The organism is Patescibacteria group bacterium, from assembly GCA_041671645.1.
Classification (GTDB): Bacteria; Patescibacteriota; UBA1384; order XYA2-FULL-43-10; family 1-14-0-10-43-13; genus JBAZBD01.
This window is the reverse complement of sequence record JBAZBD010000002.1, coordinates 1-44,459: the sequence shown is the minus strand read 5'-3', so window position 1 is coordinate 44,459 and position 44,459 is coordinate 1. Positions and strand designations below refer to the sequence as shown.

Genomic DNA, 44,459 nt, shown 5'->3' with positions numbered 1-44,459 from the left:
CGCTGACTTTGTCGACAGCTAGGCTCGAAGGGTCAGTGGCACCTCCAGGCCCACCAAGACTCATCGAAGCGACATCGACATGATCAGAGGTATCCCCATCACCATTTGGGTCTGCTGATCTTTCGATAGCTTGTATCACGGCTGAACTATAACCACTGCCATTTTGATCAAGAACTTTGTAGGCGATGATGCTTGCGTCGGGAGCGACACCGTTCAGGAGACCCTTGCCGGCAGCGGTTGCTGCCACATGTGTGCCGTGACCCTGGTCATCCATTGGGTCGTTGTCATTACTTACAAAGTCGTAGCCACCGATGACTTTACAGTTTGCGCCAAGGCAACCGCCCAGATCAGCATGAGAATAGTCAACGCCAGTATCGATGATGGCGATACGCATGCCCTTGCCTGTGATTTGTGTGCCGTCTGTGACCACACCCCAAGTCTTGTCAGCCTGAATTTGCCCGACTGATGTATCTAGCGAGGAGCTAATCTTTGCATCCTCGATAACGCTTTCTACTCGACTATCTGCCTGGATTTTTTCTAAAGCCTTTTGGTTTACGGTCGCGGCGACGCTGTTAACGATAGAGAGATTTTTTGTAACATCGCCGTCTCCTCCGATCAGACTGTCTATCTGTGTTGCTGTAGTTTTGGTCTGATCAATGGCAGTTTTGTTCTCTGCTACTGAGTTTGTTGAAGCATAGCTAGTCTTATCCTCTTTTAGCTTGATGATGACTCGGACATCTTCGCCATTTTCGGCAAGGCTCGAAACGCTTGAGGATATCTTCTGTGCTTCATTTGCTTGGTTGTTGTTTGTATCGACTAGCCGAACGGCCAATTTTTTGTCGATATAGGTGACCATATTCTTGGGCGATGGGAAGATAGTGGTCCCGCCTGATCCGATAGTTATTTCGTTACCATTTATACCTGAAATTTTGTTGTCGCCAAGATTTGTTGGATTATCTATACCAGATAACATCACTAGCTTGCCATCGTCTATCTTGTCAAATCCCGCAGCTGTCATGAAAGAAGCTTTGCTCTCATTTATTGCCATCATCGAAACGTCGGCCTTGAATCTTGGCACCAAAAAATAGACCAGGGCCGCTACAGCAATTAGACTACCGATCCATAGCAACCTTATCAGAGTTTTTTTGTTCATGTCCCCTCGAGTAAATTACTATTTGAAATTATTATTGCATCCAACAATAATTAAATCAATCCATTCGCTTCGGAAGACTTTGATGAAGACATCGGAGGACACTTCGACTCGGCCGATAGATTTCAATTTTTTCTTGGCCTTTTTGACGAAGTTTCACTATGGTAAACTAGTAGCAATATGTCAAAAGAATTCATAGATCATAATAGCATTGGAGAGGCCATCCTGCCGGAGGGCGAGGAGGCGAAAGTTTTGGGCAATCCCCAGCCAGAAGAGGCGCCCGAACCTGTAATCAAAAAACAAGATTTACCAAATATTACCGCTGACAAGCTAGAGCGAAACTGGCATATGATTTTGGAGATTATTCACAGAGAAGCCTCAAACAACTCAAATGTCCGTCATATTTTGATTGAATATGCCGACAAGCCACTCTCTCAAGATCTTCCTAGAGAACTCTTGGGGAAATTGGTTATAGAGAGCCAAAGAACGGCAAGGATTACAGATAGATATAACGAGAACAAGAAATTCATTGATCTCCCCTCCGTACCAGAGCATAGGATAGGCGACCAATTTTACGGTTCAGGCACAGATGATCTCATGGAAACGATCAGCCAAGAAGAGACCACCTCCCCGGAGGAGGAAGAGAACCGAATCAACAATGTTCGGCATAAGATCAAACATGGCTTTTACCATGATAAGATTACAGGACCGGAGGCAACATCCGCAATTAGCCATTACAAATTTGCCCGTGATCTCAAATTACTCGCCCTAGAAGCAGAACTTTTAGAGAACAAGGATAAAATCCCCGAAGGAGATGACGAGTTTATCCTGCCTAGCGGAATTAAAATCTTAGCCAATACAGCTGACGGAGGTCGTGTTCCTAGCGAGTTATTCGACCCTCGAGTTTGGGAAAAACGAACGCCAACATCTTACAGGAACAGGACCTTTCTTCTCGAAGCGGGTGGAAAAAAATATATATTGAAAGAGAAAAGAACCGGCCGTCACGACTTAAAAGCATCCGCTGGCGCAATGTCAGCGGAGCAAGAATATGAGATTTCCAAAGATCTGGTTAGCGCTTGCAGTAAAACGCACCACGACCACTTAGGGCTACGCTGGGAGCGCCCAATCTGCTCTGTCAGCTTTCCTGATGGTTTCCAGTTTGTTGTGTATGAACATGCTGGAGATCTTCTGGATGGAGAAACAGCGAAATTCATTCTGCAACAGCAAATTATAACGAATAAAGAGCAATTTGGGCCAGAGTTTGAAAAAATAAGGGCAGAAGCCAAGGACACGCTTACCGATCCTGCGGTAAATGAAATGGTCGCATTCTCTGCCCCCGAAGAAACTTTCGGAGCCAAATTGAAACGCTGGTTCGGCAAAAAGAAAGAGAAAGAGCTCACTTTTGAACAATACTCTCTGATTAAATCAAGCTTGCTAGAAAACTTCGCTTCTAAATATCTGAAACGGGTGGTTAGTAGCCAAGGATATCTGGCTGCTGATGGCCTTCAGCACGCGTTTCAGGTCGAGAACACTGACCAACTTCGTCTGGTCGCTATCGGCTTCGACACTGAACATTTTAAGCATGAAGCCCAGGATAATGATGACATGAGCAAATATTCGGACGAACTCGAACGTCAATTGTGTTTTATCCCCGGAGAGAAAACTCCCCTTATGATTGCCGCGACTCATTTGATGCTCACCCCAGTCTTCAACGGATTGAAGTCTAGCCTGAAAAGTCACGAAGAGGTCGAGGATAAAAAGTATCAAACGAAGTAAAACTGCAGGATTGTACTTACTCGCTTCTCAACACCTTAATAAAGACGTCTGACGGCACTTCGACTCGGCCGATAGATTTGAGTTTCTTCTTACCCTTTTTCTGTTTGTCCAGAAGCTTATTCTTGCGAGTGACGTCACCGCCGTAGAGACCGACAGTAACATCTTTGCGGAATGGGGATAGTCGTTCGGAGGCGATTATTTTGGCCCCGATAGCGGCTTGGATCTTGATCTCGAAATTCTGTCTTGGAATCAGTTCCTTCAGGCGTTCAACGATTCGGCGACCCTCAGCGTATGATTTTGATTTGTGTGTGATGAAGGAGAGGGCATCGACTTTTTCTAAGTTGATCATGATCTCGAGTTTTTCAAGTTCTGAAGCTCGGTATTCGATCATTTCATAGTTCATAGAAGCATAACCTTTGGAGACGCTCATCAGCTGATCATAAAGGTCGATGATCACTTCAGCCAGTGGCACTTCGTAGCGGACTATAGCTCGGCTCTCGTCTAAATATTCGAGATTTATAAAGTTCGCTCTTTTCTTCTGGATTACGTCCATGCAACCGCCAACATAGTCCTTGGGGGTGAAAACTTCGAGGCTAACCCATGGCTCCTTCACCTCTCTAAATTGTCCCGGCTCGGGCAAGTCCCCTGGTTTTTCGATATTTAGCTCTTCTCCAGTGTTTAGAATAATTTTGTAGCGCACCGATGGGCTGGAGATCACAAGGGATAGGTTGTACTCCCGCTCAAGCCTCTCTCTGACGATATCAAGGTGCAAAAGGCCCAGGAAGCCACAACGGAAACCAAAGCCCAACGCATCCGATCGCTCGGGCTCGTAAGAAAGCGAAGCATCGTTCAATTTTAGCTTCTCAATTGCCTCTTTTAGATCTGGATAATCGTCTCCCTCAGTGCAATAAACTGAGGCAAATACAGACGGGAGAACTTCGCGATAACCAGGTAGGGGAGAATCAGTTGGATTATTTTTCAGTGTAATAGTATCGCCAATCTTGGCCTCTGCCACGGTGCGAAAACCGGTCACAATGTAGCCAATTTCTCCAGTGAAGAGGGGAGAGCGGGGGACAAATTTCGGCTTGAAACAGCCGGCTTCTATCACCTCTCCCTCACTTTTGGTCTCCATCAGGAAAAATTTGTCGCCTTTCTTGATCTGGCCATCCATAACGCGAAGATAGGAGACTACTCCTCGATAGGAGTCATAAATAGAATCAAAGATTAGGGCCTTGAGAGGTTTGCTGTCTTCTCCGCTTGGGGCCGGGACCAATTCGGCTACTTTGTCGAGAATTGCTTCGACGCCCTGGCCGGTCTTGCCAGAAGCGATCAGGATATCTTCTTTTTTGCATCCCAAAATCTTGATGATTTCTTCTGATACCTCCTCAGGCCTTGCGGCAGGAAGATCAATTTTGTTCAGTACCGGGATAATGGTCAGATTATTTTCAATTGCAGAATATAGTACAGATAATGTCTGAGCTTCGACTCCCTGGCTAGCGTCAACAAGCAGGACTGCGCCCTCGACAGCGGCCAATGAGCGAGAAACTTCGTAGGAAAAATCAACGTGGCCTGGAGTGTCAATCAAATTCAACTCAAAACCCTTCCAGTTCATACGAACTGGGGCGAGCTTGATCGTGATTCCGCGTTCACGCTCTAGGTCCATCTGGTCCAGGAGCTGCTCCTTCATGTCCCTCTTCTGGATCGTGCCAGTCATCTCAAGCATTCGGTCTGCCAGAGTCGACTTACCATGATCAACATGGGCGATGATGCAGAAGTTGCGGATATTTGATTGGATAATTTTGTTTTCCATGCCAAAAAATCATAACAGAATTGAGCTCAAAAAGCTATCTTTTAGAGAGACTTAAGAAGTTTCAACTGGTCCGCCCAGGGCATTGTGTCTTGTGGGGTTTCCAGGATGCCAAATTTGTCCTCTAGTTTTGGGTGGTTTAACAAATATTTGAATGTCTCAAGCCCAATCTCGCCTTCGCCGATGTCGGCATGACGGTCACGCTTCGAATTAAATGCAGTCTTTGAATCATTTAAGTGAAAGCCAACCAGACTTTCAATGCCAATATGTTTATCGACATTTTCAATAAAATTATCAATTTCTTTTTCGTCTTTCAGATTGTATCCGGATTCAAAGGCATGGGCGGTATCGAACAAGACTTTGACTCTGGTTGAATTGACTGAATCTTTGATCTCGGCAATTTCATCGATTGTATCGCCAATAATATTTCCAGCCCCAGCCGCGTTTTCAATAATGAAATGGGATTCTTCTGGAGTTTCGGCCAAGATTTGTTTGATGGCGGCAGTGATTTTGGGAAGTAAAGTTTTGAAATCTCCCCCTTTGGTCGAGCCCAGATGAGTGTTCGCTCCAAGCGCACCCAGAGAGTATGATTTTTTCATATCATCAATCAGACTCTTGATCGACTGCTCGTAATAAAATGGATTTTCTGAAGCAAAATTGACCAAATAAATACTATGGATAATTACTGGCGAGATCTTGGCTTCACGATTTAATTCTAAATACCGCTTGATTTCGTCTTCGGGGATTGGCACCGGATTCCACCTCTGAGGTGGGTTGGCAAAGATTTGCATGCATTCGCAACCAATCTCCTTGGCTCGAACAATCGAGTCAGAAAATGGTTTTGCAGATGATATATGCGCGCCTAGTTTCATTGCACTCCTTGGGTAAGATTATTTTATCTTCGATAATTCGCCGCTGATAACAATTGGTTTGCAATCTTTTAATTCATCGCTATAGGACATTTCTGGGATTGGATTTAACAAAAAAATCTTCTTGTCCAAAACATAGGCGAAGCCCATCTCCATCAGAACACTGCCCCCAATATAGTTTGGAATATCCTTTTTGTCGTAGTTCAAGACTAATATTGCATCGCAATCGTTTATCAGCCCATAATACCTCTTGATCATATCAACTTGGTCACGATATTGCTCGCGATATTTGATATCGCCTTCTTTGTCTTTGTCGGCAATATATTGATCCAAAGAAATCTTTTTGTCTCTGATCAGTTTGGTAACAAAAGGAATATCGACTGTGTGGCCTTCTTTTTCGAGTTTCTCGGTAATACCGATTATCTCTTTTGAGAAAACTACGCTTGCGCAAATTACAATTTTCATAAGTCTCCTAGAAATGTTTAAATTTTACCGCCAAATTTTCTAAATCCAGTATAGCATATTGGCCGTATTCGAAGGCGGCGAGCTTGATAATCTTGGTGCTACCAAGATAAGCGCAACCCCATTGATGATGGACGTGACCGCAAATGTGGACGAGGGGGGAGTCTGAAAGCTTTTTGGCGGTGGGGGAGTTACAATCTTCGTGACGGTAATTGTGTACTCCTGGCGGTGGAACATGAGAGACAAATATCGAGCCGCCGATTAGTTGCTTGTCGATTAATTTCTCGCCAGCATACTGGCCAGCCCAAGAAGCAGGGGAACCGCCAACTCCAGTAAATTTCCTGCCTCCCTCCTCGGCCACTCTCCCCTCAAGCGAGGGGTATTTGGCTGACAATTTGTAATATGCACGACCAAAATCGTTGTTGCCCGGCACCCAGAAGAAGGGTTTGCCTATTTTGTCGATAACATCTATAAACGTCTCCATAAACCCAACTGGTTCCCCCATATTAACGGTGTCACCAGCGCAGATAACAAAATCAATCTCTTTGTTTCCCGCCAGAAACTTCAAGAGATTGCTGAGTTGCTTGTAATTAACATGTAGATCAGAGAATAAAAATGCCTTCATAGGTTCACTTCTTGGTGCCTTCGACAAGAATATAGCCCGTCATCGTGCGCACCTCTGTGACTGTTAGGCCCTCCGGAACAGCAACATCTCGAAGAGCGAGATTGATCTGGCTAGTCAACGGATCGGCTATCCGAGGAGGAGCGACGACACCGGCCGCTTTGATTTCTTTGATTTTGAATTTTAATTTCCCAGCGTCAGCTTCAGGGATAGCTAGGACCTCAACATTGATACCGAAAAATCCGCCGCTAGATTTGCCCGTGATAATAACGCCCTCTGGCTTGATTTTGATATCAGGCTTCTTGAGATCGATAAACCTGTCTCCGAGTTTGATCGTTTCCTTGAGCTGTTCCTCGTTGATCTTGATCTCAAAGTTTTTCGAAATACTCGTGTTGGCTTCGCCTGTCAGGTAATCGGCCAAGTTGAAATTTACGACTGGTTTTTTCAATTTATAGATTTCGACCATAGGGGAAAATCCAGAGAAACGGAGATAGAAAATGAAGGAGAGGAAAATCAGAAATATGAAAGACAAAAAGACAAATACGCCCTTGATAGTGACGCTCTCATGGGGCTTAAGTTGATTGCCGATTTTACCCGACCTTAGTCTCTCCATTTATCCTCCGTGTGAATGCCCACTTCATTTCTTCAAGTTTGAAAATATAGCTCAGCCCCAAAAAGACAATGACTCCGATCCCAGCCGAGACTCCAGCTTGGATCAAAACTCCGACAAAGCGCGTCATGTCGACATAATTGGCCAGGAAATGGGCAGAGGTCCAGATCGTCAAACCCATGACCAGGGAAATTATTGTGACGTTGAAATAGGAACCGAGCAGATTTCGATCCAACACTTTCTTGTAGCTCTTTTGAAGATAATAGAATAAGACAATCGCATTGAAGAAATTGCCGATTGAAAATGTCAGGGCGAGACCAGCAAGGCCGTAGCTCTTCGAAAGTGGCCAGGCCAAGATCACACTCACGATCATAGTGGCGATGGAGATGAACATTGGGGTCCGAGTATTCTTGAGAGCGTAGAAAGCCTTGGACAGCATTGGGATCAGCCCTTGGGCCAAGATCGAAATAGAGAGGAAACCCAAAGTTAAAGCAGTGGTCCTAGTATCTTCCCATGTAAACTTGCCCGATCCCAAGATCAATCGTACGATTTGGGCGCGAAGCAAGACAAAGATGACAGTTGATGGGATCAGGACATAGCCGATCGCCCGAAGCGATCGATTGAGGTAAAAGTAAAATTCCTCCGGCTTGTTCTCCGAAATCTTGGCGGCCAAGGTTGGGAAGACGGCAGTCGAAAAAGTAGTACCGAGAACGGCGACTGGCATAGTCACAATATTGTTGGCCAGATTGAAAGCGGCGACCGAACCTGCCACAAGGGCGGAGGCAATTCTAGTAAAGAAAAGAAGTAGCACTTGAGTTGACCCCATGCTGATGGTCCTGGGCACCATGAGACGGATAATCCGCTTGATCGGGGGAGCGGTAAAGGAAATGATCGGTCGGTATCGATACCCGAGTTGATAGGCAGAGATAAATTGGATCAGGAAATGTAAAAATGATCCAACAATCACCATGGCCACGACGCCGATCAGACCAAACCGAGGCGCTAGATAGATTGCTCCAGCGATGATTGAAACATTATAAACAAGTGGCGCTACACCATAGGCGGCAAAGCGTTTCATCGCGTTGAGCATTCCGCCAGTGATGTAGGAAAGTGAGAAGAAAATTGGAAGCAACATCAACATCCGAGAATATTTGACTGTCTCTGCCATTCTAGAGGCGTCAAAATCAGCTACCAAATAGATAGCCCAAGGCATAATAAAGAAGAAGATAACTCCCAGGATTAGCATCGTCAGAATAGCCAAATTGATCAGATAGTTGGCAACCTTGAAGCCCTCTTCTTTCTTCTTCATACCCAAGAAATCTGAAAATATTGGGATAAAAGCGGAGGTGATCGCTCCCAGGATTAGGACGTTAAAAATGAAGTCTGGGATTCGAAAAGCGGCATAATAAATGTCGAGGTCAGAGGTCGAAATATTCTTGGTCAAAAATCGGTCTCGGAACAGTCCGAGGACGTTACTTAAAGTATAAGTAATAATCAGGATAATGCTGGCTCCACGGATTGAATTCTCCTTGGAGAAGAAAGCGGCGATTCTCTTCATCGATTAGCTCCGTTATTTTGTCTTGGACGCAGTCTTGACCTCAGGAAAATATTTCTGGAATTCTTCTTCGTTGATGGTCTCTTCCTTGAGCAAACCTTCGGCAATATTTTCGATAATCTTCTTGTGAGTTTTGACAAGTTGATCGGCTCTCTCCTGGCCCTGTTTGATCAGTCGAGAAACTTCCTCATCGATAGTTTTGGCAATATCTTCGCTGTAGTTGCGGTGCTCAGTGTACTCTTTGCCGAGAAATGGCATTTCGTCGCGGTGACCATAAACTTGAGGGCCAAGCTTGTCGCTCATACCGAAGTCAGTCACCATCTTGCGAGCGATTTCTGTCGCTTTCTTCATATCATTGGAGGCGCCAGTTGTGACGCTATCCTTGCCAAAGAATTCTTCTTCGGCGACTCTTCCGCCCATGAGAGTGGCAATTTCGTCAAGAAAATGAGCTCTGTTTTCGAGCCGTCTCTCTTCTAGCGGCATGTTCCAGGTGAAGCCCAATGCCATTCTGCGGGATATGATTGAGATCTTGTGGACTGGATCAGCGTTTGGCAGAAGATGGCTGACAAGGGCATGGCCAGCTTCGTGGACGGCAGTAATGCGGCGTTCCTTGTCCGACAGGACACGAGTTTTCTTCTCTGGCCCCATCATTACCTTCTCGATCGATTCAGCCAGATCCTTCTGTGTAATAGTCTTCTGATTGTTGCGAGCAGCTAGGATAGCGGCTTCGTTGGCCAAATTCCGAAGATCAGCGCCAGAAAATCCAGGTGTCGAAGCGGCAATTTTTTCTAGATTTGTGCCCGTTTCAACCGGTTTGCTCTTGGTATGAACGCCTAGAATAGCAAAGCGTTCCTTGCGATCTGGAAGATCGACATAGACCTGACGATCGAAACGACCGGGGCGGAGAAGAGCAGGGTCCAGGACATCAGGTCGGTTGGTGGCCGCGATGATGATGACATTGTCAGTGGACTCAAAACCGTCCATCTCAACCAATATCTGATTTAACGTTTGTTCTCGTTCGTCATGTGAACCGCCAAGGCCAGAACCACGCTGTCGGCCAATTGCATCTAGCTCATCGATGAATATGATGGCAGGAGCGTTTCGTTTGGCTTTTAGGAAAAGATCGCGGACGCGAGAAGCACCGACACCGACAAACATTTCGACAAATTCTGAAGCTGAGATTGAGAAAAATGGTACACCGGCTTCACCAGCGACGGCCTTGGCCATCAGGGTTTTACCTGTGCCAGGAGAGCCGACCAGCAATACTCCGCGTGGGATTTCTGCACCAAGATCACGGTATTTCTTCGGATTTTTCAAAAAGTCTACTACCTCAAATAACTCCTGTTTGGCTTCGTCAGCACCTGCCACGTCAGAGAAAGTAACCTTTTGCTTGCCGGTGAAAAGCTTGGCCGGAGATTTGCCAAAGTTCATTGCCTTAGTATTGGCGCCCTGGGCTGATCTCATCATAAAGAAAATAAATGCGCCAATTAGAAGAATCGGCACTATGGTGTAGAGAGCCGAAAGCCAAGCGACCGAGCCAGTCGTATCGCTCACTTTGATTTCGACTTTGTCTGGAGTGATGCCGTAATCTTTGAGAGTAGCGGAAGCTTCCTTCGAAGCTTTGACCTTCTGGCCATTTTTCAGCGTAGCGGTGACCAAATTGTCTTTGACCCCGACAGAGGAAATCTCGCCTTTAGCTACTTGGTCGGCGATAGCCGAGATCGACGAATCCTTGACTACTTCACGCTTGGAGTAGAGGAAACTGCCAAATAAATAGAGGGCGGCGAATATAATAATCACTGCCATTAGTGAGCGGTTGTAGGTGGTCTTCATTATCGAACTCCATTAATCTAATTTTGATAAGACAATTTTACCAGCTTCCAGCTCGATCTGCAACGAGTGGGGGAGAATCTTCTTTTTACGGCCTTCGCCTTTGTCAATTAAATCGAGTACTTCACCAATTTGTTTGTAAGAAATGTCGTTTAGACCCGACACTTTTTCGATCGCCAGACGAAGAGTCATAGTTCTCATCGCCTCGTCCAATTCCAACCACTTTGACCGAACAATAGTAATGGAATTATCTGATCTTTTCTGGCTAATAATCGATAGGGCCTCGGTTGCTTTGGCCTCTAAATATGAATAATCACTCTTTGCCGATTGGCTAAGCGAAAGCAAGCTTTCCAAAATATTGGGATTAATTGATTCCAAATGGGGGAGAGTCTCCAACCTGATACGATTCCTTAGGAATTTTTTGTCAAAATTCGTTTGATCGAGGCAGAAACCAATATTATGCGACGAGATGTAGGCTTCGATCTCTTTTCTTTTGACGAAGAGCAGGGGACGGATGAATTTGCCGCGCGAGATGGGGATAGAGGAGAGCCCTCTCAAACCTGAGCCGCGCACGATACGCTGAAGCGTAGTTTCAGCCAAATCATTTAAATTGTGGGCGAGTGCGATTTTGTCTCCTCTACCCTCTTCCAAAATATTTTTGAAAAAAGCGTACCTAGCTTCTCTCGCCTCGTCTTCATTTTTATATTTATTTTTTTCCGGGGAAGTGCCGAGCAAGAGCTCAATCCCCCGTTCCTGACAAAATTTTTGGACAAATTGTTGATCTTTTTCGCTTGCCTCTCCCCTAAGACGATGGTTGTAGTGGCAAGCCAAAATATCAATTTTTAATTTGTTTTTTAATCCGAGCAGAATATTTAGTAGCGCCGTCGAGTCCGGTCCCCCACTAACTGCCACGACAATTTTTTCGTTCGGGAAAATGAGACTATTTTCGGAAATTGTCCTCTCGACTCTGGCGGTTATAGATTTTTGGGAATGTTTAATCATAAAATTATTCAAAAAAACGAGCCCTTCCGCTCGAATCTTATCACAACTAAAAAAAATTTATAATTGTATATATGGTAGCAGGGGAGAGATTTGAACTCTCGACCCCAGGCTTATGAGTCCTGTGCTCTAACCAACTGAGCTACCCTGCCATAAACAAAAATTTTCAATTATCAATTTTCAATTATCAATTAAATGAGAACTGGAAAGTAGTAATTGAAAAAATATTTTGGTAGCGGGGGTTGGATTTGAACCAACGACCTCATGGTTATGAGCCATGCGAGCTACCAGGCTGCTCCACCCCGCATCAAACGAGATTAACAATACCAAATTTTCAATGTTTATTCAAGTCAAGGCCGATATATTAGCCAAAGAAATATTCCCACCAGAGGATATAGTTTGGCTTCTCAACTCCCACGTCCGTGAGTCCAGAGTCAGCCGCCTTCTCTTCTTCCTTATCAATCGGCAGGATGAGAACGCTCTCGCCAGCCGCCTTGTAGCCAAGTTTCTCTCTCGCTTCCCTATCCTTGAATGTGGCAGTGTGATAATAAGCTATCTGATTTTTCAAGCTGATGATCTCAGCCTCCATGTTTGTCAGTTTTTGCTCCTCAGCCTCAATATCTTTGTTCGAATAATAATTCGAGGTCATTGATTTTGTCACCACGAAAAGAAGGTAGATGATAAATACAAACAAGACCAAACTTCCCATAGACATTGGGATCAATCGCTCAACAAAAATTTTTAGTTTTTTCAACACTACCCTGCCCTCGATTATTTATGTCTAACAATCCTATTATAACGAAAAATCCTCCGCTTAAAAAGCAGAGGATTTCTTCGTATAGCCAGCTTAGTCTACCAACGTTTCTTTTTGTTGGTTGGCTTTTTGGCCTTTGAGGACGTTTTTTTTGAAACTTGGGTCTTTTCTCTAACTTGAACCTTGGCAACTTTTTCCATTTCTTCTTTGCCAGAAAACCAGTAGAAGTAGCCTCCTGTGGCGGCACCGGCCAGAAGGATCAAAGCGAACAAGACGATCCATGGAGTCCAATTGGTGCTAGGTGACTCCTCGCTAGTTTCGTCTCCCTTGATGATGCCGTCATCATCGCTTGGAGTCTGGACAGCTGGCTTGGTCTCGGCAGGAGCTGGAGCGGCAATTGCGAATTGAGGCGCGACTGAAATCTTTGGAGTGGTTTCCTCAGTCACAATCGTTTGTGTAACCGCAGTCTGAGCCACGACAATTTTCGGGGTTTCTATCGTCTTTGAGACTCCATTGACTGATTCGGTCTGACCAATTTTTGCGGTGACCAATACTGAATATTTCTGATTATCCAAAACCTTATAATCACGAGAATACGTAATCAACGCATCAGTCGCTGTCCCCGTCACTGTCTCCTGGGTAAGGTTATTGACCTTGACCAGATACTGATCAGCTCCAGTCCCCTTCCACTCAACATGAATGTAATAATTACCATCAGATTTCAGTGTGCTAACTGCGGTAAAAATTGGATTCGAAACGGTTGTCTCAGAGTAGGTCACGAATTTAGTGAAATGTTTTGTCCAGATAATCAGGTCTGTGCCAAATGCGATTTTGCACTCGCCATTTCCGACAATATTTGTCGGAGCGCTGGAACTATCGCAAATAGTAGTTATAGGAACAAAGCCGTCGGTGCCGACAAAACCGATAAGCTTGTCACTGCTATTTTTGATCGTAAGTTTAATGGGATTTGAGAAAATCAGGCTCTTGCTCTCGGCGCCAAATTCGATAGCAGAGAGGTTGCTCGGAATATTGCCCGGCGTTGATATAGCCACATCTTTTGATTCCGCCGTTTTGCCAGTCAAAACTGTGCCGTCCCAACTTGTCGGGCCGTTGATCTTAGTACCTGATGGAATTTCCACCGATACTTCAATCCCATTGGAAGTAGTAATCTCTGTTGTTAATTTTGTGTCTACTGTTATTTCTGAACCAGTAGCAGTAACAGTAGGAGAAATTTTTAAGGTAGTAAGGCCCTCATCTGTATACCAGGGAGCATATCTCACGAGGCCTGGCCCGACAATAACGCCTAAGGCTTCTGGACCTCCGACCCCCCAATAGTTTGCTACGGCGTCGACTGCCTCAGAAGAAACATTGTGAATCGCCCTAGAGTCGCCAAGAATGACGCTATTTTTGATCGAATGTTTGGCGCCACCGTCAATGTATATAGTAGGGGCAAAATCATCAATCATCTTCAAATTATTAATGAGAACAGTGCCATCCTTGATCCAGAAAATTGGGTTGGTCGAGCCGTCTACATTCAATACCGGCATCTGGCCCTGTTCACCTGTGATTGTGTAAGCCTTATCCACGCTCGAAACAAGGCACTCAGAGTAGTCACCCTTGCCAACTGTAATTGTCCCCTCATTTGAGATCGTATCTATAGCCGTTTGGATACTTCCCTTTGGTGTGACGCTGATCAGATCTGCACTCAATTTGCTGATGGTTAGTTTCTGATCCAGCACAATTTGGTGAACCGTGTGATAGTTGCCATCAATAGAAATCGTCTCAGGGAATCCGCCAAGTACAATATTCTTGGCGCTGAAATCACCGGTACCCAATTTCATTGAACCAGTCGCAGATAGTAGAACGAAAGCTGAGTTTGGGTCAGCTGAGGAGTTCACTGTGACACTTGACCATGAAACATTCTTTGATTGGATGTCTTTATCCAATGTCAAGCTGCTGAGCACGATCGGGTTTGCCGCAGAAAAAATTAGTGATTTAGAGATTGTAAGACTGTCTGTCGGATAACTAGCGCTTAGCAGATTAATTGTTCCATCTGTTTTCGCTAATGCTACACCTTCGCTTACCTTGGCTGGCGAGCTGACGTTAACTATAGCCGTACCCAAGGTTGAAGATGAAAAACCCGTTGATTTTAAATCAATCGAACTCACCGACACAGAGCTTGAGCCGATACTTTTGACCGTCAGTGATTTGTCAATTGTCAAAGCCTCGGCATAGATTCCAGGGATCGCCGACAAGATATCGCTGGCGCTAGCAGAAGTAAGAGCAGACTGAATTGCAGAATAGGCCAAACCGGTGTTGGTATTCTTGATAACGCTAGAAGAGTTCTCTGGATTTGGGACTGCCTGAAGAAAAAAATCTGTAGAATTATCGCCTGTGTCTCTGCCGTTGCCCTGTGATTCGTCATGAGCCGCACCAGATTTACGTTCAATCGACTGGTTTGCCCCAGGATTTACCGCGGCCAATCCCTCAAAATTGTTTGCTAGACCGATACCAACTTTGTCAACTATTGTGTCACCCGCATCTGAATACAGAATCACAGCGTTATCGCTAGCGATACTATTGGAGGTTGTGTATATCTGGTCGGGTGAAATAGCACCAGTATAGTCATTGTGCGCGATCAAATAATGGCCCATGGCTGGTACCATCCCGTTCAGATCAGTTACAAGATTACTCTCGGCGCCAGAAGCAGTCTGTTTAGATAGCCTCCACTTAGCCATAACGATACCTTCATTGGTCGGATTGTAAATCTCGACAAACTCGTCGGTAGTACGTCCAGTTCCGCTGGTGGTTTTCACTTCCGATATCACAAGGTAATTCGCAATCGAATCAGCAGCTTCAAAGGCCCCTGCCTTCTGAACCGTCAGGAGGTCTAAGACTAGCCAGGATGGCACAACCAAGACCGTTGCGACCATATAAACTAGAAATTTTTTAAAAAAGTTTTTCATAAATCCACTCCAAAGTTACCTAAATATTAAAAAGTTGCTTCCCTTCAAAAGAGTAAAAAGAAATAGTTCGTTTACTGAAAAATTCCCTGCACCCCTCTGGCAAGAATAAATTAATCCACTTGTTGAGATAGCCCAAACCAATGCTTAGGCCCAAAACGTTTGAAAATTCAGCTTAATTGGCCCATAGCGTCATACTTTTTCATACTTTTCGCCATAAACCGCTTCTTTCTCTTACGTGATAATAAGTATATAGCAAGCTCGCGAAGAGTCAATCACGCTAATATCTTGAGTTCTAGACGTACAAAATCATACTTATCCACAATAAGAAAAACGACTGCCTCCTAGCAGTCGTTTTAATTTATTTAGAATATATTTTGGAAAGCCGAGACAATGTCATCGAAGGCTTGTACAATTACTGACTTGTGGCGACCAAACATTTGGGTCACCATTTTGGTCTCATGAGACCCCGTTTCGGTAATATATGCGCCTTTGACTACGCCGACGCCAAGGTCTTGGAAATCAGGGTTTAGGATATTGGCTCTGTGGGAAGAAGATTTCATCCAAGCGTTGACAACACCTTCTGATGTTTCGAAGTCCATGGCCAGATTCTCACCGGCCGACAGGTAATTGTAATCATACGACAGTATAAAATCCCAAGGCGTGAGGCCGAAGGCGTAGTGATCAAAATAATTTCGATTGATCATATCAGTCGATTTTGCAGCGGCGGCATTTGCAAGATTTTGATTTTCTCTGAGTGGAATAAGGCCCCTATCTATTCTCTCCTTGTTCACTAAAAGTAAAACATTTTGCGAAGTAATGTCAGAAGCAAAGACAAACTGCGGAAAAACGGCAAGTGTCAAGACAATTGTCGGAAGGATGTACTTAAATTTTTGGTGTGATTTTTTCATACTCATTTTGGAAATTATATGAGTATATCATACTACAGCACGATTTGTCAAGTCTTTTTTTAAAAATATTGTCTTTCAATAATTAAATTACTAAATAAGTCTTTGATATCGGAGAATAAAAAATCCCTTGTAAAAGGGAGTATTGATTGATATATTGAGTACGGCTCTTGAGAAGAGCAGCAGCTAGAATTTATGGGCTTGTAGCTCAGTGGTTAGAGCAGTCGGCTTCATTTAATAAATTAGCTAAATCCAATGTTGGGTTGTGCAATTCAGCATGACAATTCTGGCAGACTAGTATACATTTCTTGGCTTCGGATAGTACTTCGGACAGTTTTCTGTTCGAAAGTGATCTCATATCTAATTTGAATCTTTTTTCAAATTGAGAATGATGGAATGTTAGGACGGCCAGATTTCGGCTATAACCGCAAATAGAACAACGCCCCCCAAATGCTTTGATCAAATCAAGCTTTCGGGCAAGGCCACGCTTCTTTTGCGACGGATAGCTCTGTAATAGTTTACTTTTGCAAATGGCAGAACAGAATTTTGTTTGTCTGCCCTTCAGCAGTTTTTTGCAAACTATGCAGTTAGTGATTTCGTTCATAACCGAATTATACATTGGATACGCATATTTTTAAAGGGGCTGCCCATCGGGAAACTGGTGGGTGATAATCTGTCAAATTCGGGGAAACCTTCTTAACCGATGGCAATCCCGAGCCAAGCCTTCCGATAACTCGGGAGGAAGGTGTAGAGACTGGACGGCAGATACCCTCAAAAAGGGTAAAGGGACAGTCCAAACCATAAACTCGAAAGAGGCGGCGAAAGCCGTGTTGGCACGCATAACCGATTGGTCGCAGGTTCGAACCCTGCCGGGCCCACCACAAAAAAGATCATGCAGAGGCATGACCTTTTTTGTTTAACATCTACAATAATTCCCCATTCCATGTTGCTAGATCGTTGAAAGATCAGTATAATTAATACATTATAAGTAACAACTATTTTACAATGGACTCAAGAAAAAAATTGCTCATTTCTGCGCTAGTCGTCTTAGGCGTTTTGTTGGCCGCTAGTGCATCTCTATTTTTCTATCAGCGGGCCTACGCAGAGCGGATTTACCCAAATGTTTTCTTCGGAGAGATCAATTTGTCTGGTAAGACCAGAAAACAAGCTGAGGTAATCCTAAAGAGCAACTTTAGCAAGATCACAAATCAGGAAATCAAGTTCGTCGCCAATACCAAAGAGATCAAGGCAACTTATCTCGACACCGGCCTTAGCCTCGACTTTATAGAAATTGCGAGGCAAGGATATCAGGTCGGGAGAGAGGGTAATTTTGTCCGCAACCTTTTTCGTTCAGTCAAGGTTGTCTACTCCCCTTACAAAATCTCTGGGGTGCCTTATGTCGATGATGTCAAATTCCAGAAATTTGTCGAGGTTAGTATCAACCAGCTAAATTCTGACCCGGTTGACGCCTCGATTAAAGTCGAAAATGGTGAGATCAAACTCGTCGAGAGCGCAAATGGCCAAAAAGTGAAGATAGACACATTGAAAGATGTCCTTATCACAAACGCCCTTGCGCAAGCTCCTGACATTGTGCTCGAGACTGTCCCTGCTAGCCCAACAATTTCTACTCTTGATTACTCGGCCGCGAAAAGTAGTGCTGAAGCATATTTAGCCAAAACGATTACCTTCACCTATAACGACCTTTCATACTCTCCGACCAAAACTCAAATCGGCCATTGGCTTGAATTTTACTCAGACAACGGCGCATACAAAGTTCGACTCAACGAAAGCAATGTGAAAGCCTATCTCATCAATATCGCAGGTAATTTTGAAGTCAAAAAAGTCGACAAGCAAGTTGATGCACTCTCTGGCGGTGTAATACGGGAAGGAAAGGCGGGCATTACTCTAAACAAGGATCAGGCGGTGACCGATTTAAAAAATCAATTGATCAACAATAAGGCTATAGTCGCGATGGCCGTTACCACTCAGGATCCAGCAGAGGTCAAAATTTACCCTGCCGAGGGAATCATCCCAGGAAAGTTTGAGGGAAAATATGTTGATGTCAATCTCTCAACTCAAAAGCTTTGTCAGATTGAGACAAACACTGTCGTCTCTTGCCACACCATTTCCTCCGGCAAAGCTTCGATGCCTACACCAGAAGGCACATTTCATATCGGTAGCAAAGATCCAAAGCGCTGGTCAAACACATACGGTCTTTGGATGCCTTTCTGGCAAGAATTCAAAGACGGTGTATACGGCTTGCATGAACTGCCCGAATGGCCCAACGGGTACAAAGAAGGCCAGGATCACCTCGGTATCCCAGTCTCCCATGGCTGTGTCCGCCTGGGTATCGGTGAGGCAGAACAGGTCTTCAACTGGACCGAGATAGGCACACCAGTTTATATCCATAGATGATCTACATAGAAAAAGAGCCGGTCATGCCGGCTCTTTTTCGTATCTCTAAATAATTTTGACTATTCGATTTCGATAGCATTGACTGGACACTCGCCAGCAGCCTTCTCAACCAGTTTCTCAATTTCTTCGGTGATTTCACCCTTGTAGACGAATTCGGATATTCCAGACTCAAGGCTGAATAATTCCAAACCCTTTTCTTCATCATTTACTGTCAAGCAACTCCCACAACTAATGCAAGCGTCGCTAACCGTAACCTTTTTTTCGTCAGCCATTTTGTCCTTCCATATTAAATAACTCTTCGGAAATTATAACAAAGTAATACGCGTTCACCAACCCTAGATATCTACACCCCAAGAGCCTTGCCAGCCTTGACCCGGTCCTAAAGTGATAAGGCCCATCTCAGGGTGGTTCAAGGCAAAACCGGTGCAAGTCTGTGGCTCGATCGCAATCGCCTTTCTGGTGTGAGGTTCGGCCAAGGTATCGGCGGAATAAATTTGGAGATATGGGAAGTCCTTGTCCTGCCATACAGATATTTTTGTAGTATCAAAAATTAGTTCTGTTGTGGCCCTGCCCTCGGAAAAATTTAATTCCGTAAAACAATTATCTACAGCTGACCCTCCGAGCAATTCTTCGCCGGATGGGTCGAAAGGTGCCGAATCGGTTGATAATAATTTTCCAGTTGGCTCGAGATTTTGGAATTCAATCATTTTATCCGCTGGCAAATTAATTTTTGAGGTATTCACCTCGCCGACTCTAAAATAAGGATGGAAACCAAGCCCAAAAGGCGCTTCGTGTTGGCCGAAATTCTTGACCTCTGCCTGGCAGACAAATCCGTCCGAGTTCAAAGTGTAAGTTAGACCTAATTGCAAAGAGAAAGGGAATCCCCTGTCTTTGTATTCCTCAGCTCTCATTTCAAACTCTAGACACGCTTCATTCTCAGTAGAGCTGGCAACCTTCCATTCAGATTGTTTGGCAAATCCGTGATTGGCATGACCGTCCTTGATTCTGAGCCCAGATAAGACATAGTTCTGGCCGCCAAACGAATAACTACAGTTTTTAACTCGACCAGGGAAAGGGAAAAGAACGTCCCCCATCGATCCTGCTTTGTCCTCTTCGCGTTGATAACCATAAATATATTCGGTAACCTCGCCATCAATTTCTCGATAAAATCTTGCGATGCCACCACCAAGCGGGTTTATTTCAAGAACTAAATTCTCATTTTTCAAAATAATCATAAGTAAAGATTAACTTTTTTTGACGATTTTGAGAATAGCCCTGGCCTGGTCGGCCGGGATGGTGACGCTTTCGCCATCGACTTTGACGATATCCTCGATCAAATTGACTGTGGCCGCGGCAAGTGCAGATTTGGCCGCCTCTAATTGAATCAAGATATCTTGTTCTGGTTTGTTGTTGGCGGTCATTTCTTCGATACCACGAATCTGACCCTCAATACGACGGAGACGATTGAATAATGATTGGTGTTTCATTTTGAAGATTTCTTCACCGACTACGTCGAGTCGAAATGACAACTTAATTGATAATTTGCGGATAACTTTAGTTGTCCGCAGTGATACCCCTGCCTTTCCACAGTATACCCCATCTGGGTATTATCTGAGTGTGGATAACCACCTTTTCTGGGGATAAGATTAGCGCTTCTTGCCACCCGTTTGCCAAGAAACGCTGTTTAATAATTCTCCATAAAGGTCGTCTTTGGCTTCAATATTTAGGCTCTCTAATTCCTTTTTGTTTGGATCGGCCGAAACAAATTTGACGAACGGCAGGTTTTCCATCATTGCCATCGGTGTTTGCTCACTGCCTTCCCCCATCACTAGAACTGCGGCGGCGGCCAAACCGTCGACTAGGCTCGCCTTGGTCGCCATCATTTCCCTGCCATCAAGGTCAGGCTTCCCTATATAATTGTTGAGTGGACAAAAGCCAGAATAAGCTAGCGCAATGCCAGTCGTCCCCCAACGCAGTGGCGTAGTCTTGCTGTCCGTGATAATGACTCCGACTCTTTCAAGCCTAAATCTTTTCACCAAATATCGCCGAATTTGATTGGCACTTTTCTGGGGATTTTTGGGCCACAAAATGTAGTTTCCTCCGCCGTTTGACTCGTCGATTCCAGCGTTTGGAATTAAAATGTTATTTTTAATTGTCAATGTTGTGCCAAAGCCTGCATTTTTCGTTGGTAGATAATAGTCGGCTTCTCTGGCTGTTAAAAGGTCCTTTTCGTTGTGTTGTCGGGAAAGGACCGAGCCTTCGCAGATCGAAACAATTTTGGAGGTCACAGCAAGTATCGATCCTTCCGTAAGAGTTGAAATAAATTGATCAAAAATATCGAAAAGTTTATCGCCAGGCCTGACAATGCTCGTTTTGATTGGGTTAATCTTCATTTTTACCATCCCCTCGTCTCAGCCAAGCGACACCCAGATATGCAAAAGGCGTCTCGAAAAGGGACATTAGACACTTTAGCAGCCAATAGGGCAAAACAAGGCTAAAGATAAAGCTCATATTAGCCCCCAATGATTTGTCCAGGGCATAAAAGGCCAGAATCATGAAGACGGAGGTGTCGATAAATTGAGACAAAATATTAGAGAGATTGGTACGAAACCACAATACCTTTTTGCCCAGCCTCTGGCGTAGTTTGCTGAAAATATAGACATCAGCAAATTCAGCAAGGATAAAGGCGGTCAGACTAGCCAGAGAAAAACGAATAGAGATTTTGAAGATGGTGTCATAAGCCTTTTCAGTCGGCAAGAACCGAGTCGATGGTGGCAATGCAGTGGCCGCCAGGGAGAAAAGTACTAGCAGAACAATAACAAATATGCTGGACCGGACCAGACTCTGGGCTCGCGCTTTGCCAAAAGTTTCGACGATGACGTCGTTGATGGTGTAAACGAACGGCAAAAGCAGGATCGCGACACTGGCGTTCAGATGGTATGAGCCAATGCTGAAAAGGTAGAACGTCTTGCCGCCCATCAGCTCCGAAGCAACGACACAAAATATATAGACAGAGACCAATAAATCAAACTTCTTCATATTAAACATGGGGTTCCTTTCGTGACTCAAACACCTCACACATATGAGGTGTTTGAAACAAACAAAAAATCTGCCGCAAGACAGATCGAAAAGGAAATCGCTTACTTTAAAGCGATTCCCTAGGAGAGAACTTTGATGTAGCTAGACCAAGTTTGGAGTTTCTTATTCAATATCATGTTCTGAGCATACCAACCTGAAAAAATTGTGTCAAATATGGTAGCGGTTTAAACGCTATAGCGTGCAAATCGCTACCGCTTATAGTTCGTGCCGTTATGCTTGGGCTAACTTGAATGGATTAAGCATAGATTAAATCTAAACCAAAACATTTATTGATTACAACAAAAATACCTCGGCATTTCTGCTGAGGTATTTTTTGAGTGAGTAGAGATTACTCTCTGTCTCGGTCTGGTCTGTCTGTCTTAGGTTTGGCAAAGTCAACTTTGACTGAGCGACCCATGATTTCCTTACCATCCATCTCTTTTTGAGCAACTACAGCCTCTTCGACTGTACCGTACTCTACGAACCCGAACCCTTTAGATCTGCCGGTGTCTGGGTAGCGAACAACTGAGGCTGCAACAACTTCGCCGAAAGGGGCAAAAGCTGCTTTAAGATCCTCATCAGTCGCGGCCCAAGCTAATCCGCCGATGAAAAGTTTTTGGCTTGGTTCATTAGGGACGAAATCCCTTTTGTCTTCTGTGATATCCATTTGAACTTTAGATTTAATTAGTAGCCAAGGAACCCTTTATCCACGTATAAGCTAACAAATGCACCCTAATATAAATCTAACCCAATTATGTTTTCTTAATCGAAGTTTTCGACCTTTAACTTCGAGTTAACTATAGCAGATTTGTCAATAAAAATCCAGATGTGGCAGGATTTATCTCCCCTAAATGACTTTGAAATAACACAGAATCACGAGGAGGAGAGCAATATTGACGACCGGATATACGATTAAATTCTCGAACCACTTCCCTGTTTTGATCCTGACTTTGCCAAATGGATCGGGTGGGATACCAAAATGGTAATCGATTGGAAAAAGCAGTGGTACACCCGCCTCGGTGAAAAGATCGGCGAAAAGATGAGAGGAATAACCGAGAATAAATGCAAAGAGCAAAGTGTGCATGTCAGGCATAGGAGAATACAGGCCAAGCCACATTAGAAGCATCCAGAAAAGCCAGACGAAAATGCCCATGCCAATCAGAGAGTGCGAGAGATGACGGTGTCCGCCGAGGAATACGGGGTGGATGATTTTGCCGAGAAATGATCCTGCCGGAACCTTCTGCCACAATCCTCCAGTCGGCGTGTCCAAGTCTGGAGTGGATGAGCCAAGCCAAGTCGCCAAAACAAGCGTCAGTACTAATACCGGCGAGAGATTAATGTCGTAGATCAACAAAAAGACGATGGCGGAGAAAAGCATGCCTGTTGATAAGTGAGTCTTATATGTCATAAGACAAGTATACCGCACCGCTCGCGACTTAGAAATGGTTGCGGATAATCATAGCGCTGGAGGACTTTTATTGTTGCAGCCAAAGTGGTACTATCGTAAAAATGCCTAAAAAAGGGAGGCACGAGAAAGATGGGTTCCTTAGTATCCCTGGTCACCAATTGCAGTCTGCCCTATTTGTTGGGAGCACGACTGATAGAATTCGCTGGCGGCCAATGCCGACCAGACAAAGAAAATCATCTGGATGTTATCTGGACCAACACCTTGTCGGAGGTAAAGATCTGCCTCGGTAATGAGACAAATAATGAAACTTTGAACTTAAAAGTTTCTGACTTTGGAAGAGTCGAGAAATCGCTAGCAAGCGTTGCTTGCACAAGCCATTTCGAAAGAGATAAAGACGAGCAGATAATATCCGCTGACATCGCCCTAACACTTGGCATCATCCACTACCAAATCAGGCTCGAGCAAGCCTGAAGACCTCGCGGGGATTTATTCCCCGCTCCTTTATTTCCCCATAGATCTTAAATTTCGATTCCTTTGGAGTTCTCTTTTCTCGCGTCTTCGATAATTTTCTTGAATTCAGAATCGACTTCGGACAAACGCAGAGTGCTGTCTCCAGACAAGAATAGCGGGTCAACATAGCGAAATTTCTTGTGGATTACTTGACCTGTTTTTTTTAGATTTTGGTAGAATTTCTTGTCTCGGAGCAGATCTAGTGTTCTGTCGATTTCTGGGTCATTTGCCTTCAGAATCTTGGACATCATATGATCGTCAGTCAGATAAAAATCTTCTTTCGCGATAATCCCCAATCCGAGCGCACGCTTGAGCGCGTTTGAAAAATAACGGTATCGCGCGGTCGTATTTGAGTGTCCCCAATGCTCCTGTTGTAATCTTAGGAATAATTTGGCGAATTTAAGCGCGCTTTTCTGGTCCGCAAAAACTATGGAATTATTGTGATTCCTCAAACTAGCGACACATTCAAGAGTTGAGCTCGGCTCCAGAAAACGGTAAATCTCCTGAATAGCATAATCGAAGCGGTCAGCGCAGACATCTGGAATCTCGTTGTTCAGAAGCGGGAAATTATTCTCGTCTGTGATTTTGTCGACATCAAAGCCATGGCGCTTCAAAAGTGCCGGAAGCTCGGTCTTCTCGATAAATACTTCATGGCCTCGGTCATGGAAATCTTCGACGTTGCCAAGAGTGCCGCCGCCAGCAAAAACCCAGTCGGCGATGTGAGAAAAGGCAAAATGCGAAACATCGTGAAGCAAACCAGCGATCTGCTCTTCGATCGGAGCCTTTAACTTTCGCAAGAGCAGCATGACACCGAGAGAATGTTCGAAACGGCTGAAATTGATCAGCTCATAATATTCGTCAGGGATGCCGTATTGGCTCACGTTCTTGATGCGCAACATCGCGGGAGACTCCAAAAGATCCAGGATAACTGGCTCAGTGATTTCAAATTCACCGTAGATTGGATCTGATATTTTCATAGATAACTCCAAATTTAGTAGTTTAAGATTAGACCAATCCTAGAGATCAAGTCAACTTTTGATTGTCAAATGGATACAAATATTGTATGGTGTCAACATATCTTTCTGAAAAAGGCTGGTGCAAAATGAAAACTCTATTTCATGTGCTGAAGAAGATCGCACGGATACTATGGATTATAGTATCAATCCCTTGGATGATTCTGGAAGAAATTGCGAAGGCATGCCAAACCAGACGAATCCTCCTGATCACTGACCATCCGTCCTGGTCATGGATGACGGATCGAGTGGAGACCAAGACTGGCTGCCTTGTCTCCTCGGCTACCGACTTTGAGACAGCAGTCGCCTATCTCGAGATGATCAGAAACGACTGCCTAAAGCAGGCGACGACACTGCAGATGCCGACATCGCCTGAAATGCTATCGCCAACGACGGTCATCCCACCGCCAACTGAGTTGGTGGTGATCGACTGGGGCCACGCGTCCCACAATGGTAATGTCCCAGACGTTGCTAAGTTCATACTAACTCTCAAGCGGTTGGGATACAGCGGATGCGTCTTGATCCGTGCCATCGACGATGGCAGATTCAAATGCTACGGAGACGATTCAGCGGATTGCGAACATGCTGATTGGATGAGTCTCGCTCTTCCACTCGATAGAATCCCAATACCCAATACTGACGACACAATGGTCGTCAAAGGGAGCAATCCCGTTATTCTGTAGAGACACGCAATTGCGTGTCTCTTTTTAATTATTTCGTATAGTCTGCCTTGTCGGGGAAGATATTGCGGATTCCGCCACGAGGGTTTGGAGTGTCGCCTTCGTATCTTGGGATTAGATGAATATGCAAATGATCGATAGTTCGTCCGGCCGCTCGCCCGTCGTTGACACCGATATTATATGCATCTGGTTTGAATTTTTCATCCAGTTGAGATTTTGCTTCTTTGATCAAATTATAAAGCTCTATGACTTCTCCATCAGAAAGATCGAAAAATGATTCAATATGATTCTTGGGCAATATCTCAGAGTGGCCAGGGCTAACTGGAAAGTTCGACTTATGTACTGTGAAATTATCGCTCTCGAGGACGAACTCTTCTGGGCGATTCTTCATCATTTCGCAAAATTCGCATGTGTTCATCTGACCTCCGATTCTTTAACATATTTCTTCATAATCTTGTTTGCTTCATTGAGCTCTTTGTCGGTGAAGGCAGAATATTCGATTGATTCGTTTATGCGCTTGGAGTCTTGATAATTTTGAATAAAATAGCGTTTGGCGCCTTGAATCAATTTGCCGATATCTTCGAAATCAGCGACTTCGTGATACGGATGACAAACAGTAGTACGAAATTCATAATCGATGCCGCTGCTAATGATCAATTGAATAGAGCGTTGAATACTTTTAATTAATAATCTGGATTCCGGATCAAGTCCGGAATGACAATTCTTTTGACTTTTGACTTTTGACTTTTGACTCGAAATAGTTTGAACATATTTATTCAAACTATTTTTGATATCCATAGCTATGTAATCAACATCGCCATCTTTGATAATTTGTTCAAGACGATCAGGAAAAGAGCCATTAGTGTCGAGTTTAACGTCGAAACCAAGGGCCTTCATATGCGAGATAAATTTACCAGCGTCTGGCTGAAGCAGCGGTTCCCCACCGGTCAGACAGATTCCAGTCAATTTACCGTATCTAGCCTCGAGAAATTCGAAGACCTCCCCCTCCAGGAGTAGGCCCTCGAACTTCTCTGGCAAAACTAACTCAGGATTGTGGCAAAACCCGCAACGGAATGAGCAACCTTGGGTGAACAATGTGGCTGCTACATGTCCAGGAAAATCGACAAGGGTTAATTTTTGAATGCCGGCAATTTTCATCTTGAGCTTAGACTAAGGCTTCTTGCTCTGCCTTGGTCAACTCTGCGGGAAGCAATTCTGCCGTGACTGTCTCGACCGCGTCAGCGACTTTGCCTTTGACCTCATCAAACAAGCTTTCTGATTGAGCCTCTTCGATCTGCAAAGCTTTAATCTTTGATTTGGCGTCAACTTTGTAGGTATTTCGGTCATCAAACTCGGCGCGTTTGCCCGCATTCCACTGTTGGATTGGTCTGATATATCCAACAATTCTGGAATAGACTTCGTTCTGTGCTCCACACTTCTTGCAAACCATGTGCTTACCGGCGATATAACCGTGATTTGGACAGATTGAGAAGGTTGGAGTGATGGTAAAGTAAGGCAAATGATAGTTTTCGCAAACTGTTTTGACGAAATTCTTGACTGCTTCCGTGTCCTTGATCTCTTCTCCGACAAATAAGTGGATGACTGTGCCGCCAGTGTATTTGGTCTGGAGATCATCCTGAAGATCGAGCAATTCGAATGCGTCGTCGGTGTAGTCGACAGGGATGTGGGAAGAATTGGTGTAATATGGGGCGATTCCCTCCTCAAAAGCGCTTTCGTTGGCGACCATAATTTCAGGATAGCGTTTCTTGTCTTTTAGGGCCAAGCGATATGAAGTACCTTCGGCTGGAGTAGCCTCAAGATTGTAGTAGTTGCCAGTTTCGTTCTGATATTGAGCCATTCTCTCTCTCATGAATTCCAGGACCTCACGAGCAAACTGGTGACCTTCGGCAGTAGCGATATCGCGGCCGAGAAGATTCAAGGCAGCTTCGTTCATACCAAGCAAGCCGATGGTGGAAAAGTGATTGCCCCAGTAGCGGCCGTCTCGTTTCTTGATCTCGCGAAGATAAAATTTGGAGAAAGGATAAAGCCCAGCGTCGGTCATTTGCTCTAGAACTTTCCTTTTCATCTCGAGAGAATCTTTGGCAAGATCCATGATGTATGACAAATTGTGAAAAAATTCTCTTCGGTCACGTGAGCGGAAACCAAGTCGTGGCAAGTTAATAGTGACAACACCGACCGAACCGGTCAGTGGATTGGCGCCGAAGAGTCCGCCGCCACGTTTGCGAAGCTCACGATTGTCCAGGCGAAGTCGGCAACACATGCTTCTGGCATCGTCTGGGCTCATCTCTGAGTTAATGAAATTGGAGAAATATGGAATACCGTATTTGGCTGTCATTTTCCAAATGCCGTCGATATTTTTGTTGCCCCAGTCAAAATCCTTGGTAATGTTGTAGGTTGGGATTGGGAAAGTAAATACTCTTCCTTTGGCGTCGCCCTCAGCCACTACTTCGGCGAAGATGTCGTTGAAAAGATCTCTCTCTTTGTCGAATTCCTTGTACGTTTCCTTTTGAGGTTTGCCGCCGATTATCACTGGCTCGTTGGCCAAAGTGCCAGGGCAAGTAAGATCCATCGTGACATTGGTAAAAGGAGTCTGGAAACCAACACGAGTTGGCACGTTCATATTGAACATAAATTCCTGCATCGCTTGCTTCACTTCTGCACGAGAAAGTTTGTCGTATCGGATAAATGGAGCGAGCAAAGTATCAAAGTTTGAGACGGCCTGGGCACCGGCTGATTCGCCCTGAAGTGTGTAGAAGAAATTGACTAGTTGGCCTAGCGCAGTCTTCAAATGTTTGGCTGGTGTGCTTTCGATTTTTCCTTCGGCTCCCTTGAAGCCTACCCGCAAGAGATCCTGCAAATCCCATCCGACACAGTATGTAGAGAGTTTGTCTAGATCGTGAATGTGCATATCACCCTCGGCATTAGCACGAGCAACTTCGTCTGGATAAACCTTGTGAAGCCAATAACTTTTCGAGACTTCAGATGAGACGTAATTGTTGAGACCCTGAAGCGAATAAGCCATATTTGAATTTTCCTTGACCTGCCAGTCAAGATTGTTCAAATACTGCTCCATCAGGTCGACTCTCTGAGTCTCGGCCAATTCGCGCATCTCAGAATGTTTTTGACGATAGATAATATATGATTTGGCAGTAAGCTTAAAATTTGAATCGAGCAATACATCCTCAACAATGTCTTGAATTTCCTCAACTGTTGGTGTTTTGCGACGTACTTTGGTCTCGGCAGATTTAGCCACCTTCAAAGCCAATTTGTGAGCCGCGGCTTCGTCAAACTCACCAGTAGCGTGCCCGGCTTTGGCGATAGCTTTGGCAATCTTCTCGACATCGAATTCGACCATCTTGCCGTTTCGTTTTCTGATCTTTGTGAACATTTGTGTCTCCCTCCTAAAAATAAATAAATTGAATAAATTTTCGTGGCAAGATTAATTCTACCTTTCGCTTTTTGTTCGGTCAATCAAACAAAAATATAAAAGCACCATATGTAGTATGAAGCCACTGGTGCTAAACACTATATATGGTGCTTTTATTGGGACTTATCAACAGACAAGTTTTTACGCCTGCTAGACTAGCTAATTTCAGAATGAAATTTACTGCTAATCGGTAGCTCTTTCCTTATTAGGCCTTGCTAGTCGAGGCACTACAGCTATGGAGTCGGTGGTGTCAGAAGAGCACGGATGACTGACAAAACTATCTCAACGCTATTGCCGGCCCTGTCGTATGCCTTGAATTTAAGATCATAAGTTCCTGGCGTGCTCAGGGTAATTTTCAAGCTGAGATCCGAAGTGTCCCAGCTTTCCTGTAAGGTGTCGTTGTGATACATCTCGATTTTGGCGACCTGATCGTTGTCAGTAGCGACAGCATGAATTAGAAGATTGTTTTGCGTGATAGTAATAGGATTACTGTCTGGTGAAAGGACCGAGATAGTTGGCTTCTCTGTGTCGTTAGTTTGATTGTCGATACTCACAATTATTGACTGCTCAGCCGTCAAAACCCCGTCCGTTGCAACCGCTTTGAGAGTATGGGCGCCGTTCTGGTAATTTAATGTAGTGATTGGCGCCGCATAAGGTGCTGTGGAATCCTCCGAAATTAAATTTTCGTCAATATAAAACGAGACTTTGCCGACCCCGTGATCGTCGGTGGCATCAGCTGAGAAATCCGCAGTGCCAGATAAATTAGCGCTAACTGAAGGCGCGGTAATCGTTAAGATTGGCGGATTGTTGGCGACAGTTGAGGACAACAGCTCCGAACTACCGATCTGTTCTAACCATGATCTGAGCGCAGAACTCGGATAGCCGTAAGTAGCAGCCATCGCATTGACGCCGTAGCCTGAATATATATATGAATAATCTTCGGCGATTATCTCAGATTCGCAATTGCGCCAGCCCAAGGAGTAGTCAACTGCGGTCGTTGTTTCCGAGAGAGGACGTGTCGAATAGTAGCTGTCTGGCAGGCGTTCTGTGATCGAGAGATCCCAGTCAACCCACTTGTGATAGAGCGTGTAGTGATGTCCATACTCATGAGAAAAAATCAGTTTCATGTAGTCATTGAAAATTGGCGAGTCATTATAATAGTAAGAATTCAAAATTATTGTGCCGTTTGCACTTGTGATATCACGGCCGTCTGAGCCGATTGTATAAGAGCCCAAGTACTGTCCGTTCCAGCCAGTCGCGCCAGCGTCCTCGAGAGTAATTGATTTTAGCGAAGTTACTTCATCGCGATGCTCCAACGTCGAGCTCAAATAATCCTTTAGGATTTGGCCCAAATCAGAGTGACTACCAGTTTGATCAGTAAAGGGAATGTCGGAGATTGAATTGACAACAACGCCGGCTGAAGCAGCGGCTTTGGCAAGATCAGCCGAGCTAGCTCCACCACTGGTTGAAACTGTAGTAGTGGCTGAGCCATCGGTGTTTTGCTTAGTTTCCTCAACTGGGGTGGTTTTGGGCGCTTCTGTCTTAGGCGGAGCCTTCTTGATTGTATTGGCGACTGCCTTGGGCGGTGGGGCTACAATCGTGGGGGTTTCGACTGCCGCTGGTGCGGTTTCGGCCGGGGCGACGGCTTCTTCGGTCGATTTGACCTCCTCCGTCTCTACGGGGAAAAACTTATTTATATAAGGTAAATTCTTGAAATCAACTTCTTGGCTGGCGTACGCGGCACCAGCGAGAAATAAAAATAGAAGCGGCAAAAGGAGATATCTGGCAATATTTTTTCTTGCCTGGCGTTTTTTCTTTTCTTTTTCGACGATTTGGAGAAGTTCCGCTTGCGCTCGCTCCAAAGAATCGTTGACGATCGTGTAGTCGCACCCCTTCTCCCCAGCAATATCATTTTTGTATTGGGAAAGACGAATTTTAATCTGGTCTGCGGTTTCTGTCCCCCTCTTTTTCAACCGTTCGATTGCGTCCTCTATGCTGGGCGGAGCAATATATATAGTGAGGGCAGATTTGAATTTCTTCTTGTACTCAAGAATGCCCTTGAAATCGACAATAATGTAAGGAGTCTTGCCTGCTTTGAAAGCATTGTCAAAATCAACTTTTCTCTTCCCGTATCTAGCCCCATTGGCCTCAACCGATTCGACAAAGGCTTTCTTGGCCTTCAGGAGATCGAATTCTTCATCTGAGATGAAAAAATAATCCACGCCGTTGGTCTCGCCTGGTCTTGGCAACCTCGTGGTGCAGGAAGGTATGGATTGAAATTCTGAATTACTCTCTAGAACCTTGGCCACGGAAGTCTTGCCGGCGCCAGAAACTCCAGAAATCGCTAAGATGAAATTTTTTTGCTTTGCCATGTGAAAACATTATATCAACAAAAATGTCCCCGGCCAAAGGCAAAGAACATTTTCGGACTTCAAAATTCTGTGAAAACTATAATCTCGAACCAAAGGCAACTGCTACAATGACAAAAACGGCCGCCACAAGTACCATGAGCAAAAGAACCTTGTTTTGAATCTTCTTGTCTTTCAAATCTTTGCTTCTCATCTTCCCTCCCATTATGATGTTTCCCATATTATACAATAAAGTTTTGGCAAAACAAACTGCTTCGTATATTGCTACAATTTTATGATATAATTAGACAAATATTATTTTCTAAGTGAGGGGTTATGAAAAAGATAAAAGGTTTTACATTGGTCGAGATAATGCTCGTCATTTTCATTATCGGGCTCTTGACCACGATCGTTTCCGTCGGAATTCTTTCATCTCAAACTAAATCTAGAGATGCCAAGAGAAAAACTGACCTCCAGACCATAGGCAACGCTGCCGAGATGTACAAGACGGAGGCCAAACACTATCTCTGCACGAAAAGCTGGCCAGGAGATCCATGCGATCCAGAAGGGGTAAGGTATCTTGACATGAACGATCCTGACGACTTTACTACAGCAGTGATGGCTGAATTCAAGAAGTATCTCACTGCTGTACCGAAAGACCCCTCTCCAGACCGATCTAATGGTGGCTACCACTACGGAAGCAACGGCAAACACTTTGTCGCCTATACATTGTCTGAACAAATTAAAGACAGCACGACCGAAGAAGACGCCAGAAAAATCGCAGGAGACTTCTATTATCCCGGTTGCCCCGCCAACGATTCAAAAGAATCCTACCAGGTATCATCTTCGGCTGACGTCATTGGATGTATTCCTTGGAATTAGCCCTACATAATAAATGTAAGTGAGGGGAATATGATTGAACTAAATAACATCTCAAGGGTTTACGAGCTCGGTGGAGAGAAGATTTTTGCTTTGGACCATATAGATTTCAAAATCGACAAAGGTGAATTTATCGCCATTGTTGGTCCTTCTGGTTCTGGCAAATCGACCTTGGCCAATATTATTGGTGGGCTTGATATTCCAGACGAAGGCGAAGTATTGGTCGATGACCAAAATATTTCGAAAGTTAGCGACACTGTGCTTTCTAATTATCGCAACAAGAAAGTCGGGTTCATTTTCCAATCCTTCAATCTACAACCAAACTATACAGCGCTCGAGAATGTGATGATCCCTCTGATTTTCGCCGGTATTTCCTCCGCCGAACGCAAGAAGCGAGCGACAGATTGCTTGAAAGCGGTCGGCCTCGAAGATCGGATGAATCACCGACCAACCCAACTATCAGGCGGGCAACGCCAGCGCGTATGTATCGCTAGAGCTTTGGCCAACAATCCTGAGATTATAATTGCAGACGAGCCAACCGGAAATCTCGACTCTCGAAAAGGTGCTGAGGTCGTAGAAATATTGAAAACTCTAAATTCGAAGTTGGGGGTGACGCTGATCATCATCACCCACGATATTGCTGTGGCTAGACAAGCAAAACGAGTAATTACTATTAAAGACGGCAAGATAGTCTAAGGAGGAAGAGGAAGATGAATTTTTTTGATTATATACGTCTGGCTATCCGGAATTTGTCCCGCCAAAAATCTCGTACTTTCTTAACAATAATGGCAACGACCGTCGGCTCGCTCTCGTTGATTTTGATGATCTCCATCCTAATATCAGTCCGCCAATCGCTGATGGACTCGTTTTCGGCTATGGGAGCGTTTAATCTAGTAACGTTAGTCCAAGATGCCGATAATCTCGAAAATGTGAGTTTGATTTCATCTGGTAACTGGAATACAGACAGCGGCGCCAAGAAGATCGACGATACAACCCTAATTGAGGTCAAGAAAATTGCTCATGTCGAAAGCGCTACCCCGACGATGGGAGCTTGGGTCAAGAAAATTAAGCTTGATGGATTTGACAAGAAGAGCCAGGAATCGAGTTTGCTCGGGTACCTGCCTGATTCGAGCGTATTTGACCTTCCCCTCCTGGCTGGCCGTAAACTTCAAAACGAAGATCTCGATAAAATTGTAGTTGGTGGGTATTTCACCAGTTATTATGGGTTTAACAGTAATCCCAAGGATTTGATCGGCAAGAAGGTCTCACTCTACATGCAGGGAAATTATCCAGATTGGGGCGAGAAGCCACCAGTGCCGCCGCAAGGTGCTGACAAGTCTTGGTGGGACGATCAGCAGAACAAAGATATTATTGTCGCGGCTGAGATCGTGGGCGTGGTCGATAATGGCGCCATGGATGACAAGCAAAACTATATCTCGATGGATTGGGTCAAACGATTGACGACTTCTGTCCGATGGGAAAATGATGAAACGGCCATGAAGGCTTGCCAAGAACAACAGAGATACAGCAACGATAAAAGCAACAACAATGGGGACATTTGTAGCGAATCTAGCGAAATGAAGTTGGTTAAGGATTCCAATAGTTACGACCGCAACGGATACGGCTCGATCATAATGAAAATCGACAACAAAGACAATTCCAAGGCCGTTGGCGAACAAATTACAAAAATGGGCTATGGCGCGGTCACTGCAGAAAGCATGGTCGCCAAGATAAATCAGATTTTCACTATGGTCAGCATCATCCTAGGCGTGATCGGCGGGATCTCACTCTTCGTGGCCGCGATTGGTATCATCAACACCATGGTGATGGCTACTTTCGAGCGAATCCGCGAAATCGGTGTGATGAGGGCCTGCGGTGCTACCAGAGCGGCAATTCGCAGACTCTTTACTTTCGAAGCGGCCATGCTTGGATTCTGGGGAGGCGTATTTGGCCTGTCGATCAGCTTTGGCCTCGTCCGTCTAGCAAAAATTTTGGTCACGAAATATGGTGCCGATCTCGGTAATATTCCGGTCGATAATATCGGCAATTTCCCCTGGTGGCTCGTCCTCGGTGCGATTTCTTTTACAACTCTCGTCGGACTTCTTTCCGGGCTCGGGCCAGCAATCAAAGCCGCCCGGATGAATCCGGTCGACGCATTAAGATACGAATAATAGAGAGGAAAATATGGCCTGCTTAATCGCCCCAGCTGCTGTTTTGATCGTCACCAAATCCTTTGAGAAAAAAGTGCCGCAGGGCCTCCATTTTGAATGGCTGAATTTGATGTTGATCGGCGGAACAATTATGCTCCTGATCGATCATATAAAAAATGGGGAGATAGTTCTATATTTTCCTTTTTTCACAGCTGGCTATGAAACGATTATCAAGGAAATTTGGCATAACGGGGTGCCGATGACTTTAATGGTGATTGCGGCGTGGCTGGTAATGATCGCATTCGCTCATTTTTCAAACAGAAATAAATTCTCTACGCTCTCCCCTAATACCAACAAGCATTAATTTGACTTCTATCTTTACTCTGTTAGTATTGTTTTGGGTTGTGAAAAGCAACCCAAAAATCGTTTATGGCTATTTTGGAACCAGAAAACGTTCCTGCAACTTCCGGGGAGCGTCAAAAAACTCATCGCGCCAATATACTCAGCTTAGTAAAAATCTTTCTTGATCCCATAAGTAAGATCTGCAAAAAGCTTTTTTTTGTAGTTCGCTCTGCTACTCAAATAATTGTGCAAATTTTCACGAGCAACCGTTATCTGCCCCACTTCGCTATGGTAGCAATTCTTAGCCTTGCAACATTTTCCAACATTGGCCAAACAGTTCAGGCGAAAACCATTGAAAATCAGCTCGTCAGCGTCGACCGGGCCGACGGCCAATCAATAGTCTCTACAGTGGACCAATTCACTCCTCTGATCAATGGGGATGGCCATATTGTGGAAATTGCTGATTCCAGCCTAGCCTCATCGGGCGGTTTCATAAGTAGCAGTGCTTCCGTTGAGACACAGTTAACCGCAAGAGTGGAACCAGATCCCGATAACTCGAATGAGACAATATATTATATCGTGAAAACAGGAGACACACTCTCTGGTCTCGGCATGAAATTCAGCGTCAAGATTGCGACTATTAAATACCTAAATGATATAACAGGCACAAACACGATCAAACCGAACCAGAAACTCAAAATTCCAGAGAAAAATTACGAGGTTTCTGCCGCCCTGATCGCCAAAAAGGAGAATGCCGAGAAAGCAAAAGTGGCAGCCAAAAATGCGGCCAAGGTGACTGCGACGGCAAAAGCACAAGCACCAGCCAAAAAACAATACTATGGCACTATCAACGGAGTTCGCTATGTAGAACGTTCATATGGCCAATGCTATACCTATGTCGTATCCCAAGGTTATGCTGTTAGCGGCCATGTCCTGGCTAAATGGATACCGACTAATTCTTCGACACCAAGAGCTGGCGGACTAGTCGTGACCAATGAAAGCTGGGCCGGTCACGTCGCGATTGTGACTTCAGTCAACGACGATGGCACCTTCAATTTGAGAGAACGAAACTACGCCTCTGGCTGGATTACGGAGAGAACATTGAGAAGCGACGACGGGGTGATCAAGGGATTCGCAAATTAGTTAGTTCAGACGAGCCAAATATATTCCCAAAACTATGAGAGCGGCGATAATTCTGTACCACATGAATATGGAGAGATCGCTGTTTTTGAGATAATTGAGTAGAAATTTAATAGCCAAAAGACCAAATACCGTTGCCGCAATAACGCCAAGCCAGAAAGTGATATCAAGCCCCCCCTTTTCGATAGTAGCGATCTTCATCAAGAAAGCGCCGACGATTGTAGGAGTAGCTAACAAAAATGAAAAACGAGCCGCTTCCGCGCGTGGCATCCCCATCCATCGAGCCGCAGTCAGTGTAATCCCCGATCTGGAAACTCCAGGAATTAGAGCGAGTGATTGTGACAAACCGATGAGAAAAGACTTTTTGTAAGTTAGTTTCTGTGGAGTCAAATCAGACTTTGATTTTTTGTCTACATACCAAAGCAAAATACCAAACAGCGCTAGATTCGCTGTAACGAAAAGGGTTGAATTTAAATAGTCAGCGGCAAATTTGTCCAGAAGAAGCCCGACAATCACCGCAGGAATTGAGGCAACCAAAATTTGCCACAGGATATTGTCCGGGTATTTTTTGATTGTTTCACCCTCGACTCGAGCTCTTCTGGAGAATGCCTTCTTGAATATGTCCAGCCAATCTCGCCAGAAAAAAACGACTATAGCAAAGGCAGTCCCAGCATGTAGGGCGACATCAAAAGCCTTGCCTTGGTAATTCCAATTGAAAACGTAAGGAACCAAAACTAAATGACCAGAAGAAGAGATTGGTAGGAACTCGGTCAGGCCTTGTAAGGAACCCAAAATTATTGAATGCAATATTGTCATAAGATAAGGATAGCAGAGATCGGCTCTACCTAGCAATAATTATGGTCTCAATGTGCCGGCGAAAACCTGCCAGGCGAGGAGAGATTTTGCAACGAGCGAAAGAATAATATACGCTCTCTCTCCATACAAATAGTCGCTCCAACGGCCCACTTTCTTGTACTGGAGAACTTGATTGATAGCAAAAACATTGAAGAAAAGGAAAATTGAAAAGAAAATCCAATAGACAAATGTTGGAGGATTTGAAGCGCTTCCCGGGCTCCAAAGATAGAGAGCGATCACAAGCCATGGGGCAATTCCAGCGATACAACCGAAGATGAATGATGCCCAATTGACCTTGCTAGTAGTCTGATTGTGAAGCTCCATCATCCAACCAAACAGAATCATAGCCGCATTGACGAAGAAGATTGGGATCAGGGCCGAAATGTCGGAGATTCCGACCAACATACTGATTACCAAGATCATGATTGAGGAGCTAAAAGCGTACTCAATCCAACGTGCATAATTTGCGCCTTTGGCCAAGTTTTTGTTGTACCAATCGTTGATCTTGGGCAGAGAAACCATTAAGTGGGCCAAGGAAGAAATAAAAAGGAATGAGACAATGAGGGCGACCAGTGGGATATTGAACCAAACTTTTGGATCAGGGATTAGACTTTCTGTTGCCATGTCAAATTTGAGAAATGAGGTAAAGACCGAAACTTTCATGTCAGTGGCCAATATCAGCATCACAACTGCCTGAGCGAAATGTAAGCAGGCCATAAAAATGTTAAACTTTCTCAATTTTCGAAACTTCTCTTCCATCGTTCCTCCGATTTTATTATTGTTAGAATTATTATATCAAATTATGGTATAATATAGTAAATAATCTAGGAGGCAAAATGGATTTTAGCTCATTCGTTTCGACCGCGCCCAACATTACTGGGGCGCAAGGATTCGCTCTCGGGTTTATAGTACTATGGTCCGTCGTCTGGAAAGGTCTAGCTCTCTGGCGAGCGGCTCGGAGAAACGAGCCAGGTTGGTTTGTCCCCCTTCTCGCCATCAACACAGTTGGTATTTTCGAAATTATTTACTATTTCTGCATTGCCAAGTCGGATAAGAAGAAATAATTTTTTACGTTTTAAATCCCAAAAAGAGCTGCTCTGAAAGCGGCTCTTTTTTATTTTAGAAATAATTATCTACTCTGGCACCATTTCGATAGTTTTGTTGAGAACATTTTTCTCACCCCCGACCTTGTAAACGATCGGTTTTTCTAGAACATAGCCGCCCTTCGAAGCCCGAATTTCGTAGTCTCCTTTGCTGATGAATGTCGAGAATCTTCCTTTTTCGTTTGAAATAGTCGTGCCGACAAGTTGGCCTGTTTTTTTGTTGATGATCCTGACCAAGACGAGTGGGATGCCCATATGATCCTCCTTGCTAATAACAATCCCCCATGGCGATTTCTTCAGAATGTTTTTGACATTCATTACCCAAAATAATATATAAAGAGCCACAATTCCGAGATTGATTAGCGAAAACTTTTCTGTAACGACTGGAATAATACTCGCGGTCCCGAATATCAGGAAACCGATCGAGACATAGGCTGAAATTTTTTGGATCGCCTGAAGCAAATGAGTAAATTTGAAATTTTTGGCCATGTTCTTGGCGCCAGTAGCCATCGTAATATCCTTGATTACCAGCCCCTGTTTGTAGTCCCGCACTTCGAAAAGCGTATTTGGATGATAAAAATCAAGGAAGGAGTTCGTATCGACAACGTTGAATTTATCCTTGACGACTTCCAATTTGTATTTGCCTGGCTCGACCACGAAACCATACTGCCCAGATTTATCGGTGTAGGTCGAGGCAACGACCTTCTGACTTTCATACATCACCTCTCTGCTTTCTCGATAGAGTTTGACCAGATTAATCTTGGCAGTTGCGATAGGAACCCCCGTTCCCTCCTCTATAACCCTGCCCCAATTACGACGACGTTTTCGAGTAACAAAATTTGCGATTGGCTGCCAAATAGAATGAAATATTTCTCCAAGGTTGAACAGGGAGCCTGAGGCTGCCATAGGCGCGGCGGCGATTGCTGCTGCAGCAATCGAAACAGCGGTAACCGCAGTTGCGACACTAGATGCAACCTCCGGTGTCAACCCAATTTTTGATAATACATTTCTAATCGCAGTAGCGGTTGCGGCGATTGCTGCAGAAATATTTTCGACCGCGTTTTGGACGAACAGTCCGATCACACTTTGAGCCAAAGTTTCGACGATATTTGTGATGAAATTGGTTATGGCATCTGTGATAACATCGATTGCTGTAGTAACGGTGTCGATAACATCGTCAACAATCGTGCCCAGATCAGTCCCAGGTTCATCAGGAATCGGCGCGACAGCCGGGTCAAACCAGTTAATGTTGCCCCCACCGTCGACATAATGAGCCGGATTTATTTTGGATGACGCCAGATTGTTTGAATTGCTGACATTGACATAGTCGACATTCCAAGCAGCTGGATTGACACTCCACAAACCAGTATCGCCTGCTTTTAGAGCCATGGTCAGCAATTGATCTGGCGCGCCAGTGGCTGTCCAGGTACCAAGAACAGTCTGGGTTGTACCAGCAGCAAATTTGATAATGCGAGCAGAAGTCGTCGCAATTGATAAATTATTGAATGTGGCAGAGCTATAAATCGCCTGGGTAGAGCCGGTGGCACTCGTGAAATTTACCGTAGAAGTGCCGGCAGTAAAGTTGAGATAATTGGTATTGAAACTTGAGCCAGAAAAATTTAATGTTCCAGATCCAAGATCAAGGGTGTCGCCAAAATTTAGAGGATGAGCAGCAGCCAGATTGCCGCCGACGTTGATGCTACCACTGCTAATTTTGAGCCCACCAGCAATTTGGTAATAAGAAGGATTCGCTACGCTTCCGAAATTTGAGCCGATTGTAAGATTATTACAGGTCAGATTGTATTGACCCATATCCAAATAGCCAGTATTTCTGATAGTACTATCATTATTAACCGTCAAATTATTATTGCCAAAGTTAAAGTCGCCAGTAGCAGTGAATTTAGTGGAGGGATTCTTCTGAATCTGAATATTCCCAAAATTATTTGGCAAAGAGATTGCTTTCTGAAGTATATTGCCTAGCGGATACATGGTAAATGTGCTCAATTTCGAGCCGACTATGAGATTGTCGAGCCCAAGACCATCATTTCTCGGCATATATTCTATGAGAGAATTGTTGTTGCCATTCAATGTCCCAGGGCCCATGGTTAGCGCTCCGGCTGATCCTTCATTTAACCCGACTTTTACCGCTCCAATCATATTTGTAGTTACTCCTGCGCCAGCTATCGTCAAACTGCCAAAGGTATTGCGCATATCGCCGTTTGAAATATTGCCGCTGGCAGATTGCGTCCAAAGACCTGTCGAAGCCAAGAGGCCAATCTTGTACGGAATATTGATACTGCCAGCCACAGTTACAGATTTACCTGCGTCTACAAGAGTCCCGGAAACCACAGCCACTGATGCCGCACTCAAATTGTCCTGGAGCGTCCAGCCGGCAACAATAATCCCCTTTCTAAGAAGGCCAATATTGTTGTTGGAGGTAATCGCAACCCCAGTTAAATTTGCGTCTACTCCGTTGAAAGTCAAATTACCGAGTTGCTGGCCGCTGGTTGTAATTGTCTTGCCTGTTGCGATTGGATTGAAATTTATGGTGCTACTCCCTTTTTCGAATACAGCGGTCGAGCTTGGAGCCAGCGATAAAGAACCAGCGATATTGATTGTCTTAGAGCCAGCCGAAAATGTTCCGGAACTTAAAACAAAGTCTCCGTCGTTGGCCAGATCGTTGCTGGCAGAAATAATTCCGGTATAACCAGTATTAACTGCGAGAGATTTGATATGACTACTGAAGATAGTATCAATTATAGAATTTTTTCTTGAGGTACTATTGAAAATAACATCGCAAGTCGCAAATGGCGTCGTATCGTTCGACCAGTTTGAAGCCGAGCTCCAGTTTTCATCATCAGCTCCACCGTCCCAGACACAAACATCATTTGCTGCGAACGTAACCGCAATCGTGTGTTCGGCTGTAACATTTGAAAAAGTGTAGGTCGAAGCCAGGGTTCCAGTAAGACTTATCCCATCAATTTTGATATCGGAGATGTGATAACCAGTCCCAGGGGTAATTGTATAGGTTTGGTTGCTTCCATCAGCGACCGAGGTAGCGCCGCTAGGTGAGATGGTGCCATTGGACCCAACCACAGAAGAGGTAATAGTATGGCCCACCAAGCTGAGTGAGAACCAATTTGTATTATTTGCGGTCAGAGACGCTGAATCATAATGAGTCGGGCTGATCGGAGTAGAAGCGAAGTTGGTTGAGTTTGAAACGTTAACATAATCGACGCTCCAAGCAGTAGGATTAATATTCCAGACGCCGCTATCGCCAGTTTTTAGAGCCAATGATAAAAGTTGAGCAGCCGCGCCGGTAGCCGTCCAGGTCCCCAATACCGCCTGGCTCGAATCAGCAGCAAATTGGATAGTCCGAGCAGAGGTTGTCGTGGCAGATAAATTATTGAACGTTGTTGATCCGGAAACTACTTGGGTCGAGCTGGCTACGCCAGCTAAACTTACTGTACCTAGGTTTCTGACAAAAACGCCCCCAGAACGCTGGAAATCGCCCGAGACAGACATGGTAGTCGACGGAGCAGTAAAGTAGCCTCCGCTCTGGATAAATTTTCCGGCTGATATTGTGTTGGCGCCGGCCGACACAATACCCGAAGAAATAGTCAGCTCGTCAGTCATAGTTAACCCAGAAGACAGAGTATATGAGGCACTACTAGAGTTCGTGCCACCCAAAACGAACTGCTGAAGAGCAAAGCCCGTCATATCGCCGAAGGAATATGGAGAAGTTCCAACTGAATAATCAGTCTTGGATCCAGTCGAAGAATTCATTTTCGAAATAGTATTGCCAGAAGTGTTCGCGATCCAGATGAAGCCGCTACTGTCGACAGCTACGCCAGCAGGGCTAGAACCAGTAGCATAATCTGTCTTGGATCCAGTCGAAGGATTCATTTTCGAAATTGTGTTCGCACCACCGTTCGAGATCCAAACAAAACCGTTGGTATCAACCGCGACCCCAGCAGGACTCAAACCTGTGGCATAATCAGCTACTTTCACGCCCGTCAGTGCGTTGATCTTTGAAATATTATTACTGCCTGTGTTGACGACCCAAACAAAGCCGCTAGCATCGATGGCCACACCAGTTGGGTTTGTACCGACTGCATAATCAGCAACTTTCGATCCAGTGGATGCGTTAATTTTTGAAACCGAACCTGTCCCAGAATAGTTAGTGACCCAAACAAAGCCGCTAGCATCGATGGCCACACCAGTAGATCCTGAGCCGGTCGTATAGTTCGTCTTGACGCCAGTCGAAGGATTGATTTTTGAGACTGTGCCACCGCCAAAATTGGCTACCCAAACAAAGCCGCTAGCATCGATGGCCACACCCTTCGGAATTGACCCCGTAGCATAGTCAGTAATCTTAGCTCCGGTTGAAACATTGATCTTCGAAACAGTATCGCTGCCCATATTAGTGACCCAAGCGAAACCGCTCGTATCGATTGCTGATCCATAGGAATAACTGCCGGTCGAGTAGTCGCCGGTTTTTGAACCATTTGACGAATTTATCTTGGACACATTATTTGTGTTGTAATTGGCCACCCAGACGCTTGGCGTGCTAATAGCTGACACTCCAGCAAATGTTACTCTGTAAAACTCACCGCCGTTAGCACTGACACTAGCGGCAACGGATCCATTGAAATTTACAGTGGAAGTATCCTCCACAAAAGTGCCACCAGTGTTATCCCAATCCCCAGCAATATTCAGGGTATAATTGTTGGCCTTCAGTGTGCCTGCGGCAAGGTTTAAATCTCCATCATTTTGCAAGTCGTTAGCCAAGGTAACTGTATTGGTGTAGCCAGAAATGATTGAGAGTGATTTGATATGATTTGTGAAGCCAGCGTCAAGAGTCGAGGCTGTGCTAGAAGAGGAATTAAAGATGACGTCACAGGTCGAAACTGGAATTTCATTTCCCGACCAGTTCAGCGATGTCGACCAATTGCTATCGGCGCCAAGACCAACCCAAACACAGGTATTGTCAGCGGCTGTAGTGATAGAAATCGTATGATTTTCAGTAACACCAACAAATGTATATGGCGAAGTAAGAGTAGATTGAGGCACTCCGTCGACCAAGAGTGTTGAAATGTGGTATCCGGGATCACTGGTAAAAGTAATATCCTGGTCTGTACCATAATCGACGGCTGTGATACCAAGCGGGCTGATGTTCCCATTCGCATCGGTAGAAGCAGTAATATTGTGAGTGTCGATCGCGAAGCTAGCAGTCGAGCTGATATCTGCCGTTACATTGGAATCGGTACGGCTAGCAACCGTTGAATGATTGTCCGACCACTCGACAAAATGGTAATTTGCCGCGGGAGCTGCCGTAACCTGAGACCCGCTTGCGCCGTGATTTACGGTTTGCGGCGAGACGCCAGTGATTGAACCATTGGCACTAGCCGAGTATGACAAAGTATGAGTATTAATTGCGAAGCTCGCAGTCACCGATTTGTCAGCAGTTACATTGGTCTCTGTCCTTGCCGCAGTAAGTACACCGTCAGACCAGGAAGTAAAGTGGTAGTTAGCGTCTGCAGTTGCCGTGACCTGCGAGCCGTCAGATCCGTGGTTTACAGTCTGAGGAGTCGTGCCAGTGATTGAGCCATTGGCGCCAGCAGAATAAGCCAATGTGTATGTATCAATTGCGAAGCTAGCTGTGACTGATTTGTTTGCAGTTATATTTGTATCTGTTCTGGCCGCCGTCAAGACACCATCAGACCAAGAGGTAAAGTGATAATTAGCGGCAGGAGTAGCCGTAACCTCTGAACCATTTGCACCATAATTCACAGTTTGAGGCGAATCGCCGACGATTGAACCATTGGCACCAGCGGAATAGGTCAAAGTAAAAGTGTCGATTGCAAAACTAGCCGTAACTGAAATATTTGCAACGACGTTTGTATCAGTTCGAGCTGCCGTAAGTACGCCATCAGACCAAGAAGTAAAGTGATAATTAGCAGCAGGCGTGGCCACAACTTCTGAACCATCAGCCCCATGATTGACCGTCTGAGGGGATGTACCAACAATAGAACCATTAGCACCAGAAGAGTAAGTGAGAGTGTGGGTATCAATAGCGAAACTGGCCGTCACTGACTTGTTCGCAGTTATATTTGTGTCAGTCCTAGCCGCTGTCAGGATACCATCAGACCAGGAAGTAAAGTGATAATTGGCGGCAGGAGTGGCTGTAACCTCTGAACCATTTGCACCATAATTTACAGTTTGTGGAGAAACACCGACGATGGAGCCATTGGCCCCTGCGGAATAGGTCAAAGTAAAAGTGTCGATTGCAAAACTAGCAGAAACGGTAATATCACCAGTTACATTTAAGTCAGTTCTGGCTGCTGTCGGATATGTATCAGACCAACTAACCCAGTGATAGTTGGCAGCAGGTGTAGCGACCACTTCGGTACCATCAGCGCCATCGGCAACTGTCTGAGGATTCGTGCCGACAATCGATCCGTTGGCTACTGCGGAGTATGACAGAGTGTGGTCAGTCAAGAGAAGCCAATTCGTAGTAGAAGAAGGGGTCCCCTCTGTCGAATTTGTAGCGTTGATCGCATTAGTCGAGGTCGAATCAGAAACAGTGACCCATGAGACTGATTTGGTAGCCTGCGGATCAATGTTCCAACGAGTCCCAGGAGAAGACGAAACAAGTGTTATTTTTTTCGAAGCATCTGTACCGTTTATGGACAATGTATTAAATACGGTCTGGGTAGTGGATGCGGTGACTTGAATCGTACGGTTTGCAGATGCTGCAGCAGTTAAATTATAGAAATCGTTCG

The 44,459-nt window shown here is 44.8% G+C and carries 37 protein-coding genes and 2 tRNA genes; 10 read left to right on the top strand and 29 right to left on the bottom strand.

The window, feature by feature from the left end:
* The coding region (locus WC227_04695; GenBank protein MFA6963972.1) for a S8 family serine peptidase at nucleotides 1-1,153 on the bottom strand (1,153 nt) is incomplete at its 3' end.
* Nucleotides 1,154-1,330: 177 nt separating this feature from the next.
* Here WC227_04695 and WC227_04690 point away from each other — a divergent pair.
* The gene (locus tag WC227_04690; GenBank protein MFA6963971.1) at nucleotides 1,331-2,926 is read left to right on the top strand and encodes a hypothetical protein; all 1,596 of its coding nucleotides are present in this window, start codon (nucleotides 1,331-1,333) and stop codon (nucleotides 2,924-2,926) included.
* A 16-nt stretch (nucleotides 2,927-2,942) separates the two neighbouring features.
* Here WC227_04690 and lepA read toward each other — a convergent pair whose 3' ends face one another.
* The 13 genes from lepA to WC227_04625 all read right to left on the bottom strand — a co-directional run bounded on the left by lepA (nucleotide 2,943) and on the right by WC227_04625 (nucleotide 16,308).
* The gene (gene lepA, locus WC227_04685; GenBank protein ID MFA6963970.1) at nucleotides 2,943-4,736 is read right to left on the bottom strand and encodes a translation elongation factor 4; all 1,794 of its coding nucleotides are present in this window, start codon (nucleotides 4,734-4,736) and stop codon (nucleotides 2,943-2,945) included.
* A gap of 41 nt (nucleotides 4,737-4,777) precedes the next feature.
* Nucleotides 4,778-5,605, bottom strand: coding sequence for a deoxyribonuclease IV (locus WC227_04680; protein MFA6963969.1), 828 nt, complete (start codon nucleotides 5,603-5,605; stop codon nucleotides 4,778-4,780).
* 18 nt (nucleotides 5,606-5,623) lie between these two features.
* On the bottom strand, nucleotides 5,624-6,067 hold the full coding sequence (locus WC227_04675) for a hypothetical protein (GenBank protein ID MFA6963968.1): 444 nt from the start codon (nucleotides 6,065-6,067) through the stop codon (nucleotides 5,624-5,626).
* A gap of 7 nt (nucleotides 6,068-6,074) precedes the next feature.
* A complete protein-coding gene (locus tag WC227_04670) occupies nucleotides 6,075-6,689 on the bottom strand; it encodes a metallophosphoesterase (protein MFA6963967.1) in 615 nt (204 codons plus the stop codon).
* 4 nt (nucleotides 6,690-6,693) lie between these two features.
* Nucleotides 6,694-7,299 (bottom strand): hypothetical protein, encoded by a 606-nt coding sequence (locus WC227_04665; GenBank protein MFA6963966.1) that lies wholly within the window; start codon nucleotides 7,297-7,299, stop codon nucleotides 6,694-6,696.
* Nucleotides 7,277-8,854: a murein biosynthesis integral membrane protein MurJ gene (gene murJ, locus WC227_04660; GenBank protein MFA6963965.1), complete on the bottom strand. Its 1,578-nt coding sequence runs from the start codon at nucleotides 8,852-8,854 to the stop codon at nucleotides 7,277-7,279. The genes WC227_04665 and murJ overlap by 23 nt, the downstream gene beginning before the upstream one ends.
* Before the next feature lie 12 nt (nucleotides 8,855-8,866).
* Complete coding sequence (ftsH, locus tag WC227_04655; GenBank protein ID MFA6963964.1) at nucleotides 8,867-10,684, bottom strand: ATP-dependent zinc metalloprotease FtsH; 1,818 nt, start codon at nucleotides 10,682-10,684, stop codon at nucleotides 8,867-8,869.
* Nucleotides 10,685-10,696: 12 nt separating this feature from the next.
* Nucleotides 10,697-11,683, bottom strand: a complete 987-nt coding sequence (gene tilS, locus WC227_04650) for a tRNA lysidine(34) synthetase TilS (GenBank protein ID MFA6963963.1) — start codon at nucleotides 11,681-11,683, stop codon at nucleotides 10,697-10,699.
* 72 nt (nucleotides 11,684-11,755) lie between these two features.
* Nucleotides 11,756-11,832, bottom strand: a tRNA-Met gene (locus tag WC227_04645).
* Nucleotides 11,833-11,910: 78 nt separating this feature from the next.
* Nucleotides 11,911-11,987, bottom strand: a tRNA-Met gene (locus WC227_04640).
* Nucleotides 11,988-12,044: 57 nt separating this feature from the next.
* Nucleotides 12,045-12,434 carry a septum formation initiator family protein gene (locus WC227_04635; protein ID MFA6963962.1) on the bottom strand — a complete coding sequence of 130 codons (390 nt, stop codon included), beginning with the start codon at nucleotides 12,432-12,434 and terminating at the stop codon, nucleotides 12,045-12,047.
* A gap of 98 nt (nucleotides 12,435-12,532) precedes the next feature.
* Entirely contained in the window at nucleotides 12,533-15,400 is a 2,868-nt protein-coding gene (locus WC227_04630; protein MFA6963961.1) for a lamin tail domain-containing protein, read from the bottom strand.
* Nucleotides 15,401-15,762: 362 nt separating this feature from the next.
* Complete coding sequence (locus WC227_04625) at nucleotides 15,763-16,308, bottom strand: CAP domain-containing protein (GenBank protein ID MFA6963960.1); 546 nt, start codon at nucleotides 16,306-16,308, stop codon at nucleotides 15,763-15,765.
* Between the two features lie 1,002 nt (nucleotides 16,309-17,310).
* Between WC227_04625 and WC227_04620 the strand changes: the two genes are divergently transcribed.
* Nucleotides 17,311-18,720 (top strand): L,D-transpeptidase family protein, encoded by a 1,410-nt coding sequence (locus WC227_04620; GenBank protein ID MFA6963959.1) that lies wholly within the window; start codon nucleotides 17,311-17,313, stop codon nucleotides 18,718-18,720.
* A gap of 59 nt (nucleotides 18,721-18,779) precedes the next feature.
* On the opposite strand, the gene WC227_04615 is transcribed toward WC227_04620, so the two are convergent.
* From WC227_04615 to WC227_04585, 7 genes are all read right to left on the bottom strand, one after another.
* Nucleotides 18,780-18,992 carry a ferredoxin gene (locus WC227_04615; protein ID MFA6963958.1) on the bottom strand — a complete coding sequence of 71 codons (213 nt, stop codon included), beginning with the start codon at nucleotides 18,990-18,992 and terminating at the stop codon, nucleotides 18,780-18,782.
* Between the two features lie 63 nt (nucleotides 18,993-19,055).
* Nucleotides 19,056-19,955, bottom strand: coding sequence for a hypothetical protein (locus WC227_04610; GenBank protein MFA6963957.1), 900 nt, complete (start codon nucleotides 19,953-19,955; stop codon nucleotides 19,056-19,058).
* A 9-nt stretch (nucleotides 19,956-19,964) separates the two neighbouring features.
* Nucleotides 19,965-20,207 (bottom strand): metal-sensing transcriptional repressor, encoded by a 243-nt coding sequence (locus tag WC227_04605; protein MFA6963956.1) that lies wholly within the window; start codon nucleotides 20,205-20,207, stop codon nucleotides 19,965-19,967.
* Between the two features lie 159 nt (nucleotides 20,208-20,366).
* A complete protein-coding gene (locus WC227_04600) occupies nucleotides 20,367-21,113 on the bottom strand; it encodes a coenzyme F420-0:L-glutamate ligase (GenBank protein ID MFA6963955.1) in 747 nt (248 codons plus the stop codon).
* Complete coding sequence (locus WC227_04595; GenBank protein ID MFA6963954.1) at nucleotides 21,103-21,768, bottom strand: queuosine precursor transporter; 666 nt, start codon at nucleotides 21,766-21,768, stop codon at nucleotides 21,103-21,105. The genes WC227_04600 and WC227_04595 overlap by 11 nt, the downstream gene beginning before the upstream one ends.
* Before the next feature lie 379 nt (nucleotides 21,769-22,147).
* Nucleotides 22,148-22,465 carry an RNA-binding protein gene (locus tag WC227_04590; GenBank protein ID MFA6963953.1) on the bottom strand — a complete coding sequence of 106 codons (318 nt, stop codon included), beginning with the start codon at nucleotides 22,463-22,465 and terminating at the stop codon, nucleotides 22,148-22,150.
* Between the two features lie 180 nt (nucleotides 22,466-22,645).
* Nucleotides 22,646-23,206: a metal-dependent hydrolase gene (locus tag WC227_04585; protein ID MFA6963952.1), complete on the bottom strand. Its 561-nt coding sequence runs from the start codon at nucleotides 23,204-23,206 to the stop codon at nucleotides 22,646-22,648.
* A 129-nt stretch (nucleotides 23,207-23,335) separates the two neighbouring features.
* Between WC227_04585 and WC227_04580 the strand changes: the two genes are divergently transcribed.
* Entirely contained in the window at nucleotides 23,336-23,677 is a 342-nt protein-coding gene (locus WC227_04580; GenBank protein ID MFA6963951.1) for a hypothetical protein, read from the top strand.
* A gap of 47 nt (nucleotides 23,678-23,724) precedes the next feature.
* On the opposite strand, the gene WC227_04575 is transcribed toward WC227_04580, so the two are convergent.
* Complete coding sequence (locus WC227_04575) at nucleotides 23,725-24,693, bottom strand: HD domain-containing protein (GenBank protein MFA6963950.1); 969 nt, start codon at nucleotides 24,691-24,693, stop codon at nucleotides 23,725-23,727.
* Between the two features lie 125 nt (nucleotides 24,694-24,818).
* Here WC227_04575 and WC227_04570 point away from each other — a divergent pair, with 125 nt between their 5' ends.
* Entirely contained in the window at nucleotides 24,819-25,412 is a 594-nt protein-coding gene (locus tag WC227_04570) for a hypothetical protein (protein ID MFA6963949.1), read from the top strand.
* Nucleotides 25,413-25,440: 28 nt separating this feature from the next.
* On the opposite strand, the gene WC227_04565 is transcribed toward WC227_04570, so the two are convergent.
* The 4 genes from WC227_04565 to WC227_04550 form a co-directional block, all read right to left on the bottom strand.
* The gene (locus WC227_04565; protein ID MFA6963948.1) at nucleotides 25,441-25,827 is read right to left on the bottom strand and encodes an HIT family protein; all 387 of its coding nucleotides are present in this window, start codon (nucleotides 25,825-25,827) and stop codon (nucleotides 25,441-25,443) included.
* The gene (locus tag WC227_04560; protein ID MFA6963947.1) at nucleotides 25,824-26,567 is read right to left on the bottom strand and encodes an anaerobic ribonucleoside-triphosphate reductase activating protein; all 744 of its coding nucleotides are present in this window, start codon (nucleotides 26,565-26,567) and stop codon (nucleotides 25,824-25,826) included. Before WC227_04560 ends, WC227_04565 begins: the two co-directional genes overlap by 4 nt.
* A 7-nt stretch (nucleotides 26,568-26,574) precedes the next feature.
* Nucleotides 26,575-28,818 (bottom strand): ribonucleoside triphosphate reductase, encoded by a 2,244-nt coding sequence (locus tag WC227_04555; protein ID MFA6963946.1) that lies wholly within the window; start codon nucleotides 28,816-28,818, stop codon nucleotides 26,575-26,577.
* 272 nt (nucleotides 28,819-29,090) lie between these two features.
* Nucleotides 29,091-31,229: an Ig-like domain-containing protein gene (locus tag WC227_04550; GenBank protein ID MFA6963945.1), complete on the bottom strand. Its 2,139-nt coding sequence runs from the start codon at nucleotides 31,227-31,229 to the stop codon at nucleotides 29,091-29,093.
* A 312-nt stretch (nucleotides 31,230-31,541) separates the two neighbouring features.
* Here WC227_04550 and WC227_04545 point away from each other — a divergent pair, with 312 nt between their 5' ends.
* The 5 genes from WC227_04545 to WC227_04525 all read left to right on the top strand — a co-directional run bounded on the left by WC227_04545 (nucleotide 31,542) and on the right by WC227_04525 (nucleotide 35,719).
* Nucleotides 31,542-32,087, top strand: a complete 546-nt coding sequence (locus tag WC227_04545) for a prepilin-type N-terminal cleavage/methylation domain-containing protein (protein ID MFA6963944.1) — start codon at nucleotides 31,542-31,544, stop codon at nucleotides 32,085-32,087.
* Nucleotides 32,088-32,117: 30 nt separating this feature from the next.
* Nucleotides 32,118-32,780 (top strand): ABC transporter ATP-binding protein, encoded by a 663-nt coding sequence (locus WC227_04540; protein ID MFA6963943.1) that lies wholly within the window; start codon nucleotides 32,118-32,120, stop codon nucleotides 32,778-32,780.
* A gap of 14 nt (nucleotides 32,781-32,794) precedes the next feature.
* The gene (locus tag WC227_04535) at nucleotides 32,795-34,255 is read left to right on the top strand and encodes an ABC transporter permease (GenBank protein ID MFA6963942.1); all 1,461 of its coding nucleotides are present in this window, start codon (nucleotides 32,795-32,797) and stop codon (nucleotides 34,253-34,255) included.
* Nucleotides 34,256-34,268: 13 nt separating this feature from the next.
* On the top strand, nucleotides 34,269-34,598 hold the full coding sequence (locus WC227_04530; protein ID MFA6963941.1) for a hypothetical protein: 330 nt from the start codon (nucleotides 34,269-34,271) through the stop codon (nucleotides 34,596-34,598).
* Between the two features lie 65 nt (nucleotides 34,599-34,663).
* Nucleotides 34,664-35,719, top strand: coding sequence for a LysM peptidoglycan-binding domain-containing protein (locus WC227_04525; protein ID MFA6963940.1), 1,056 nt, complete (start codon nucleotides 34,664-34,666; stop codon nucleotides 35,717-35,719).
* On the opposite strand, the gene WC227_04520 is transcribed toward WC227_04525, so the two are convergent.
* Nucleotides 35,720-36,508, bottom strand: a complete 789-nt coding sequence (locus tag WC227_04520) for an undecaprenyl-diphosphate phosphatase (protein ID MFA6963939.1) — start codon at nucleotides 36,506-36,508, stop codon at nucleotides 35,720-35,722.
* Between the two features lie 63 nt (nucleotides 36,509-36,571).
* Nucleotides 36,572-37,330 carry a heliorhodopsin HeR gene (gene heR / locus WC227_04515; protein ID MFA6963938.1) on the bottom strand — a complete coding sequence of 253 codons (759 nt, stop codon included), beginning with the start codon at nucleotides 37,328-37,330 and terminating at the stop codon, nucleotides 36,572-36,574.
* A 77-nt stretch (nucleotides 37,331-37,407) separates the two neighbouring features.
* Here heR and WC227_04510 point away from each other — a divergent pair, with 77 nt between their 5' ends.
* On the top strand, nucleotides 37,408-37,635 hold the full coding sequence (locus WC227_04510; GenBank protein ID MFA6963937.1) for a DUF5652 family protein: 228 nt from the start codon (nucleotides 37,408-37,410) through the stop codon (nucleotides 37,633-37,635).
* 69 nt (nucleotides 37,636-37,704) lie between these two features.
* Here the strand turns inward: WC227_04510 and WC227_04505 are convergent, their stop codons facing one another.
* A complete protein-coding gene (locus WC227_04505; GenBank protein MFA6963936.1) occupies nucleotides 37,705-44,370 on the bottom strand; it encodes a hypothetical protein in 6,666 nt (2,221 codons plus the stop codon).
* Nucleotides 44,371-44,459 lie beyond the last annotated feature (89 nt).

Coding starts and splice junctions, on each gene's coding strand:
- WC227_04605 (MFA6963956.1), bottom strand. CDS start 20,207: ATGAAACACCAATCATTATTCAATCGTCTCCGTCGTATTGAGGGTCAG.
- WC227_04585 (MFA6963952.1), bottom strand. CDS start 23,206: ATGACATATAAGACTCACTTATCAACAGGCATGCTTTTCTCCGCCATC.
- WC227_04620 (MFA6963959.1), top strand. CDS start 17,311: ATGGACTCAAGAAAAAAATTGCTCATTTCTGCGCTAGTCGTCTTAGGC.
- WC227_04675 (MFA6963968.1), bottom strand. CDS start 6,067: ATGAAAATTGTAATTTGCGCAAGCGTAGTTTTCTCAAAAGAGATAATC.
- WC227_04530 (MFA6963941.1), top strand. CDS start 34,269: ATGGCCTGCTTAATCGCCCCAGCTGCTGTTTTGATCGTCACCAAATCC.
- WC227_04555 (MFA6963946.1), bottom strand. CDS start 28,818: ATGTTCACAAAGATCAGAAAACGAAACGGCAAGATGGTCGAATTCGAT.
- WC227_04550 (MFA6963945.1), bottom strand. CDS start 31,229: ATGGCAAAGCAAAAAAATTTCATCTTAGCGATTTCTGGAGTTTCTGGC.
- WC227_04560 (MFA6963947.1), bottom strand. CDS start 26,567: ATGAAAATTGCCGGCATTCAAAAATTAACCCTTGTCGATTTTCCTGGA.
- WC227_04665 (MFA6963966.1), bottom strand. CDS start 7,299: ATGGAGAGACTAAGGTCGGGTAAAATCGGCAATCAACTTAAGCCCCAT.
- tilS (MFA6963963.1), bottom strand. CDS start 11,683: ATGATTAAACATTCCCAAAAATCTATAACCGCCAGAGTCGAGAGGACA.
- WC227_04600 (MFA6963955.1), bottom strand. CDS start 21,113: ATGAAGATTAACCCAATCAAAACGAGCATTGTCAGGCCTGGCGATAAA.
- lepA (MFA6963970.1), bottom strand. CDS start 4,736: ATGGAAAACAAAATTATCCAATCAAATATCCGCAACTTCTGCATCATC.
- murJ (MFA6963965.1), bottom strand. CDS start 8,854: ATGAAGAGAATCGCCGCTTTCTTCTCCAAGGAGAATTCAATCCGTGGA.
- WC227_04625 (MFA6963960.1), bottom strand. CDS start 16,308: ATGAAAAAATCACACCAAAAATTTAAGTACATCCTTCCGACAATTGTC.
- ftsH (MFA6963964.1), bottom strand. CDS start 10,684: ATGAAGACCACCTACAACCGCTCACTAATGGCAGTGATTATTATATTC.
- WC227_04510 (MFA6963937.1), top strand. CDS start 37,408: ATGGATTTTAGCTCATTCGTTTCGACCGCGCCCAACATTACTGGGGCG.
- heR (MFA6963938.1), bottom strand. CDS start 37,330: ATGGAAGAGAAGTTTCGAAAATTGAGAAAGTTTAACATTTTTATGGCC.
- WC227_04565 (MFA6963948.1), bottom strand. CDS start 25,827: ATGAACACATGCGAATTTTGCGAAATGATGAAGAATCGCCCAGAAGAG.
- WC227_04570 (MFA6963949.1), top strand. CDS start 24,819: ATGAAAACTCTATTTCATGTGCTGAAGAAGATCGCACGGATACTATGG.
- WC227_04595 (MFA6963954.1), bottom strand. CDS start 21,768: ATGTTTAATATGAAGAAGTTTGATTTATTGGTCTCTGTCTATATATTT.
- WC227_04690 (MFA6963971.1), top strand. CDS start 1,331: ATGTCAAAAGAATTCATAGATCATAATAGCATTGGAGAGGCCATCCTG.
- WC227_04540 (MFA6963943.1), top strand. CDS start 32,118: ATGATTGAACTAAATAACATCTCAAGGGTTTACGAGCTCGGTGGAGAG.
- WC227_04670 (MFA6963967.1), bottom strand. CDS start 6,689: ATGAAGGCATTTTTATTCTCTGATCTACATGTTAATTACAAGCAACTC.
- WC227_04680 (MFA6963969.1), bottom strand. CDS start 5,605: ATGAAACTAGGCGCGCATATATCATCTGCAAAACCATTTTCTGACTCG.
- WC227_04610 (MFA6963957.1), bottom strand. CDS start 19,955: ATGATTATTTTGAAAAATGAGAATTTAGTTCTTGAAATAAACCCGCTT.
- WC227_04535 (MFA6963942.1), top strand. CDS start 32,795: ATGAATTTTTTTGATTATATACGTCTGGCTATCCGGAATTTGTCCCGC.
- WC227_04525 (MFA6963940.1), top strand. CDS start 34,664: ATGGCTATTTTGGAACCAGAAAACGTTCCTGCAACTTCCGGGGAGCGT.
- WC227_04545 (MFA6963944.1), top strand. CDS start 31,542: ATGAAAAAGATAAAAGGTTTTACATTGGTCGAGATAATGCTCGTCATT.
- WC227_04575 (MFA6963950.1), bottom strand. CDS start 24,693: ATGAAAATATCAGATCCAATCTACGGTGAATTTGAAATCACTGAGCCA.
- WC227_04580 (MFA6963951.1), top strand. CDS start 23,336: ATGGGTTCCTTAGTATCCCTGGTCACCAATTGCAGTCTGCCCTATTTG.
- WC227_04615 (MFA6963958.1), bottom strand. CDS start 18,992: ATGGCTGACGAAAAAAAGGTTACGGTTAGCGACGCTTGCATTAGTTGT.
- WC227_04590 (MFA6963953.1), bottom strand. CDS start 22,465: ATGGATATCACAGAAGACAAAAGGGATTTCGTCCCTAATGAACCAAGC.
- WC227_04630 (MFA6963961.1), bottom strand. CDS start 15,400: ATGAAAAACTTTTTTAAAAAATTTCTAGTTTATATGGTCGCAACGGTC.